A 57,671-nucleotide genomic window follows, 5' to 3' on the forward strand; every position below is an offset into this window, starting at 1 on the left:
AATACTTTTGTATTAAGTTTTTTCGATAAATCAGCTACTTCAAACTCTACTACTCTTGTATCTTTTTCTTTATCTTCACTCACTACTTTTGCATCAACAAATGCACCATCTTTTTCCGTTTGGAAATTTTTAATTAATGAGCTACTTTTTAACGTTACAACCGCTTTTTTCTTACCATTTTCTACTTTCAATACTCCTGGATTTTCCATGTAACTATTCATTTTAGATTCTTCATCTGTTTGATCTTTTAACACTTTGAAAGGAATGCTGTACGCACCATCTTCAATTGTGTTAGAATTTGGTTGTTGATCTGGGTCAGGCTTTTGGTCGGGCTTCTGACCTGGATCCGTAGTTTCATTTGGATCTGGCTTATTAGCTGGGTCCTCTTTTTCATCTGGTTTTTCTACATGAATTGGTGTAATGCTATTTTGATCAAATGCAATACGAACATCATATTCATGATGGTAGTTCAGAAAATCAATATCTACTTTTACTTTCGCTTTTAATATCTTCTCTACATCTTCCACATTGAATTCTACTACTCTTGTATCTGTTTCTTTATCTTCACTAATTACATTTGTCTCAACAAGTTGACCTGCTTTGTCTGTTTCAAATTTCGTAATCCATGAACTATTTTTTAATGTAAAGGACACTTTCTTTTTCCCATCCTTCACTTTTAAAGTTCCTGGACTTACAGAGTATTCATTCATCATGGATACTTCATCCGATGCGTCTTTAAGAACTTTAAAACCGATTGAGTATTCACCGTCAGCTAATTGAGTAGCTGCTTGAACTGCAAGTGGTTGTAGTGTTGATACGAATGTAAATATCATTAAAAACATAGCAACAACAATCTTAAGATACCTGTTCAATGAAATAACGCTCCTTTTTATTTATTTACTAAACTTCACGTTACGAATTAAGAAAACACCTGAAATAAGAATTAACACCGCAAATAATCCGATACGTGCTTCATCTCCTGTTTTAGGATTATCTGTTTTTTCAGCTTTACCATTTTCATTTTTTGTATCTTTATTTGTTTCTTTGTTCGCTTCTTTTGTTGTTTCTTTATTCTCTACTTTTGTTTTCTCTTCTTTGACTTGTGTACCTGTTTTCGTTTGATCATTGTTTTTTGTTGTAGCAGCCGCGCCGTTATCTCCACCTACAGCTTTTACATTTGCATCAAAAGCAAAACGAATTGTGTAGTGGTGGTCATAGTTTGCACTTGGTACGACAACATGAATTTTTACTCCTAATGGTTTTGATAAATCATCAATTTTAAATTCAACCGTTCTTTTATCAGCAGCCTCGTCCTTGCTAACTACTTTTGCATCAACAAAATCCCCGTTTTCAGGTGCTTTAAATTCTGTAATCCAAGCACTATGATTCATCGGGATTTGCACTCTCATCTCACCATTTTTCACAATTAGCTTAGCTGGTTTTTCAAAATAATCATTTGCCATTGAAGCTGAATCATTTTCCGCTTTTTGAATGACATAGTTAATATCATACGTACCGTCAGCTAGTTGTGCTGAAACTTTCCCATATGGCATGATAAGAAAAGCTAGCATACATACGAACGTTATAATAAAAGCGGGTAATACAGAAATCTTTCTCATTTGGTTTACTTCCTCCTTGTTTATCTTTCATCCATACTTTTTTTGAAAATGATAATTATTCTCATTATATTAGAAAAAAATAATAATCTTCTATCCTTATTTAATTGTAATTTGTTTATGTAATACAGATATCATTGATTATCATTCTCAATTCATGTTAAAAATAATATCCCTCTCTATTCTTTATAAAGAGCGATTCTTATTTTAACATAAGTCTCTATTTATTTTGTTGATTATCATTCTCAATGAATCTCAAAAAAAATAAAACTATCCATCTTCCTACTTGATCACCTCTATCTACAAAAATAATATTGTTATAGAAAACCTTATACCTTTCACTCCTCACTTTCCTTCCAATATTTCCACAACTAAGTCAATCTTAGCCTACTCATAATTTTTTTGTCAACTATATTACGTATAAAACTTTAAATATCTGAATTTCCTTATATGTGGCTTTTTCTACAAAAAAAGAGGCCTTCTTTCATAGAAAGCCTCTTTTCTCTATTTTTCTACAGCAACTTCTTGCTTTTGAAACAATGAAATGACATATCCAATTACAATACCTACTAGAGCAGGAACGAACCAACCAATCCCAACACTATATAATGGAATTTTATTTAAAATTGGTGTTAATGCTGCAATCTCAAGATTTGCATTGTGTAATCCATCAAAGAAGCTAATCATGAATGCTCCTACAATACCACCTACATACATGACTAAAGGAAGACGAATATAGTTTTCAACCAGTGATAATATAATTAGCACGATACCAATTGGGTAAATTGCGATTAAGATTGGTAATGCTAATGCATTTAACTGAGTTAAACCAAGATTCGCTACCATAAATGCTAATACACAGAAAATGAAAACAACTTTTTGATAAGAAAGCTTCGGTAATAAAGAAGAGAAATATTCTCCGCAAGCTGCGACAATCCCTACTGAAGTTGTTAAACATGCTGCTGAAATTGCGATTCCTAATAATAAAGTTCCGTAACTACCGAATAAATGATTTACAACGTTTGTTAAAATAATTCCGCCGTTTGCTCCCATTCCAAGAGAGACACTAGAAGCTCCGAGATAAGCAAGCGCTAAGTAAACAAGTAGTAAACCAAGTGCTGCAATAAATCCTGCAAAAATTGTTACTTTTGCAATGCTATTTTTATTTGTAATACCTTTTCCTTTTAAAGCATGAATAACAACATTTCCGAAAACAAGTGCTGCAAGTCCATCTAAAGTTAAATATCCGTCAATAAAACCTTTAAAGAGCGGAGCACTATATGCTTCTGTCGGTGCACCAAATTCTCCAATCGGTGTAATAAGTGCTTTCACTACAATAATTGTAATAACAGCTAATAAAATCGGAGTTAATACTTTACCGATGCGGCCCACTAATTTTGATGGGTTTAAAGCTAAATAAAAAGTTACAGCAAAGAAAATAAATGTAAAGATAACAAGCGGGTACGATTGACCAGCTATCTCACTTGGTAAGAACGGTGCAACACTCATTTCATAAGCAACTGTTCCTGTACGCGGCACGCTTACGAATACACCTAAACATAAATAAATTGCAGTAATAAAAACTAGTGCGAATATAGGGTGTACACGCCCTGCTAACTCATTAATATCTCCCTTAAGGGCTATAACGATAACTCCTAATAAAGGCAACCCAACGCCTGTTACGATAAAACCAAACAATGCGATCCATACATCTGTTCCAGCGCCTTGTCCTAATGCTGGTGGAAAAATCATATTACCTGCACCGAAAAATAGTGCAAATAACATTAAACTTATTGCAAACATCTCAGAAAACTTTAAAGATGATTTCATTTCTACTAACCTCCTAATTTAATTTAACAAAATATTCTGAATTAAAATCCGTCATATATCCTCTTTCAAGCATACTTCCCCGTAAAAGAACGCAAAAAACACCCGTCCCTAACAAAGGGACGAGTGTTGAAATCGTGGTTCCACCCTTATTCTAATAAAATGAATTTATAACGAAATAAGCTCATTTTATAGCTCGTGTAAATTGATAACGGTTTTATCCGCCAAGAATTACAATGCATTATGCATGCAGTTCACTCTTGAAGTTTAGAGGTGGTAAGTTCGTCTTTCCGTATTAGGAAGCTCACAGCCTAAGGCTTCCCTCTCTGAGAATCGTAAAAAACAACTCATGTCCTCATCATTACTTTTATAAAATATCTTGTCGAAACTTGTTGTTTTTTATTATATGGGCTATTTTTTAAAAAATCAATAGTTTTATTTTTTCTGACAAAAAAATATAGGGAGAAAATTTTTCCTCCCTATAACTGCCCTATTAAAATTTCTAACTCTTCAGCTGTAACGCTCCGCCACTTTCCAACTTCAAGCTCATTTAGCTCTATATTCATAATGCGTACTCGCTTTAACTTTGTTACAGTAAACCCGAAAGCTCGACTCATTCTACGAATTTGTCTGTTCATTCCTTGCGTTAAAACGATGCGAAATGTAGACTGATCCACTCTCGTCACTTTACATGGCTTCGTCATTCCATCTTTAATCTTTACACCGCTGGACATCTCATCAATAAACCAATCCGTAAAAGGTTTATCGACTGTGACAACATATTCCTTCTCGTGCTCATGATCACCATGTAAAATTTGATTCGCAATCGCACCGTCATTCGTTAATAAAATAAGGCCTTCTGACGCTTTATCTAATCGTCCAACTGGAAAGATTCGCTCTGGGTAATTGATATAATCAATAATATTATCTTCAATATGATCAGCTGCTGTACAAGTAATGCCAACTGGCTTATGAAAGGCTATATACACCTTTTCTTTCTCTTCCTTTACAATAACCCGTCCATTAATCGTTACTACATCATCATCACTTACAATTGCACCGTGCGTACATATTTCGCCGTTAATCGCTACGCGCCCGGCTTTAATAAGGCGATCTGTTTCGCGTCTTGAGCAAGAATTTGCTTCGCTTATATATTGGTTGATTTTCATAACTTATTCCTTTTCATATATATTAAAAGCGTCAATCTATGGCAATATTACTCTGCCACGATTGACGCTCGTTTACTTCGCAAAAACAACTAAATAAATAACCCCAATCACCAAAAATATTCCGCAACAAGCTAACAATACTTTTGCAAGTTTGTCCATAAACATATAATGGTTTCCCCTTTGTTTCGTTGTTTTCTATTTTAATTCGACAACTGTTACGCCCAGGCCTCCCTCGCCCATGTCACCGTAACGGAATGTTTTTACACCGCGATGTTTCTTCAAGTAATCTTGTACACCTTGGCGAAGCGCTCCTGTTCCTTTACCGTGAATAATTGATACGCGAGGATAGCTTGCAAGCTGGGCATCGTCTAAGTATTTCTCGACGCGCGCCATTGCATTTTCAAATCGTTCACCACGAAGGTCAAGTTCTAATGAAACATGATAGTCTCTACCTTTTACTGTTGCCACTGCTTTTTTCTCTGTTTGCTTTGGTGTGTTAATGTATTCCATGTTAGATTCTTTTACTTTCATCTTCAGAATACCGATTTGTACGCTCCACTCTGTATCACTTACTTTTTCAAGCAATTGACCTTTTTGACCGAACGTTAATACTTTTACTTCATCACCTGCGCGTAACTGTTGTTTCGGCGCAGTATTTTTCACGTTTACTTTTTGTTTCTTCACAAGCTCTGGTGCTGCGCCTTCTAGACGGCTCTTCGCTTCAATTAGCTCGTGATCTTTCACGTTTGCAAGCTGTGCTTTACGCAATTGACGAAGTTCTTGAATAATGCCTTCTGCTTCTTTCTTTGCAGCTTCGACTTTTTCTTCCCCTTCTTTTTGCGCTTTTAATAATCGTTCATCACGCTCTTCGTTAAATTCAATAATTTGACGTTGTAATTCACGATGCAGTTTTTCAGATTGCTTGCGAAGTGCTTCTGCTTCGTTCCAGTCACGCTCTGCATTTTTTTGACTTTCTTCTAACTTCGCAATCATATTTTCAATTTTATTTGTATCTGTACTAATGTGGTTACGAGCTTGATCAATGACGCGATCAGATAATCCAAGACGTTTCGAAATTTCAAAGGCATTACTACGTCCTGGTACACCGATTAATAATTTATACGTTGGGCTTAATGTATTTACATCGAACTCAACACTCGCATTAATAACTTGCTCACGGTTATATCCGTATGCTTTTAATTCTGGGTAATGCGTCGTAGCAACAACGCGAGCACCGCGATTACATACTTCATCTAAAATTGAAATGGCAAGTGCAGCCCCTTCTTGCGGGTCTGTTCCAGCACCTAATTCATCGAATAAAACTAAGCTTTCAAAATCAGCTTTTTCTAAAATATCAACAATGTTCACCATATGTGAGGAGAACGTACTTAAACTTTGTTCAATCGATTGCTCATCACCGATATCAGCAAATATATTTTTAAATACACAAATCTCTGACTCATCCATTACTGGAATGTGAAGACCAGATTGCGCCATTAATACACAAATACCAACTGTTTTCAGCGTAACTGTTTTACCACCTGTATTCGGTCCTGTAATAACAATTGTCGTGAAATCTTTACCTAACATAATGTTATTTGGCACGATAATTTCTGGATCAATGAGTGGATGGCGCGCTTGTCTTAAATCCATATAACGCTCATTGTTTACGATTGGTTTTGTTGCTTTAATTCGCTTCGCATAGAAAGCTTTCGCAAAAATGAAGTCAAGATTTGCAACTACTTCTACGTTTGATAAAACGATATCGGCTTCTACTGCCACTTCTTCTGTTAACATCAATAAGATGCGTTCGATTTCTTGTTTTTCTTTCACACGTGCTTCTTGGAGCGCGTTATTTAATTCTACAATGACTTGCGGTTCAATAAATAACGTTTGTCCAGAAGCTGATTGATCATGAACAATACCGCCATATACGCCGCGGTATTCTTGTTTTACTGGGATTACGTAACGTTCATTACGAATCGTTACAATCGAGTCAGACAACATCTTTTGCGCGTTTGAAGAACGCGTCATGTTTTCTAACTTTTCACGAATACGGCTTTCCGCAGTACGAATTTGAGTACGAATACCACGCAGTTTATCACTTGCGCTATCGACTACTTCACCGCCATCACCGATGCAATTTGTAATTTTCTTTTCTAAATCATATAAAGATACAATTTGAGCGACATGAGTTTCTAAAATCGGAAGCTCGACACCATTATCAACCATATCTTCAATGAAACGTTTCATATTGCGACTACCATACATCGTATTTGCAATATCAAGTAATTCATTTGGACTTAACATACTTCCAATTTTTGCACGCTTCACATTAGAGCGAATATCCGTAATACCACCTAATGGCGCACTACCTTTTAAACGAATGACTTTCGCTGCTTCATCCGTTGTATCTTGCATCTCTACAATTTCTTCAAAATCAGTGCTCGGCACTAAATGCTTCACTTTGTCACGACCAAGTGAAGATGCTGTATGTTCAAGTAATTGTTCTTTTACTTTATTATATTCTAATACACGCAACGTTCTTTCTAACATGTTGCAGGTCCCCCTTGTGTTACTTATTACGTTTAATATAGTCTAATAAACGTTCAATATCCCACGTGTTAATCACGTTATCTTTTTGAATCCAACCTTTACGTGCTGCCGCTACACCTGTTTCCATATCTTCTAACATTTCAAGTGTATGAGCATCCGTGTTAATCGCTACTTTTACACCGGCATCTTGTGCTTGTTTTAATAATTTCGCGCTTAAATCTAGACGGTTTGGATTCGCATTTAATTCTAAAACTGTATTTGTTTCTTTTGCGAGTTCGATTAATAAGTCTGTATCTACATCATAACCTTCACGGCGTCCAAGGAGACGTCCTGTCGGATGGGCAATCATTGTGACATGCTTATTCTCTAGTGCAGCACGAAGACGTTTCATAATCGTTTCACGGTCTTGTGAGAAGCTAGAGTGAATTGCTCCAATGACATAATCTAGTTCTGCTAATACTTCATCATCAAAATCAAGCGAGGCATCCGGTAAAATGTCCATTTCAATTCCGCGTAAAATTGTAATGTCTGGATACTTTTCATTCATACGTTCAATTTCTTTCGCTTGTTCACGAAGGCGCTCTTTCGTTAAACCGTTCGCTACTTTCAAGTATTGTGAGTGATCCGTAATTGCCATAAACTTATATCCACGAGCACGGCACGCTTGTACCATCTCTTCAATAGAAAAAGCACCGTCACTCCATGTTGTATGCATATGTAAATCACCTTGTATGTCAGAGAACTGAATTAAGTTTGGATACTCTTTAATTAATTCAATTTCTTTTCCATCTTCACGAACTTCTGGCGGGATAAATGGAAGACCGAAATGAGCAAAGAATTCTTCTTCCGTCTCAAATGTTTTCACTTCCCCTGTTTCCAAGTTCTCTACACCGTACTCACTAATTTTCTCGCCTTTATCTTTTGCGATTTGACGCATTTTTACGTTATGGTCTTTGGATCCTGTGAAATGGTGAAGAGTTGTAATAAACTCTTCTGGTTTTACTAAGCGAAAATCAATTGAAATATCATATTCATATTGAAGACGAACAGAAACTTTCGTATCCCCGCTCGCGATTACTTCAATCATATTATCAAATTGTAGTAAATGCTCACGTACTGCAGCTGGTTCTGTCGTTGCAATAATAAAGTCTAAATCTTTTACTGTTTCACGAACACGGCGCAAACTACCAGCGCGAGAGAAACGAATTACCTCAGCAATATTCGACAATTTCTCCTCTATTTCCCCGGCAATAGGCAATACCATCGCGATTGGTAAACGCTCTGGACGAGATCCTACTTGATCGATTGCTTCTAATATTTTCTCTTCTGTTTTTTTGCCGAAACCAGCTAAAGCTTGTACTTTATTTTCCTCACAAACCGCTTTTAGCGATTCCATATCAACAACACCAAGTTCTTTATATAACTTAGCTACCTTTTTACCACCTAGGCCTGGCAATTTTAATAACGGTAATAAGCTACTTGGCACTTCTTGTTCAAGCTCTTGTAATACTTCAGATGTTCCCGACTCTATATATTCTTGAATAACTGCTGCTGTTCCTTTTCCAATGCCCGGAATCTTCGTGAAATCTTCAATCTCAGAAAGACTACGATCATCACTTTCTAATGCTGCTGCCGCTTTACGAAATGCAGATATTTTAAATGGATTCGCGCCCTTTAGTTCCATAAAAAGCCCGATTGTCTCTAATAATTTGATAACTTGTTTTTTATTTACTTTCATCATTGTCCCGCCTTTCTTTCATAGAAAAAAACTTCTCTTTCCGAAAAAAGAGAAGTTATACTCTGCTACCTGTCTGCCATAGTTCCTTCACCTTTTCAGAGAGAATCGGTGTATCGTCTACAATTATTTTGCTAATTGATGATTGTTGTAATGGTGTTTGTAATTGTTCAATCGGAAGAATGTTTCCAATGATAATTAAGACAAACAAAATAATATATACTTCTAAAAATCCGAGGAGTGCCCCCGCAAACGCATTTACTTGCTTTAAAACCGGTATTTCTGCAAACATATTTAACAAATTACCAAGTAATGAAAGTGCAATTTTTGTGATAATAAACAATATGATAAACGCAAGCGCTTGATAAAATACTGTCTCAATATTATTTGCATCAATCCATTCTGGAACAGATACATTTTTATCAAATGGATACGGAATAAATTTCGCAAGTGCTGGCGCTAAATCTTTACAGTACCAGTATGCAACAAGGTATGCGATAATAAAGCTTGTTAACTTTACAAGTTGCAGAATAAACCCTCTGCGTAAGCCGAGGAAAAATCCCATAACAAGCAGTAAAATGATAATAATATCAATCATGTTATTCCATTCCTTTTTTTGTCATACTTTCTTTCAATTTCTCATGTTCTTCTTTTAATTTTATGTAATCGTGTATGACGTTTACCGCCGTCAATACCGCTAGTCTACTCGTGTCAAGCGAAGGATTCTTGGCATTGAGTTCGCGCATTTTATCATCCACAATCGCTGCTACCATGCGGATATGACTTGTACTTTCATCGCCAACAACTGAATATTGCTGACCATAGATTTCTACATTAATTCGACTTTTCTTTCCCTTTTGTTGTGACAACTCACCGGCCTCCAATCACGTACAGAATCCTAAAGTTTATCATACCATGAACCTTCATAATATGGAAACAGAAAGAACAATCCGATATGATAAAAATAACAATATAAAAAAAGGGGTGACCATTATGTCAAATTCTATCGTAATTCAAACAAATTCTACAGTAATTGAAGACATGAAACAACAATATAAACATTCGCTTAGCCCGAAAACTCCACAAGGCGGAATCTTCATGGCAAAAGTGCCATCTTGCACAATCACAGCGTATAAATCTGGAAAAGTAATGTTCCAAGGTGGACGTGCTGAAGCAGAAGCTTCTCGTTGGCAAACTGTCTCTCAAACACCGAAAACAGCTGTAAAAAGATCTGTTGATTCACACCGTTATGCACCGCCTGCTTCCATCGGTACAATGTCGATCGTAGGGTCAGATGAAGTGGGGACTGGTGATTTCTTCGGACCGATGACAGTCGTTGCTGTATATGTGGATGCGAAGCAAATTCCACTACTAAAAGAACTTGGTGTAAAAGACTCTAAAAACTTAAATGACGAACAAATTACTGCCATTGCAAAACAACTTCTACACGTTGTTCCTTACAGCTCTCTCGTTCTTCATAACGAAAAATATAACGAGCTATTTGATAAAGGAAACAACCAAGGTAAACTAAAAGCTTTGCTACATAATAAAGCTATTACAAACTTATTAGCTAAAATGGCACCTATAAAACCTGAAGGCGTCTTAATCGACCAATTCACACAGCCTGATACATACTACAAATATTTAGCAAAACAAAAACAGGTACAACGTGAAAATGTTTACTTCGCAACGAAAGGCGAAAGCGTCCATTTAGCAGTAGCCGCCGCCTCCATTTTAGCTCGTTACTCATTCGTAAAACAATTTAACGAACTAAGCAAAAAAGCTGGTATGCCCCTTCCAAAAGGTGCAGGTAAACAAGTTGATATCGCCGCCGCTAAATTAATTCAAAAGCTTGGTAAAGAACGATTACCTGAGTTTGTGAAACTGCATTTTGCTAATACGGAAAAGGCGTTTCGCTTACTAAAATAGTATCGACAAAAACAGGAGCCTACAAACTCCTGTTTTTTGTTTCATCCTACTATTATCCTTATAGTTTTGTTATAATTATAATATACAGATTATTCTAACATAGGAGGGGATCCCTATTGCTACTTCTACAAATGATTCTAAATATTTTACTAGGTAATCCACACGAAAGACAGTTCGAAATTAGGGAAAACATTCATCTACTAAGCGAACAACGAGAGTTCAACGATTTAATAGAGCGCTATGGCCGATCTTTCTTATTAAACTTTCGGATCCGCAGGTTTATCGGGAAACACGATGCTCGCTCGTTAATACATAATCCAGCAAAACTACAACACTTCTGTGAGGAACTTGAATGTATGATTAGAAAAAGGCGGTCTTTCATATGAACGCTGTAAAAGTTAAAAAGGTACTTTATGCATTCGTACACATCGTAGGTCCTCTTTCTTATCTCACTATTTCTACCATTTGGGGCGCTTTTTTCACTACTAAATCTACATTTGAAAATATATCTGATAATCTTGGCGTGATGGCCATCTATTACGTGTTCATGAGTTTACTGTGGTTTTTCTATTTCGATCGATTAGACAAAGATGTAGATAACATTACAAAAGAGATTCATGATAAAAAGATGTAACACATAAAAAGGAGAGTCGCCAAGACTCTCCTTTTTATGTTAGCTTTGTTTCTGCTTCTTATTAGATGAAGGTACTTTATGAGAACCTGTTTCATGTGTCGTCGTTCCTTGTCCTTCTACTTCTGGAGAACCGAGGCCCGATCTTGAATGATCTTTTTTCACTTTTTTACTCATTTATATTCACCCCTTCGCGTTACTTTTTGCTACGAGGCAGTAAACTATACAAAATAAAAAGCGAGAGGAAATCCTCTCGCTTTTTTCATATTTTAGAATTCAGAAGAACCTGGAGTTCTTGGGAATGGAATTACGTCACGGATGTTAGCCATGCCAGTGATGTACATTAGGAAGCGCTCGAAACCTAGACCGAATCCAGCGTGTTTTGTACCGCCGTATTTTCTAAGTTCTAAGTACCACCAGTAGTCCTCTTCTTTCATGCCTAATTCTTTAATTCTATCTACTAAAACGTCCATTCTTTCTTCACGTTGACTTCCGCCGATTAATTCGCCGATGCCAGGAACTAGAAGGTCAGTAGCAGCTACTGTTTTACCGTCATCATTTAAGCGCATGTAGAATGCTTTAATGTCTTTCGGATAGTCAGTTACGAATACAGGGCGTTTGAAGATTTCTTCTGATAAGTATCTTTCATGCTCTGTTTGTAAGTCAATACCCCATTCTACTGGGTATTTGAAGTCAGCACCTGATTCTTGAAGTACTTTAATTGCTTCTGTATAAGTGATGCGACCGAAGTCAGAGTTAATTACGTTGTTCATACGCTCTAGAACTGTTTTATCAACGAAGCTGTTGAAGAATTCCATTTCTTCTGGTGCATGCTCTAATACGTATTTCATTGCATATTTCAGCATATCTTCTGTAAGGTTCATTACGTCACCTAGTTCAGCGAATGCAATCTCAGGCTCAACCATCCAGAACTCAGCAGCGTGGCGAGTTGTGTTTGAGTTTTCTGCACGGAATGTAGGTCCGAATGTGTATACATCACGGAATGCTAATGCATAAGCTTCAGCGTTCAGCTGTCCACTTACTGTTAAGTTTGTTTCTTTGCCGAAGAAGTCTTTTGATTCATCAACTTGTCCGTCTTCGCCTTTTGGTACGTTGTTTAAATCTTGCGTTGTTACGCGGAACATTTCGCCCGCACCTTCTGTATCACTACCAGTAATGATTGGTGTGTGAACATGTACGAATCCACGCTCTTGGAAGAATTGGTGAATCGCAAATGCTGCGATAGAACGTACGCGGAACGTTGCAGAGAATGCATTTGTTCTTGGACGTAAGTGAGCAATTGTACGTAAGTATTCAAACGTATGACGTTTCTTTTGAAGTGGGTAATCAGAATCTGATAAGCCCTCAATATCAATTTTTTCTGCTTTAATTTCAAATGGTTGTTTCGCTCCAGGCGTTACAATTACTTTACCTTCTACTTTAACTGAAGAGCTAAGTGGAAGCTTTGCAATTTCTTTGAAGTTATCTAATTCTGTATCGAAAACGATTTGAACGCTTTTGAAAAAGCTACCGTCGTTTAATTCGATGAAACCAAATGCTTTTGAATCACGTAAGTTACGAATCCACCCTGATACTTGTACTGTTTGACCTGCGTATTTATCTGTATCTCTATACAGACTTTTTACTAATGTGTTTTCCATAGTGAAATTCTCCTTTGCTGATATATTTAAATACAAAAAAACCTTTCATCCATAAAGGGACGAAAGGTTAAACTTCGCGGTACCACCCAATTTGTCATAAAGACCAACTTTAACTCGTATGTAATACATACTTCCCGGTTTGTAACAGGCCGGATTCCCGTCTAAGTCTACTCTTGAATACAAGATTCAATTTCGGTTAGCAACTCCAAGGTGTTCTTCACATATACCGCCTCATCAGGCTCTCACCGTCCCTGACTCGCTTTGGATTATAGTATATACTACTTTTCCTTATCATCGTCTTTCATTTTGTTAAACTAAAATTAATGTACTACATTCGAGAGAAAGATGCAAGATGTCGGAAAATATATCAGCGATTTTTGTAATATATCGATCGTAACTCCAAATATATCGGCGATTTTTATAATATATCGATCGTAACTCCAAATATATCGGCGATTTTTATAATATATCGATCGTAACTCCAAATATATCGGCGATTTTTATAATATATCGACCGTAACTCCAAATATATCGGCGATTTTTGTAATATATCGACTTACCGACATTTTCCGACAACCAATCCACTAAAAAAATTGCCGGAATAGATCCGGCAATTTCTTATTATTTACGTAACTCCGCACCAAATTTCTCTTCTACCGCTGTTAACACGCGGTTATGTGCTTCTGTTACTTCTTCGTCTGTTAACGTACGCTCTGCATCGAAGTAGTTCATAGAGAATGCAAGTGATTTCTTGCCTTCTTCCATTTTTTCACCTTCGTATAAGTCAAATAGCGTTACGTCTTTCAGAAGTTCTCCACCAGCTTCAGCAATAACTTGCTTCATTTCGCCAGCTTTTGTTTCTTTCGTTACGACAACAGCCATGTCACGTGTCATAGATGGGAAACGTGGAATTGCTGAGTAGTAAGTTTCTTCAGCGTCTGCACCGAATACTTTTACAAGAGATAGTTCGAATACGAATGTATTTTTCACATCTAATTGTTTTTCTGCTTCTGGGTGCAATTGACCGATGAAACCAATTACTTCGCCTTCTAATACGATGTCAGCTGTACGACCTGGGTGCATACCTTCACGTTTTGCTGGTGCATATGTGATTTGGTTTGAAACGCCAAGTACGTCAAATAGACCTTCTAGTACACCTTTCACAACGAAGAAGTCTACTACTTTTTTCTCACCTTGCCATGCATGGTGAAGAGCAAGCCCTGTCATAACACCTGCAAGATGTTGTTCTTCTTTCGGAAGTTCTCCTTCTTCTGTCGGTAAGAAGATAGAACCTACTTCGTATAAAGCAACGCTATCGTTTTTACGAGCGACATTGTATGAAACTGCTTCTAACAATTGTGGCACTAAGCTTAAACGAAGTTGGCTACGTTCTTCACTCATTGGAAGTGCAAGAGCTACAGGCGCTTTTTCGTTTGGCTCCACCATATATTGTTTCGCTTTGTCAGCGCTTGTTAATGAATACGTAATTGCTTCATATAAACCAGCACCTTCTAAGAAGCGACGTACTTTACGACGTTTCGTTTGCGCTGCTGTTAATTTACCACGAGTCATTGTTCCAGAAGGTAATGTAACTGGAATGTGGTCATAACCGTATAGACGGCCCACTTCTTCTACTAAGTCTTCTGAAATTGTAATATCAGGACGACGTGCTGGTACATTCACGTGGAATGTTCCTTCTACTTCTGTGAATGGGAATTTCAAGTTTGTGAATATTGTACCCATTTCACTCGCAGAAATATTTGTGCCTAATACTCGGTTTACTTTTTCAGCAGTAACAGATACTGTACGCTCCTGTACTTGTAAGTTGTCAGCTTCTACTACTCCTTCAAGTGCTTCACCGCCAGCGTATTTTGCCATTAAAGCAGCTGCATGTTGAATTGCTTCAAATGTACGTGTTGGGTCGATTCCTTTTTCGAAACGTGCACTTGATTCACTGCGAAGACCTAAGTCTTTTGATGTACGGCGCACTGTTTGACCTGCAAAGTATGCAGACTCAATTAGAACGTTTACTGTTTCATTTGTAACTTCTGAATCCGCTCCGCCCATTACACCAGCAACTGCTAACGCTTTTGTGCCGTTTGTAATAACAAGGTGGTGGCTTTGTAACGTACGTTCTTGATCATCTAACGTTTCAATTTTTTCGCCTTCTTTTGCAAGACGAACAACGATTTCTTTTGAACCTAATTTATCGTAATCGAATGCATGTAACGGTTGACCGTATTCCATTAGAATGTAGTTTGTAATATCAACTACGTTGCTAATCGGACGAATGCCAGCTGCCATAAGGCGAGTTTGCATCCACATTGGTGATGGACCAATTTTTACGTTCTTCACCATTTTTGCAATGTATAATGGATTTTCTTCTTTCGCTTCTACACTTACAGAAATGTAATCGGCAGTTTTTTCTGCTGTTTCTTGTAAGTCGATAGCTGGAAGTTTTACTTCACGGCCGTAAATAGCAGCTACTTCATATGCAACACCTAACATGTTTAAGCAATCTGCACGGTTTGGTGTTAAACCAAGCTCAAGTACTTCATCATGTAAGTTTAAAATTTCAAGTGCATCTGCACCAACTTCAGCGTCACTTGGGAAGATGAAGATACCATCTGCGTATTCTTTTGAAACTAACTTTCCATCAATGCCAAGCTCTTGAAGAGCACAAACCATACCGTGAGAAGCTTCACCACGTAGTTTTGCTTTTTTAATTTTGAAATTACCAGGAAGTACAGCGCCAACTTTTGCAACTGGTACTTTTAAACCTTTTGCAATGTTAGCAGCACCACAAATAATTTGAACTGGTTCTTCTTCGCCGATGTCAATTAAGCATTTGCTTAACTTATCAGCTTCTGGGTGTTTTTCACATTCTAATACGTGACCAACTACAACACCTTTTACACCTTTATTTAATACTTCAACACCTTCTACTTCAATACCACTTTTCGTGATTTTGTCTGCTAGTTCTTGTGCCGTTACATCTTTAATATCTACATACTCTTGTAACCAACGATATGATACGAACATACTTATCCTCTCCTTCCCTTACGCTCGTTTGAATTGTTGTAAGAAACGTACATCATTTGTATAGAAATGACGAATGTCATCTACGCCGTATTTCAACATTGCGATACGCTCTGCGCCCATACCGAATGCGAAACCTTGATATTCTTTTGAATCATAACCAGCCATTTCAAGTACGTTCGGGTGAACCATACCTGCGCCTAAAATTTCAATCCAACCAGTTCCTTTACAAGTGCCGCAACCTTTGCCATGACACATCATACAAGAAATGTCCATCTCTACAGATGGCTCTGTGAATGGGAAGAAACTTGGACGAAGACGGATTTCACGATCTTCACCGAACATCTTTTTCACGAATACTTGCAGTGTACCTTTTAAGTCACTCATGCGAATGTTTTTATCAATTACAAGACCTTCAATTTGCATGAACTGGTGTGAATGCGTCGCATCATCGTCATCACGGCGATACACTTTACCAGGACAAATAATTTTAATTGGGCCTTTTTCTTTATTATTTTCCATCGTACGTGCTTGCACAGAAGATGTATGTGTACGTAGTAACGTTTCTTCTGTAATGTAGAATGTATCTTGCATATCACGCGCTGGGTGATCTTTCGGTAAGTTTAATGCTTCGAAGTTGTAGTAGTCTTTTTCTACTTCTGTTCCTTCCGCTACTTCATAACCCATACCGATGAATACATCTTCAATTTGTTCAACAACAGCTGTTAACGGATGGTGACAACCTGTTTCAACAGGACGACCTGGCAATGTAACATCAATTGTTTCAGTTGCTAATTTCGCTTCAATTACTGCTTTTTCTAAGTTGCTGATTTTGTCGTCTAGACGCGTTTGAATCGCTTCACGTACTTCATTTACTAATGCTCCCATACGTGGACGCTCTTCTGCTGATAATTTTCCCATGCCGCGTAATACTTCTGTAATTGGACCTTTTTTTCCTAAATACGCTACGCGTACGTCGTTTAAGCCTTTTAGCTCTTTCGCTTCTTCAATAAGCTCTAACGCTTTTTGCTTTAGCTCTTTTAAACGTGCTTCCATTTGGAACCCTCCTAATTTTAAAAATAAAAAAACCTCGCTCCCAAAAAGGGACGAGGTAAATTCGCGGTACCACCCTAAATTGACAGAACATGTCTGCCCACTCATTAGTTATAACGATCAATTCTGACCGGAACGCCTTTACATATACATGGTCCTGGCGTCAACTCCAGAGGTGAATTCACTTCCGTCTACCATAAGAATGCTTTCAGTCTACGGCATTCTCTCCCTATATGGCGATTTTGTAAGCTACTCTTCTCTATCAACGTTTTTCGTTATTTAACTTTTAATATAATGTACTTCAACTTATTATAAGAAGTTTTTTATTTGTTCGCAACCGGGCTTTGCAAATAATACGTTAAAATCCCTGCTGCAACTGCAACATTTAATGATTCTGCCCCGCCGTAAATCGGAATATACAAGTTTCGATCCGTTTTTGCAAGAATTTCTTGGCGTACGCCGTTTCCTTCATTTCCTACAATTAATGCAAAGCTACCAGCTGGTGTTACTTCCCCGTACGGAACTCCATTTTCAAGAGCTGTTCCATATACAGGAACGTTATTTTCTTTTAGCTTGTCTACCCATTCTTCTAAGTTCCCTTTTACAATTGGTAAGTGAAAAATAGAACCTTGTGTAGAACGGAGTACTTTACTATTATAAACATCAACACAACCTTCTCCAAGCACAACGGCATGAATACCAGCTGCATCAGCTGTACGAATAATTGTCCCTAAGTTACCTGGGTCTTGCAGGCCATCTAATAAAAGAAACTTCCCATCAGCAAGAGCTACTTCCTTCTCATGCTTTTCACAAACAGCAAATACACCTTGCGTCGTTTCTGTTTCACGAAGTACTTTTACGATTGCTTCCGGTACGATATACATTTCTACATCATTAACTGTCCAATCTTTCGGAAGGTCTGTCTGATCTGAAACGATAAGTTCTGTTACAACTCCTGCTTTTAAAGCTTCCTCCACTAAATGGAATCCTTCTACAAAAAATAAACCTTTTTTATCGCGCTCTTTCTTCGTTTGCAGCTTTTTCCACTGCTTCACACGCGGATTTTGTACTGAATCAATGTTTTTCATAATATGTATTTCCCTCTCTTCTTGTCTTATCATTATAGCCTATTTTTCATACATATTTACATAAAAAAGAACAAAAACTAACGTCAGTTTCAATTCTGAAGAAGAGGTGAAAACAATGAGTTTTAATTTACGCGGTGCTGTATTAGCAAATGTATCTGGTAATACACAAGATCAATTACAAGAAACAATTGTCGATGCAATTCAAAGCGGTGAAGAGAAAATGCTTCCAGGTCTTGGTGTCTTATTTGAAGTCATTTGGAAAAACGCTGATGAAAATGAAAAGCATGAAATGTTAGAAACACTAGAGCAAGGATTAAAAAAATAAGCAATTTAAAAATCACCTTTGCATAAGCTAAGGTGATTTTTTTCTTCTCCTAAACATTTCTACTTTACTAACACTACTCGATGGAGTACAATGTTCAAAATACATTTAAACCGATCGATTTTTCTTCATATACACCATTAGATAAAAGGAGTGAATGTTTTATGCACCGTATTACGCTTGAACAAATTTTTAAACACCACATTACACAAAAATACGTAAATCGTTCTGGGATGGTCCACGCGATCGCTGTCGCTTACCATGCGTTTCACTTAGCTAAAAAGCATCACGCCTCAGTCGATGCTGCGACAAAAGCCGGTTTCCTTCATGATATCGGACATCATACGTGGTACACAGGCGGCGAATGGGACTATGATTTATATAAAAAGAATGATATACACGCAATTAAAGGAGCAGAAAGAGCTCATAAATTGCTTATTAGATTAGGAGAACACCCTAAACTAGCAAAAGAAATTTCTATCGCAATTCTTCTTCATACAGATTCTTTCTTAGTACAGCAAGAAATCGAAAGAACATCTCTGCAAAACATTATTAAATGGGCAGACGAAGCAGATGAAGAACCAGGCGGAGCGCATCATTATCGAACAATTTCTTATGAAAAAGCACTAAAAGCAATTCAACAGTTAGACCGATTGGTAGAGCGTGAATTACAAATAGAGCAATCGAAATCAAACAACAAAACAGAACATAGTTATCAATGAGAAAGAGGCATCACTATAGGGTGATACCTCTTTTATTATTTTATGAAAAATACACCTTTATATGTAATATTTAAATGTTACCCCCGATAACAAGACAGTTTATAATTAAATATATAAATATAAAGGGGTGGTTTTACAAATGCAACCCGCTACACAACTTTCTAATGAACAGAAATACTCTATGTCATGGTTACAATTTCTTGGAGTTTTATTCATTCTCTTTCCATGTCTCTCATTAATAAATATAATTCTTACATTTTTACCTATTGAGTTATACGGATACATTAACCCAAATACAAATAAATTTTTGCTTGATTCTATAAAAAATGTAAGTTATGAATTAGTTGCCTTACTTTTACTAATCGCATTTATTAAGAAATATAAACCACTGAAAGAACTAGTATTACCTATATTCGATTTTCGAGTTTTAAAATCTTTTCGGATGTACATCTATGTTCTCATTTATTATGTAATCACCTTGTTTGTAGATATGTTTGTACTAGATAAATTATTCCCTTCATCCGTACAAGAACAGTCTGATGCATTACAACTTTCAACACTAGAGCACTATCCACTTCTCTTACTTCTAGCTAGTGGGATTTTTGCCCCTATTTTTGAAGAGCTTGTATGCAGAGGGATTCTTCTTCGTTTTTTCGAAGAGAAGTTTACCTTTTGGATAGCTGTAATCCTCTCAAGTTTAATTTTCGGTATTGCTCATGCCTACTCTGTGGGAGTTATGTTTAGTGCATTTGTTACTGGAATTTTCGCTTGTTTATTGTACAAACAAACTAAATCTATTATTCCAGCTATCCTATTACACATTTTAACCAACATAATCGCTTTTTTACATTAAGAGAGAGGTATCACAATACCTCTCTTTACTCTTTTATCACAATTATAAACTCTTCTGTTAACACTTTTAGACAAACCATTTGTACAGAACATCTATATAAAATTATTAATGTCTGTAAATAGTAGCTTTAACATATCTTTTTTACTACAATGATGACTTTTTTGTATAAATATCCTATAATCTTTATATATAATTATTTAATATAAAAGGATAGGTGATTCACTATTATACAAGCCACGCAACTAACTTACCCACAAAAGCATCCTATGTCACTCTCGCAATTTCTATTTTCGCTCGTTTTCGCGATTTGGGGAACAGGATTTCTAGCTGACCTCTTTATAGGTCTTCCTACCGTTATTTATACAGACGGTTTAACCGATCCAAAACAAATTGCTTTAGCAAAATCACTTACTACTTTTGGAAGGCATTTATTTGTATTGTGCATTTTATTAATTTTAATTTATGCATATAAACCGTTAAGAAATTTAATTGTCCCAACACTAAACTTTACAGCATTAAAAAAAGTAAGCACATACATCTATATAATCCTTTTTTATGGACTACATATCGTTAATGATATATTTATAATTAATAATATTTTTCCTGATGCGGTAAAAGAACAGTCATCCGCTTTAGATCTAGAAATGTTAAAACAATACAAACTGTTATTGCTAATAGGCGGTGCTATACTTGTACCTATTTTTGAAGAACTTATATTCCGCGGTATTATTCTTCACTTCCTACAACAGCGCTTCCCCTTTTGGATTGCAGCACTTGGGTCTAGTTTCCTCTTCGGGATAGGTCATATATACTCAACTGGTGTGATGTTTAGTATGTTCATCATGGGTCTATTTATGGCAATTTTATGTAAAAAAACAAAATCCATTATTCCAGCTATATTACTTCATATTATAAATAATATGTTAGCCTTTTTAGGATAGAGAGAGGTATCATCACGATACCTCTCTTTACTCTTTTATAACAACTTCAAACTCTTCTTCCGTTAACACTTTTCGATAATTCGTTTTCTTTTCTCCCTCTTCACCAGAAGTTAGGACGGGCGTCAGTATAATTTTCGTTACACTATTTTCTAGTTTTTCAAAACGCCAATAACTATTTTTCGATAAGGTAAGACCTGAATGTGGTATTAACTCTTTACCATCTTGATCCTTCCCGATAAATGTTACATCTACCTTTGTTCCATTCAACATCTTATAGTTCAACTTTGTAGATATAGGAGACACTTTTAAATTTTCCAATTCTATTTTTTGACCATTTTCTAATTTAAAATGCTTATGAATTGGAATTGTTTTCGTTTCAGCTTTTAATTTGTCTCCAGATGCTTTAAAGGAAAAACCCCATTCTCCTTTCCATATTGAATTCCCCTCTTTTAAAGAGATATCCCTATACACAACTTGTATATCACATTCTCCACGAATTTCTAGAGGATTCATTTCATCGTCTTTTAAATCTACATTTGAGAAAAATGTATATGTATATTCATTTATTTTTTTGTCTCCGCCACTACCGCTGCCATTTAACAGTTTTCCATTTATATAAATATCAGGGCTAGGATAAGAGTCCTCTAAATTGACCTGACTAGACTTAAACGTACTATTAACAATAATCTGTCCCTCATCTATCATCACTTCGTCTAATCGTACTTCTACACCATTATCATAAACTGTTTGTCCTATTGTCGTTTTATATTCTTTTAAAGGTTCTCCTCTACTGTTCACGTAGTCTTCCATTTTACTTCCGATTAACGGTATATCTGCAATCATCCTTCTCATATCTACAGTCATCATCATAATAAATAATGCCGCGGCCGTTGTTACAATAGCTATATTCCGTTTCGTATGGGCTTTGTTCTTGTTTATTTTTTTGTGAATTCGCTTTTTTATTTTCTTTTTCTCTATGTGCGTTAAGTTAATCTCTTCATATTCATTCTCATCCATTTTTATATCATTTAACATTTCATATGGATCTTTCATTTCCTTCACCTCTTTTCTTATTTATTTCATCCGGTTATGTAAAAATAATGCCCTTAACTTCTTTCGACCTCTTGATAGACGATTGTATATAAAAGAAGTTTTCACCCCCATTTTCTCCGCAATATCTTCTACACTATCCTCTTCCACGTAATGCTTCATAAAAATTTCTTTATCGTTCTTCTTTAAATGATTTAATATATGTTCCATATCATTACTAATCTCTTTTTTAGTAGTATCGGTATGTACCGCTATTTCATCTATTTGATCTATTCCTTTTTCATTTACTGTCTTCGTATATTTTCTCGCATAATCGATAGATTTATATTTTGTAATAGCTGCAATCCAATTTTTTAGCGTATTTTTCTCTTCATCATACTTTTCAATATGATTCCAAATTGCCAATAACACATCATCCATACATTCCTCTTGCACATCTTCAAACGAAGCTAAATGCTTCTGAATAATACTTTTTATTAGTCCGCTGTACTGGTCAATAATAAAATCTAATGCTTTTTCGTTCCTTTTCCTTAGCTGATTCACCACATTTTCTTCTGTAATTTTCATATGTCTCCTCCTCTCTCTCATGCTCTACATCTATTAATTCGTATCGTTATTACTCATTTCTATCAATTTATACATATTTATTAATAATATCCAAAATAAACCTCATGTAGTAAAATATAACTGATTACACAGAAGGAGATTACATATGTTGAGCTTACTTTGGGTTATTTATATGCCACTTCTTGTTTTATGCGGATTTTTTGGTGGTATTTTTTTAATTGTTACTAGCGTGAAACACCGTAAATTATTTGTCGGTTTAATGGGGCTACTTAGCTTTTCCTTTGTCACACTACCTTTTGTTTTTTGGGGCATGGGAATGGAGGGCAATACAATCCTTCCTATTTCAACTACTTTATATTGGATACTGTTTTCTTTAACTGGATTATTAGCTGGAGTAAGTGGATTACAAGCAAAAATTAAAAGTATCCGTAATATGGGATTCATTATTTTTATCGCTGGTATATTAGGGGTTATCTTCTGGTTACTCATGACTGTGGGTGATTCATACTATATATAATATTTTTTGAAACTCACAAATCGGAGGTAGTACAGAAGTGTTCGGAATATTAACTTGGATGATTTTAGCTCTTACTTTGATGTTATGCCAATTCATCGTCGGTATTTTTTTAATTATTGGTGGCATGAAACATCGGAAATCACTTACCACTATAGCTGGTTTCATTAGCATATTCCTTATCGTTGTTCCTATCATTTGTATAGGTTCTGGAATAGATTTAGAGGGGATGGTTCCAATTTCGGGAACTTTATATTGGTGCTTCTTCTCTTTAGCTGGACTATTAGCTATTATAAGCGGAAGACAAATATCGAGTATTCGTTCTATGGGGACGATTTTGTTTATAGCAGGGCTTTGCTCCGTAACTGGTTATCATCTTTTATATGTAACTGCATAAAAAGCACAAAAAAGCAGGGAAATTAATTCCCTGCTTTTCTATTTGGTTTATTGCCTGATGGTAAGAAGAACGATAACACCCAAGCAATCCCTGCGAGTATCGTTGCAATTAAGAAGGCATCGTTAATACCGTTAATTGCAGATAACTTTGAAATTTGTCCGAATAATAGTTGCGTGCTCATCGCATCTCCTGCTTGTGCTGAGCCGGCTAAGGCCGCTAAGCTTTGCCCCATGCCGTGTACTTTATCAACTAAAATTGGGTTTGACGTTGTTAACATATTTCCATAATCTGCTACGTGGGCAGTTGTTTGTTGCGTCATAAGTGTAATTAAAATCGCTGTTCCGATTGAACCCGCTACTTGTCTTGACGTATTTTGCGTTGCTGTACCGTGAGAAATTAATTTCATCGGTAGCGCGTTCATACCAGCTGTCATAATTGGCATCATAATGAATGACATACCAATTGAGCGTATAATATAATCCGTCATAATAACGCTATACGGTGTATCCATCGATAATTTTGTAAATTCATATGTCGCATACGTCGTAATTGCCAATCCAATTATCGCTAATGGACGAATGCCATATTTATCGAATAATTTACCCGCTACTGGTCCCATGATCCCCATAATTAATGATCCTGGAAGAAGTAGTAAACCAGATTCAATTGGCGTAAAGCCACGAATATTTTGCAGATATACAGGAAGTAATAACATACCTCCGAATAATGCCATTGTAACAATTGCGTTAATTACTAAAGTGAAAGTAAATACTGGATATTTAAATACTTGTAAATCAAGCATTTTATTGTCCGTCGTTAACTCTCTCCAAATAAATAACGCTAAACCAATTACACCGATAATAAGTGAAATAACAACTTCTGCACTAGTCCAACTATTATTTCCAGCTTCACTAAATCCGTACAATAAGCTTCCTAGTCCAATACTTGAACTAACAACACCGAATATATCTAATTTTGTTTTAGACACTGGCTGAGCTAGTGTAAAGAATTTTAAAGATAGGAACGTAATAATTAAACCGATAATAAACATCGCATAGAACATTAAGTTCCAGCTGTAATTTTCAATTACCCAACCTGTTACAGTTGGTCCGATAGCTGGTGCTAAAATCATTGCTACACCTAGTAATCCCATTGCAGCTCCGCGCTTATGAGGCGGGAATAATGTCATGAAGATATTCATACCAACCGGCATTAAAATACCCGCACCAACCGCTTGAATAACGCGGCCCGTCATCATCATTGTAAAGTTTCCTGAAGTAGCACAAATGATAGATCCTACCGTAAAGAATAACATTGCTGCTACGAATAATTTACGATACGTAAATCGTGAAACTAAAAAGGCACTAATCGGTACTAAAATACCATTTACAAGCATGAAGCCTGTAATTAACCATTGTGCTGTTGAAGTTGATACGTTAAATTCATTCATTAACGGAGGCAATGCAACGTTAATGATTGTTTGGTTTAAAATAGAAACGAACATGCCGAGAATTAATACAGCTACCACTGCTTTTACGTTCACATTCTCTACAGGCATAGACATTTGTTTTTTCGGCACTTCTTTTTCTTGTTTTACTTCTTTTTCTTGTTTTACTTCTTCTTGCTTTCCTGTTTCCAACTCAACTACATTAGAAATTTCCGGTTCTTGCTTTCGTTCAATGTCTTTCTCTTCTGTTTCAACTTTACTTACTTCTATTTTACTTACGGCTGGGACTTGTTCTTCTCCCATTTTCGTTTTTTTCTTTCGTAAAAGACGATTTACAAGGAAGAAGACGATTATACAAAATAGTGCATATCCTGCAATTACAATTGAGGACATCTCATCTCCCCCTTACTTATGAATACGAACTGTCACATTCATGCCAGGAACAATATTTACTGATTTGCTATGATCTAAAGAAATTTTAACTGGTACTACTTGTGTTACTTTCGTATAGTTCGCTGTTGCGTTGCTTGATGGTAACATAGAGAATGTGTTCGCTGTTGTTAAGCCAACTTGTTCTACTTTTCCTGTTAACGTTGTATCTGGGTATGCATCTACATACACATCTACATCTTGACCTTTTTGAACATCATCAACATCTGTTTCTTCAATATTTGCTGTTACCCATAAATTGTTCATATCAAATGCATAAGCGATTGGGCTACCTGCTCCAACGAAAGCATTTGTTGTTGCGTTTGATTGTACAACTGTTGCATTTTGTGGAATTGTTACATCTACTGTTTGTTCTCCATTCGCTGCTGCTACAGTGACAGCACCTAATTTATCATTCTCGTTGTAGTTCTTACCTACTTCAGCTTTCCAGTCAGTTAATTTCCCTGCTACTGGTGATGCAATCGGAATTACCTTTCCATCAATTTTTGCATTGTCTGTTTTTAAGTAATTTTCCGCTTGATTGTAATAGTAATAACCGCCAATACCGCCACCAACTAGTACAATTAATGTGATAATGTTGATAATCACCATTCTTCGAAACTGATTCATTGCATTCCTCTCCTTATATCGCATATAATTTTTTTCTAGACTATTTACGTCCTTATTGTTTAGATTGTTTAATTGTTAATTATATTAACTTTTAAACAAAAAAATCACACCATCTGCGGTGTAAATCGAAATTTATCTACCTGCAAGCGGTGCTGATTTCTGAAGGACTATCGTTTATAATTATAAATAATTATTTCAAATCTACAACCGACAATTTACGTATGAAATGTCGCTTAAACAACAATATAATACCAATATGTTGTTTAAATACAGAAAATTAAACGAGGGGAAATAAAAATGTCTATTAAAAATACAAATGATCCACGTGTAAAACGGACGAGACAACTCATACAGGATGCTTTTGTCGCTTTAGTAGGCGAAAAAGGGTTTGAAAATGTAACTGTTCAACATATTGCAGAACGTGCTCCTGTAAATCGCGCTACGTTTTATAGCCATTACCACGATAAATATGACTTACTAGACAAAAGCATTGAAGAAATGTTAGAGAAGCTAACAGAAGTTATTAAACCGAAAAATAGAAATAAAGAAGATTTTCAACTTACATTTGATTCACCACATCCAAATTTCTTGTCTTTATTTGAACATATCGCAGAAAATGCGAACTTCTATAACGTCATGCTTGGTGATAAAGCTGCCGGAAACTTTACGTATAAAATGATGAAAGCCATTCAAACACATTTAACATTAAGCCTCTCTATTGCACAGCCTAACGATGAAAAACTAATGGTTCCACGTGACATTCTCCTTAGTTATGTTACTGGTGCCCATCTCGGCATGATTATGTCATGGCTAAAAAAAGGGATGATATATACCCCGCATTTTATGGCCATGCAATTAACTCGTTTAATCATTTTAGGGGCTCATACTGCCGCAGGATTAGAACGACCTTTTTAAAACACAAAAAAGCGAAGGAGAGGCTCCTTCGCTTTTTCTATTAATTAAATGTAATGTTATGTACAGCCTCTTTATCAAGACGTTTAATAACTTCTACAATTAACTTCACTGCATTTTCATAATCATCACGGTGTAACATTGCCGCATGAGAATGAATGTAACGGGTTGCAATCGTAATTGCCATAGACGGAATACCATTTACAGCAATATGAATTGCACCTGCATCCGTTCCACCGCCCGCTACTGAATCATATTGGTATGGAATTTGTAATTCATCAGCAACATCAACTACAAAGTCACGTAAACCTGTATGACCAATAACAGAAGCATCATATAAAATGATCTGTGGTCCATCACCCATTTTACTTTGCGCTTCTTTTGACGTTACACCCGGTGTGTCACCAGCAATACCAACATCTACCGCGAACGCGATATCTGGTTTAATATAGTTTGCAGATGTTTTTGCACCACGAAGACCGACTTCTTCTTGTACAGTCCCTACGCCATATACAACGTTTGGATGCTTTTCATCTTTTAATTGTTTTAATACGTCAATTGCAATTGCACAACCAATTCGGTTATCCCATGCTTTTGCAAGTAACATTTTTTCGTTCTTCATCACTTGGAATTCAAAGTAAGGTACAACTTGATCTCCTGGTCGTACGCCCCACTCCATTGCTTCTTCTTGGCTAGAAGCACCAATATCGATGAACATGTCTTTAATTTCAACTGGCTTTTTACGCGCTTCTGGAGGTAAGATATGCGGTGGTTTTGAACCGATAACACCTGTTACATCTCCTTTACGCGTTACAATTGTTACGCGCTGTGCAAGCATAACTTGTGACCACCAGCCACCAACTGTTTGGAAACGAAGGAAACCTTTGTCATCAATTTGCGTAATCATAAAGCCAACTTCATCTAAATGACCTGCAACCATAATTTTCGGGCCGTTTTCTTCCCCTACTTTTTTCGCAACTAAACTTCCTAAATTATCAGTAGAAAGTTCGTCCGCAAACGGCTCAATATATTTCTTCATTACTTCGCGTGGTTCACGCTCGTTACCCGCAATACCACGTGCATCTGTTAATTCTTTTAGCATTGTCAATGTCTCGTCTAATTTTGTCATTGCCAACACCCTCCTTTTTCTTCAGTCACTTCATTATACAAAAGGAAATTGAAATATTCAAAAATTAACTTAGTATCCTTGTGTTTGACGCTGATGATTTACTTCGTTTTTATCTAAATATGCCTTTTCAATCTCTTCTTGTTCAAACTCAAGTGCTTGTCCAAGTCGAAGGTAGCTTGTAAATAATTCAATATAGTTCGTAATAGATGGTTGATCTGTAAAACGAATCACCTTCGCATACGTGTCTAAGAAAATTTCTACTTGTGTTTTATTCGTCTGTGCACACTTATAGAATAAGAAGTTTTTATCAATACCTAAATCAATTCCGATTGATAAAATAAAATGTAAGCCATCTACGTATTCTTCTAGTATGACTTCACGTTCTGATGCTGGTTTGTTGCTCCAATATTTAAAACAACGTGTTTCATTTGCAAGTTCTCCAATTTCTACAAGAAGAGCTAACATTTTCTCTTTTAACAATTTTTTCGGTTGTAAGTCATGTTCTTTCGCAATACGGTCATCTAATTCTTTTTGTAATTTAAATAGTTGTAGTAAGTCCACTCTATTGCCCTCCTCCAACATCGCATTTTACGCAACAATGTTGTTTCATCTCAAAGTTCATTATTATTTTTCGTTTCTTATTAATAAGTCAGCCATTTACCTCTTTACACAAAATAGCTTGTCCTTAATTTACAAATACGTTTCAATCATCACGATTAGATTGTTCACTCCGATTGGTGATAGTTAATAATTATCCAGGAATTGCCCACTATTAAAAATATTATTTTATCTGATGAAAGTTCCATATCATCTTTCCATTATAGCAGTGTCGTTTCAGGTAGGAAAGATACTCTTCTTTCCAGAGGATGATAATTAAAAGAAGCCAGGAGGATTCTCCTGACTTCATATGTATATTCTTCTATATTGCTATAATTTTTATATTGATTTTGTCATATCGATAACGACACACTTCTCTTTGCATACAAATAAAAAAACCTTAGAAGAAAAATCTTCTAAGGTTTCAACTAATTAATTAGTTAATGTTGTTTTTTGCAACTGTTGCTAATTCAGCGAAAGCTTTTTCGTCATGAACAGCTAAGTCAGCAAGCATCTTGCGGTTAACTTCGATGCCAGCATTTTTAAGACCGTGCATTAAGCGGCTGTAAGAAAGACCATTCATACGAGCTGCTGCGTTGATACGTGTAATCCATAATTTACGGAAGTCACGTTTCTTTTGACGGCGGTCACGGAATGCATACATTAGAGATTTCATAACCTGTTGGTTAGCAACCTTGAATAATGTATTTTTTGAACCGTAGTAACCTTTTGCTAATTTAATTACTTTTTTACGACGTTGACGAGTAACTGTACCACCTTTTACTCTTGGCATAATATTACCTCCTAATTGTTCTATATATCAGCCGAACTTATTTTAAGTTGTCAAGCATTTGACGAATGCGTTTGAAGTCACCAGCGCTTACTACACCAGCTTTACGTAGTTTACGTTTAGCTTTTGTAGATTTGTTAGCGAATAAATGGCTTGTGTAAGCGTGAGAACGTTTCAGTTTACCTGATCCAGTCTTTTTGAAACGCTTTGCAGCGCCGCGATGAGTTTTTTGTTTAGGCATAGGTATTTCCTCCTCTATCTATTACTTATCGTTTTTCGGTGCTAAAACTAAGAACATACTGCGTCCTTCCATTTTAGGCTTAGATTCGATTGTACTAACTTCAGCACAAGCTTCTGAGAAGCGATCTAAAACACGTTGACCGATTTCTTTATGAGTAATGGCACGTCCTTTAAAGCGAATTGACGCTTTAACCTTGTCGCCTTTCTCTAAAAACTTGATAGCATTACGAAGTTTTGTGTTAAAGTCGTGTTCATCAATTGTTGGACTTAAACGAACTTCTTTCATGCTAATTACTTTTTGATTTTTGCGCTGTTCTTTTTCTTTTTTCTGTTGCTCAAAGCGGAATTTACCGTAGTCCATAATGCGGCATACTGGCGGTTTCGCATTTGGAGCAACTAATACTAAATCAAGATTAAGATTTGCAGCTAAGTCTAAAGCGTCATTACGAGACTTGATTCCAAGTTGATCGCCATTTGCACCAACTAAACGTACTTCGCGTGCACGAATTTGCTCGTTAATCATCATATCCTTGCTAATAGTAAGCCACCTCCAAGGTTTTCTCAGAACATAGTTTGTAGTCATAGAACCCGACAAAAAAAGTGCGGGCATACGACACCCACACTTGTAAAATCTTAAGTAAGAAATACATTTACCTGTAAACTGCGAATGCGTCCATCAGGTGAGAAGCGGGTGCTTCTACTTGTTCCACAAAACAATATTCTATTATCCTTGATGAGTTTATCATAGGACATGACGTCTGTCAAGAAGACGCAATGTGTTTTACTAACAACAAGAAATATTGTAACAAACAACTAACATACTTGCAATACTTTTTTACGATAAGTGTTACATGGTTTTTTTTTTCTAATTTCCCTTACTCATATTACATAGAAAAGCCGCGGTATACCGCGGCTTTTTCTTATCGTTTTCCTTCTACTTTAATCATATCAACAAAAGCATCTAATGCGATTGTTTCTGATTTTTGTTCACCGTATTTACGTACGTTTACGCCGTTTTCAGTTACTTCATTGTCACCTACTACAAGCATGTACGGAATTTTTTGCATTTGTGCTTCACGGATTTTGTAACCAATTTTCTCTTCACGAGTATCTAATTCAACACGGATACCAGCACGGCGTAATTCGTCTTGTACTTTCTTCGCATAGTCTAAATGTACTTGCGGAGAAACTGGAATTACTTGTACTTGAACTGGAGCTAACCAAGTTGGGAATGCACCTTTGTATTCTTCAATTAAGAAGGCTACGAAACGTTCCATAGTAGATACAACACCACGGTGAATTACAACTGGACGGTGTTGTTTACCGTCTTCACCAACGTAAGATAGTTCAAAGCGTTCTGGAAGTAAGAAGTCTAATTGTACAGTTGAAAGTGTTTCGTCTTTTCCAAGAGCAGTACGAACTTGAACGTCAAGTTTTGGACCGTAGAATGCCGCTTCACCTTCAGCTTCATAGTAATCAAGACCCATTTCATCCATAGCTTCTTTTAACATACCTTGTGCTTTTTCCCACATCTCATCATCAGCATAGTACTTTTTAGTATCTGCTGGGTCGCGATAAGATAGACGGAATGAGTAGTTCTCTAAACCGAAATCTTTGTACACTTCTAGAGTTAAGTTTACAACACGTTTTAATTCTTCTTTAATTTGATCTGGGCGTACGAAAATGTGAGCATCGTTTAAAGTCATTCCGCGTACACGTTGTAATCCAGATAACGCACCTGACATTTCGTAGCGGTGCATTGTTCCAAGTTCCGCAATACGGATTGGTAATTCACGGTAGCTGTGAATATCGTTTTTATAAACCATCATGTGGTGAGGGCAGTTCATCGGACGAAGAACTAACTCTTCATTATCCATTTCCATTGATGGGAACATACCATCACGGTAGTGGTTCCAGTGACCCGAAGTTTCATAAAGCTCTCTGCTTCCTAGTACTGGAGTGTATACGTGATCATAGCCTAAGCTTGCTTCTTTATCAACGATGTAACGCTCGATAATGCGGCGGATTGTTGCACCCTTTGGTAACCAAAGTGGTAAACCTTGTCCTACTTTTTGGCTATTAGTAAATAGTTTTAATTCTTTACCTAATTTACGGTGATCGCGCTCTTTCGCTTCTTCAAGCATACGTAAATGCTCATCTAATTCTGCTTTCTTAACGAATGCAGTACCGTAAATACGTTGTAACATTTTATTATTGCTATCGCCGCGCCAGTAAGCACCCGCAACGCTTAATAATTTAAATACTTTAATTTTCCCTGTAGATGGAAGGTGGACACCACGGCAAAGGTCGAAGAATTCGCCTTGCTCATAGATTGAAATAACTGCATCTTCTGGAAGATCGTTAATTAAATCTAATTTTAACTCATCGCCGATTTCTTCAAAACGACGAATTGCTTCTGCACGTGGTACTTCATGACGAACGATTTCTAAGTTCTCGTTCACAATTTTTTGCATTTCTTTTTCGATTTTCTTGAAGTCTTCAACTGTAATTGCTTCTTCCATATCAATATCGTAGTAGAAGCCATTTTCAATTACTGGACCAATGCCAAGCTCAACCTTAACATCTTTATATAAACGTTTTAACGCTTGCGCTAAAAGGTGAGCTGTTGAGTGGCGTAAAATATATAAGCCATCTTCAGAATCTAATGTAATGATAGAAACTGCACCATCTTCTTCGATTGGTGTAACAAGATCAATCATCTCATCATTTAATTTTCCAGCCACAGCTTTTTTCTTTAAGCCTGGGCTAATAGAAGCTGCGATTTCTTCAGTTGTTACGCCTTTTGGAAACTCCTTCACAGCTCCATCAGGGAAAGTAATTTTAACTACATCTGCCATCACTGGTCACTCCTCTTTTTCTCAAAATAAAAAACACTCATCCCGTAAAAAGGGACGAGTGTTGAATTCGTGGTTCCACCCTTGTTCCAATTAACATAATTGTTAATTGCTCAAGTTCAACATAACGGTGTTGTCCGTTAGCAATTACTAGAAAAACCGTTCACTGCTAAAGTTTAGAGGTGGTAAGTAATAATCCCGTACTAGGAAGCTCACACCCTAAGGCTTCCCTCTCTGAAAATCGTAGAAAACTACTCATGTCCTCATCATGACATTTCAATATATTTCATTTATGTAGGTAATTATATGCTCAAAAACTTAGAAAATCAAGGGCGTTACCTTTATTTTTTAAATTTTTCACATTGCGCTCAAACTCATGTAATCCATGTAATTGTACCCGTTCTTGAAATACATTTCGCAAAGTAATAATCATATTATGGTCTTGTTCTTTCGTATACAAATAAATTTTTTTCGGCGAAATAGAAAGAAGTGGTGCAATTACTTTCGTATCAATATATACATCCTTTTGTTTTAATAAGTCTTCATCTATATATTGAACCAATTTCTCTTGTTTTAAACGTCTACCTTTATCATCATAGAAAATAAAACTTTCATCAAAAATAAGATGTACACATGACAAACGTGATTTCCGGCTACGGACTTGTTGCCGGAGCGTCTCAATAAACATTTGATATTCTTGTTCTAACTTATACTCATCAATTGCCACTTCAGCAAGCTTAGCTACCATTTCCCTATATGTACGAAGACGAAAACGAACATATGATGAAAACGAGAATGAAAGCGGATCACAAAGCCAGTTATTTAAAGAGGATTTAATATATGATTCAAATGTGTGACGTGTTAATTCACGAGCAATTCCTTTTCTTCTTCCTTTTAAAATCTCTTGTGCCATATGCAATATTTGATGGCACTCTTCCTCTTCTTCATAAAAAAACTTCTCTTTTAAGATTGTATATATCCACTCATTTTGTTTCACATTCACAATGAAATATACCATTACTGGCAATAAAATCTTTTCAATATAATTTGATTCACATACTGGTATGTGAATCACCACTTTTTGTTCCTGTAAATACACACTCGTTTCCTTATATAACAGTTCCGCTCTTTTCAATAGTTGTCTATATACGTGCATAGCATCATTTTTTTCTTCGAAGCAAATTTCAATCACTTTTGTCCCCCCTTTTATCCCTGCTCTAAAGGACTGTATCTATACGTTACAAATCCTATAAGAGTCCGTCCCGCGTGAAAGTTCACTCTTAGTAGAATTACATTTCTTATCGTTAGAAAATCCACTCGATATGGCTTGCTAATTTTATATATATTAAGGGAGGGAGAAAAAAATGATACAAGCTACTAGGAATTTTCAATAAGAACTTTTCATTTTATCATTCGGCTACTTTAAAAAGCGTTTAACTACAAAAGAAGAGCAAGCTTCTCAGCTTGCTCTTTACTTATGACGACGGTTTTTCCCGCCAATCGGAATTGGTTTCGCCAAATATTTAATTCGCTCCATAATACGAGCTGCTTTCATTTCTTCCGCTTCACCGCGCTGCGTATATGTTAAATGATGTTCTAGTTGTTTAAAATCAAAGTTAGACGTAAAGAACGTCGGTAAGTTTTCTAACATACGGAATTGCAAAATTGCACCGAGTACATCATCACGCACAAAGCTTGACATCGCTTCTGCTCCAATATCATCTAACATTAAAACTTGTACGCGTTTCACCGCATCAATCTTTTCCCCAATCGAATTATCTTGAATTGAACTTTTAATTTCACGTAAAAATTCAGGGAAATATACGAGCATTGAACTTATTTTCTTTCGAGCAAGCTCATTCGCAATTGCTCCTAATAAATACGTTTTCCCTACACCAAATTTACCGTACAAATATAAACCTTGTACTTTTTTACCAGGTTCATATGTACTTAAAAATTCATTAGCTGCACCAATTGCATCAATACGCGCATCTAAATCTGAAGGGTCTAAGTTTTCCATCGTTGCTTGTAAAATATCAGTTGGCATATATACACTTTGAACGAGCTTTTCATATTTCTTCCTCTCGTCATATGCTACTTTTCTAACGCAACGATCATATTGAATATCAATCATCTTCCCTTGGATAACGAGCTTTGGCTCATATCCTTGCAGCATGTTTTTACACGAACCTAGATCCGGACAATCCGCGCAACCTACACTTTGTCCAATATATTCGTATAATTTCACAAGACTGCGTTCAATCATAGACGTTGTTACTTCCCCTTTATGTTCGTCTATAAATTCTTTCACACGCGGATGTGCCATTACTTCCGCCTTTAATACTTCATATCTATTTTTAAAATTTTCATTTTCCATTAACTTTGCAAATGAATTTTGAATATGCTCCATTTTCTCACCTCAAAGAGCGTTCATTCTCTTCTATTAATCACGCTTATATTTTTTTAACACTTCTTCTAATCGTTTTCGTTCGTCCTCTAACGTACTTGCACCTTTTTCAGCACTTACATCTTTTTTCACAGTTTCTTTCTCTTGTTCTTTCGGCTCTTCTTTCAGCCAATCTGGTACCATTTCTTTTCGTACCGTTTTCTTCGACGTACGGCCTTTCTTCTTCGTCTCAGCCCATTCTTGATATTGACGGTTTTCTTCTTTCGCTAACGCCATTGCTTCAGCTACTGTGCCGACCTTTTTACGTGCCCAATGTCCAGCAATCTTCTCCACATACGTTTTCGCAAGTTTCATATCTGAGCGTAGCATAACGTAATAAATAAGTACATTCACAACACCTGGCGTTAATTTTTGATTGATCATTACATCTTCAACGATTTGCAAGTCAGCCTTCGTTGCCTCTGCACCGCCAGAGATTTCTTTCAATAGTTGTTTTGGTGAGATTTCCTCTAACTGTTTGATTAACATCTCTTCTTGCGTAGAAGGCTCTTTTTCTTTCATCATACGTGCAGCGTGAGGCTGTACTCTTTCACTTAATACAGGTAATGCTTGTCCGTTTTCGAACTGATACCAATCACGCGCTCCTTTTCTAAGCCTTTCGATATCAATTGTCTGCAGCTCTGTCACCGCACCAAGAACGATATTTTGCATCGATAACACATCTACATCATACACGTAAGCAAGTGTAATGACACATTCTCGCACTTGATCTGTAATCGCCTTTTTAGGAACAAGAGCGGACAAGCCATCTACAAATAAGGAGAAATCAAAGAAATCATTCCAAACTTTTGGAGCGTCTCCCTTTTCATTACTTGGCATAGCTGTCGTTTTTGGAATACGAAGGTCTTCTTGCGCATGCTCAAGCTGCCCTGGATTAAACGAACCAAACACATCATTAAAAGAACGCGTAACATTTTCATAAGATGCAAAATCAAATTCTTCTTCTAAGAAATAATGCTTTACTTGATTATATTTTGTCCGACTCAATCGATTGTATAAAAAGATACTTAAAACAATATCATCAAAAAACTGCTTCGGAGATAAAGGTGGTTGCAGCTCATATATAAACATTCGAATATCTTTTTCTTTCTTAATATATACTTTCAAAAGTCCAATTGCCTCTAACTTTACTCGTTCCTCATATACTTCGGGAAGTTGCATTTGCATGGTCACCATAAGGGAATGATGCGTATTCTCTTTTCCAAATACACGATCTTGTTCTAACTCTCCCCATAGCGTCATGTACAAGCTAAAAGCTCTACTACCTATTAACGGCTGATATAACATCGTTAACACTTTTCGGTCGTAATTATGCAATAATCCTTTCGCACTTACTTTATAACGATCAATCGGCAATAGCTCCATCCATGACTGTTTTTCCATTCTTGCTTTCCTTTCTCTCATCCAATCTTCACTATATAATTTATTAGCGAAAAAGAGCTATTAGCTTTCGCTTCTAGCTCTCTTATCTCATTACTTACGGTATGTAAAGAGAATACGATACAGATTCTACTCTCTTTCTTTTTGCAGTATATCTTTTAATTCTTCAATAAATACATTTAAATCTTTAAATTGGCGATATACAGAAGCAAAACGCACGTAAGCAACATCATCGATATCACGTAGTTCTTCCATAACAATTTCACCAATCATATCACTTTTCACTTCTGATATACCTAAATTACGAAGTTCACGTTCCACACTTTGAGTTACTTCTTCTAATTGTCTTAAAGATACTGGTCTTTTTTCACACGCTTTAATTAAGCCACGTAAAATCTTTTCTTTATTAAACTCTTCTCGTGTTCCTTCTTTTTTTACAACGATAAGAGGTGACTCTTCCACTCTTTCAAATGTCGTAAAGCGGCTTAAACAGCTTTCACACTCTCTCCTTCTTCGAATAGAGCGCCCCTCGTCTACCGGACGCGAATCTAACACTCTTGTACCATTATGAGAACAGGATGGACAACGCAATATATTCACTCCTTTACACTATACTCTTTATTTTTTCTCTACTTACTTCATCTGACAATATATATACATTATTATATAACTCATTTTAACTCTCTTACCACTTTAAGTTTAAGCGCATTATTATCTCGTTTAAAAAAATACGATGATAGATGCGTTGTTAACTTATTCGTAAGAGCTCCATTTATTCAACTAACGAGTACATTATATTTTCCCTTTTTTATAAACTAAAAAAGAGGTGCATTATACACCTCTTTACATTTTAAATCAATTATGTTCTTTTTTAAAGAGCTTTTGTTTCTCTCTGCTTAATTTCGAAGCTACCAGTGCCTCGAGGAAGCTCGATGCTCTCACGCGTTTTCGCGTTTAAACCTTCTGCAATATATTCTGCAGCAACATTTGGATCAATACGATCCCCACAAGTATAAACATCAATACTTGCGTAACCGTGCTCCGGAAAGCTATGAATTGTTAAATGTGATTCCGAGATAATTACTACTCCACTTACACCTTGTGGTGCAAATTTATGGAAAGCAACCTCACGCACTTCAGCACCAGCTCTTAGTGCTGCATCCACAAATAATTGTTCAATATACGGCATGTCATTAAGCTTGTCGAAATCGCAATCCCAAAGTTCAGCGATCACGTGACGACCCATCGTATCCATAGTATCCATTCTACAGTTCCCCCTTGTAAATTTATTCTAACTGTTCGAATTGAAAACTAATTTGCAATTTGGCTTGCTCCACTACCACGGGGGAAAGTTAGTCCAGAGAGGTCCTAACCCTTTAAGTAGTGACTACGTACCTCAGCTCTTAAGTTTACGAGTGTTAGTATACTTTGTTTATTTTCATTTTGCAACAACAGTTTTTTCGATTTTCTGTCATATTTTCCTCTTTACTTTTCCCTAAAAAAAATAAATGATTCACAAATACAGTAACCCCAACGTTTCGTGGTATGTCCACTTTCAAAAATATACTCCTATAATTTTTTTCCTTTTCAGAAAAAAATAAAAAAAAGAGGGCAAATCTTCCACTTGCCCTCTCCCTTATTCACTTAAATATGTTGCACATTTTCTTGCTTCGCTAATTCGTCAACAACTAACGTTACAAGATCTACAACACGACGAGAGTAGCCCCACTCGTTATCATACCAAGCCAGCACTTTCACTTTACGATCACCCATTACCATTGTAGATAAACCATCAATGATAGCTGAGTGTGTATTTGTATTAAAGTCAATAGATACTAAAGGCTCTTCGCTGAATTCTACAATGCCTTTTAACGCACCGTTTGCAACAGTTTTGAATGCATCGTTAATAGCTTCAACTGTCACATCACGTTTTACATCTACTACTAAGTCAACAAGAGACACGTTTGGTGTTGGTACACGAAGTGCCATACCGTGAAGTTTTCCATTTAAATGCGGAAGAACTTTTGCTAGCGCTTTCGCAGCACCTGTCGTTGTCGGAATAATTGATTGTCCGCAAGCACGTGCTCTTCTTAAATCTTTATGTGGGTTATCAATATTTTTTTGGTCATTTGTATAAGCGTGAACTGTCGTCATTAAACCGTTTTCAATTCCAAACTGCTCATCTAACACCTTCACAACAGGTGCTAAACAGTTTGTTGTACAAGATGCATTTGAAATAACAGTATGTTTTGTAATATCTAATTGGTCTTCGTTCACACCTACTACAATTGTTACATCTTCATTTTTACCAGGCGCTGTTAAAATAACTTTTTTCGCTCCAGCTTCAACGTGAAGAATTGCTTTTTCTTTTGAATTAAATTTACCAGTTGCTTCAATTACAACTTCAACACCTAAATCTGTCCAAGGCAATTCCTTTGGATCGCGGTTGTTTAAAAGGCGAATCATTTTCCCATCAACTAATAAGTGATCTTCAAATGCTTCTACTGTTCCGTCAAACTTGCCGTGAACTGTATCATATTTAATTAAATGTGCTAACGTTTCAGATGGATAGCTTGCATTGATTGCTACAATTTCGAATGCGCTTTCTTTTATTGCCTGACGAAATACCATTCTCCCAATACGTCCAAATCCATTAATTGCCACACGAGTCATAATATGTTATCCCCCTTGAATGCGTTATACTATTTATCTCCAATCCCAATAATAGTATAACACAAAAAGGGGATATGTCACTAAGCATTTTCATTAATTTCACAATTTTTTAGTCAATAATATTCCATTTCTTTAAAATCCCCTGTAATTGTGTTTTCGTTCCCATAATTGTGCCATCATTATTTATCACTTCATCTGCATGTTTCACTTTTTCTTCTAACGGCATTTGAGATTGAATACGAGCTGTCGCTTCTTCTTCTGAAAAATTATTTCGCTTCATTAAACGTTCTAATTGCGTATGTGGCTTAACTGCTACAACTAAAACGCGGTCAACGAGACTTGTTAATTTACTTTCAAATAAGAGAGGAATATCTAACACAACCGCTTGCATACCTTCTTTTATGTACATTTCCTTTTGCCTATTCATTTCCTCACGCACTGCAGGATGAACAATTTTGTTTAACTGCAATCGTTTCTCTTCATTATAGAAAACGACACTTCCTAGTTTTGGACGATCTAGTTCTCCATCTTCTTGTAATACTTCTGTTCCAAACACTTCTACAATTTTGTTATATGCTGGCTTTCCTCGTTCTACAACTTCTCGCGCAATAATATCTGCATCAATAACTGGTATATTTAGCTCGCGAAACATTTGAGATACTGTACTTTTTCCGCTTGCAATACCTCCCGTTAATCCAATTACTACTGTCATCATATAATCCTCCTCATAATAAAAGGCGCGAAACTAATGTTCCACGCCCGTACTTACATTTTCCAAATTCCAATAATAATGAGTAATACCCCAGGCAGGAATGTAAATTTTTGCAACCATTTCATATTTGATAAAACCGTTCCAAGTTTCATTCCAATAAATAAAAACAAAGAACTCATCACTGCAACTAATATCGCCATCATAGCAGGTGCATACCCTAATAAAGATGCACCAATTCCAGCACCAAATGAATCTACAGAAAGAGCGATACCAAGAAGTAACGCTTCTCCTGCAGAAATGGTGCCTGATTTATCGAAATCTGCTACAGTCGGTTTCCGTAAAATTTGAATGACTAACCCAAGCGAGGCAATCTCTAATTTCCATACCTTCTCCTCTTGCTTCGGTTCTTCTTTTTTCTCACTTCGAAAAAATTGGTATAATACCCAAATTCCTATTCCAATAAGAACAAGCCCACCGATACGCGTTGCGATAACAGGTGAAAATACTTTCGCGATCATATGTCCAATTCCCATTGAAACAAGCATAACAGCCGCTGAACACATTCCGATAATTACAATTGATCTTAGTGGAATTCTTACGCTTCTTAAACCATATGTTAGCCCTACACTACAGCTATCTAAGCTTAATGTAAAAGCTAATAAAATAAGAGATAAATAAAGGTACATCGGTAAGCTCCTCCCTTATACATAGCTCTGCTGTATGTATATGACAAATGCCTATCCGATGTTATCTCTTTTCTATATTCTTGGCTGACAAATTGGGCAGTAATGCGTTCCTCTTCCACCAACAACTGTTTTTTCTAATATCGTACCGCAAGTCACACACGGTTCTCCTTTTTTTCCATATACATTTAGCAGTTCTTGGAATGAGCCAATTTGCCCTTGTGAGTTGATATACGTTCGAATTGTACTTCCGCCACGCTTCACTGCTTCACCTAACGTTGTAACAGTCGCCTCATAAATTCGCTCAATTTCTTCTACTGTTAAAGACGACGCTTCTCGTTCTGGATGAATTTGAGAACGGAATAAAACTTCATCTACATATATATTTCCAAGTCCTACCAAAAGGCGCTGGTCTAATAATACAACTTTTATTTTACGATTTGTCTTTTGCAATCTCTCTTGTAAATACTGTGGTGTCAATTCAGCATCAAATGGCTCCGGACCTAAGTCAGCAAGAGGCATTTGATTCATTTCCTCACCTTTTTTAAAGAGATGCATCGTACCAAACTTTCTCACATCTTTATAATGTAATTCAGTTCCATCTGTAAATAAGAAACGGACGTGCGTATGCTTATCAATTGGCTCATCCTCTTGATGCAGTAAAAACTTACCTTCCATACGCAAATGTGAAACAATGACATAATTTGTTACATATAAAAGCAAAAACTTTCCTCTTCGCTTTATATTTTCAATCGTCTCGCCTTTTAGCATTTCTTTAAAGATTTCTGCATCATCCGGTCGTTTTACGATTTTCGGATAAGTAACAATAACATCTTCAATCGTTTTTCCTGTTACAAGATTTTCAAGTGTCCGTCTGACGTTTTCAACCTCTGGTAATTCAGGCATTTCATCACTTCCTTATTTTGCGTCGTACCAAGTTGGACCGTAAGAATAATCAACTTTCAACGGAACTGCGAGTTCAATTGCATGCTCCATTACTTCTGGTACAAGCTTCTCTAATTTTTCAATTTCTTCTTTTGGTGCTTCAAATATTAATTCATCGTGTACTTGCAATAGAAGACGCGCTTGTAATCCTTCTTCTTCTAAACGATCTGCCATAATAATCATCGCTTTTTTAATAATATCTGCTGCAGTACCTTGAATTGGTGTATTCATAGCTGTACGCTCAGCAAAGCTACGCAAGTTAAAATTACGACTCGTAATTTCCGGAATGTAACGGCGGCGATTTAATAATGTAGCTACATATCCTTTTTGTTTCGCATCTTTTACGATGTCATCCATGTATTCTTGTACACCAGGGAAACTTTCTAAATACTTTTCAATAAATTCCGCTGCTGCTTTTCTTGTAATTCCTAAGTTTTGTGAAAGACCATAATCACTAATACCATACACAATTCCGAAGTTAACAGCTTTCGCTTGTCGTCTCATATTTGAAGTTACTTCATCTTTTTCAACGCCAAATACATCCATAGCTGTTTTTGTATGAATATCCATGTCATGTTGGAACGCGTCGACTAGCCCTTTATCATTTGCAATATGAGCTAATACACGAAGTTCAATTTGTGAATAATCCGCTGCGTACATAATCCATCCTTCTTCTGATGGAACGAATGCCTGACGAATCTTTCTTCCTTCTTCTAATCGAATCGGGATATTTTGTAAGTTTGGATCCGTTGAACTTAATCGGCCCGTTTGCGTTAATACTTGATTGAAACGAGTATGGATTTTAGATGAATCTTCATGTACAACTTTTAATAAACCTTCAATATAAGTTGAATTTAGTTTCCCTAATTGACGGTAATGTAAAATGTTTGGAATAATTTCATGGTGATCCATCAGCTTGTCTAGTACATCAGCTGACGTAGAATAACCTGTTTTCGTCTTCTTAATAACCGGTAAGTTTAAATTCTCAAACAGAATAACACCAAGCTGCTTCGGTGAATTAATATTAAATTCTGTTCCCGCCAGCTTATAAATTTCCTGTTCCATTTCCTTTAATCTACCTGCAAGTTCTTCTCCCATATTACGAAGACGTTCTGTATCAACTTTTACACCTTTTACTTCCATATCAGCTAATACACGTGCAAGTGGTAATTCTAACTCTGTAAACAGTTCATATTGCTCATTCTTTTCTAACTCTTCAACGAATGTTTGCTTCACATCATATAATACATGCACTTTACGAGCTACATGCTCCGCTACTATCTCTAGCTCTGGAACAGCACGCTTCGCACCTTTTCCGTAAACTTCTTCATCAGATTTCACAGCATGTGTTTCTTTCATTTTCGCTACAGTACGGAAATCTTTATCTGTATCAGCCGGGTCAAGTAAGTAAGCAGCAATTAATAGATCAAAGTCAATCCCTTGCACATCTATACCGTTCCATTTCAGTGCAACGATCGCACGCTTCGCATCAAATGTATACTTTCTCATTTCTCCATCTGCAAGCCACTCTTTAAAAGCATCTGATTTAAGTGCAATGTCTGTCTGAATAAAGTAACATCCGTTTTCATTTTGAATACCGAAACCTTGAATATCTGCTTTATGATAATTATCTTCTTGTACTTCAACGATAAGCGCACTATCTTGCTGAAGCATTTCTTCTGTAACTTCTTCCACAATATCAAATGTAATATCATCTAATTCAGCTGGAGCCGTTTCTTCTGGAGTAACACCTAATTTATTTAAAAGAGATGTGAATCCTAAATTCTCGAACATTGGAATGACATCACTTGGCTCATATCCTTTATACTCCATATCATCCACATGCACAGTAATCGGTGCGTCTGTAATAATGGTTGCAAGATCTTTACTCATAAGAGCTTGGTCTTTATTTGCTTCCAGCTTTTCTTTTAATTTCTTCCCGCTTACTTGATCTATATTTTCATACACTTCTTCAACCGTTCCAAACTGTGTTAACAATTTAATCGCAGTTTTTTCACCAACTCCTGGTACACCTGGAATATTATCTGATTGGTCTCCCATTAAACCTTTCATATCGATAATTTGCTTCGGTGATAAGCTGTATTTCTCAAATAAAGCTTCTTTCGTATATTCATCTACTTCCGTAATCCCTTTTCGAGGAATACATACAAGCGTGTTATCAGAAACAAGTTGAAGTAAATCTTTATCTCCTGAAATAACTTTTACACTAGCTCCTTGTTCACTCGCTTCTTTCGCTAGCGTTCCCATAATGTCATCCGCTTCATAATTTTCTAATTCATAACGCGGTACATTGAATGCATCAAGCATCTCACGAATAAATGGGAATTGCTCTGATAACTCAGGCGGAGTCTTTTGACGTCCTCCTTTATACTCACTATACGTTTTGTGACGGAACGTTGTTTTACCCGCATCAAATGCAACTAACATATGCGTCGGTTTTTCTTCCTCTAATATTCTCATTAACATCATTGTAAAACCGTAAATTGCGTTCGTATGTATACCTTTGTCGTTATTTAAAAGCGGTAGTGCAAAGAAAGCACGATACGCGATATTATTACCATCTACTAATACGACCTTTTTTTCCAAATCAGAAACCTCCCCATACAAATTTGAAATGATTTTTTTCACAGAAAAAAACCGTTTCTTTCCTCTCTCTATATTAACATGACTAATAGAGAGAAGAAAAATAACGGTTATTTTCTTTCATATATAAAACAGACTGATATTGGCATAAAGGGAAGTGACGAGAACAGCTTAACTATTCTCGTCCAAAATTACTCCTTGGATGAAGGGGTTTTCATGTATTATATTAACAGAGCTTTATTAATATTTAATTAAGCCATTGTTAATATATTGTAAACATCCTTCATCCTATTTTTCAGTTGCTGATTTTGGTAAAACAACTGTAAAGGTTGTCCCTTCTCCTACTTCACTATCCACTGTAATCGTACCGTGATGGGCCTCGACTAAATGCTTTACGATTGATAATCCAAGACCTGTACCACCAGTATTTCTACTTCTCGCTTTATCCACTCGGTAAAAGCGTTCAAAAATACGCGGAATTTCATCTTTACTAATACCAATTCCAGTATCCGACACTTTTATATAAGCATTATATTTATCTTCTGCTAATTCTACAGAAACAACGCCTCCAGCCGGTGTATATACGATTGCGTTATTCATTAAATTAATAAAGATTTGCTGCAAACGACTTGGATCTCCAATGACAGAGACACGTTTTAATGCATTTACTTGTAAAGAGATTTCTTTTTCTCCCGCTTTATTATCAAGCACCATATGAATATCTTCAAGAAGTCCCTTCATATCAACGGTACCCATATTCAATTTAAATCCTTGTTGCTCAATCTTTGATAAATCTAATAAATCTTCAATTAATCCTTGCATACGTTCACTTTCTTTTAAAATAATGTGCAAGAAATGTTCGCAGAATTTTTTATTATCCATAGCACCGTCTAAAAGTGTTTCTGAAAAACCTTTAATAGAAGTAATCGGCGTTTTTAGTTCATGAGAAACATTCGCTAAAAAGTCTTTTCTCATTTGTTCTAACTTTTTCAGCTCAGTAATGTCATGGAATACAAGGACAATCCCTTTCCATTCATGGTTCGTCCCGATAATCGGTGCTCCATATACCTCGAAATGCTTTCGCTCAATTCCAAGTGGCAATAACATTTGTTTGCGCACTTTCACTTCTGTCATAAAGATTTCTTCCACAAGCTCTATAATTTCCGGATGATGAAACGACTCATAATATAAACGATCTAAATATTCTTCATCTGTGACGTGGAAAGTTTCCTTATACGAACGGTTTACAAGGTTGATATAACCGCGGCTATCAATTAAAATCATTCCGCTTCCCATATTTTCAATTAACGTATGCAGACGATCTTGTTGCATTTCTTGCTCAAGTGTCATCTCTTGTAAATTACGAGCTAAAATATTAATCGCTTTACTTAACATTCCCGTTTCATCCGAATGACTTTCATAAGCGCGTGCTTTATAATTCCCCTTGGCTAATTCGATGGCAACTTTCGTAACGGACTCAATCGGCCTAATATATTGCCCTGTAATTTTCATACCTAAAAATACGACTACAAGACACGCAATAACAAATCCGATAATTAATAATCCCCACGTTTTTTGATGAACGTCTTTCAAAGGCTCAATTGTGCTCTTCACAAAAATGTATCCTTGTTTCCCTGCTACATCTTGCACGAACACCGCATGGTAAAATTCATTATTTTGATCTGTTTCTTTCGTAATGACTTTATTTCTTTGTTTCGTTGTTTCAGAGGAAAGTTCTTTTATTATCCCTTGGCTAAAAGCAGACGGTTCTCCCCCGCTATATTGAACTTTCTTTTTCTCATCTACAAAGGCAATAGAAGCCTGAATTTTTTCTTCTAGCTTTTTAAATATATATGGATTTTTTAAAACATCATCAAAACCTTGTTCTTCTGCTAATACCGCAACATACTCTGTCTCTTTTACCATTCTCTCTTTCGCATGATCTATATAATAGTTTTCAAACACGGTTTCCAGCAATAAACCGAGTCCGACTAAAATAAAAACAATAAGAGAAACAAATGTAAAAAGAAGCCTGGAACGAAATTTATTCATCCCCTTTTGGCTCCTCTAATTTATATCCTAAACCACGTATCGTTTTAATGTACGTCGGTTTTTTCGTATTTTGTTCAATTTTATCGCGCAAATGGCTAATATGAACGTCAACAATTCGTGTATCACCAGCGAAATCATAATTCCATACAGCACTTAATAATTGATCACGCGTTAATACGCGACTTTTATTTTTCGCAAGATAAACAAGTAGTTCAAATTCTTTTGGTGTTAATTCAAGCTTTCTTCCTTGGAAATAAGCCTCATAAAACTCCGGTAAAATTTTAAGTTCAGCAATTGTAATGCTCTCTTCATCTGACGATTCTGTAACTTGCTCTTCTTGTTGTAATTTCGTGCGGCGTAAAATTGCCTTCACACGCGCAACAACTTCCCTTGGGCTAAATGGCTTCGTCATATAATCATCCGCCCCAAGTTCAAGACCTAGCACCTTATCAAACTCATCATCTTTTGCTGTCAACATTAAAATCGGCGTCATAACGCGCTGCAATCGTAATTCTTTACATACTTCCATACCATCCATTTTTGGAAGCATTAAATCTAATATAATTAAATCTGGACGTTCTGTTGTCGCTTTTTGAAGCGCCATTTCTCCATCCATCGCTGTTATCACTTCAAAACCAGCTTGTTGTAAATTAAATTCGATTAAAGTTAAGATAAACTCCTCATCATCAACTACTAAAATACGATTGTTCATTCTTTTCCTCCAAGTTATAGACTTGAAACCTTCTTCATCCTAGTATTTTCCCCGTTATTCTCATCATACTAGAAAACAAGGTCCCTCTCAATATAATTGTCTATTCATGGATTCGGATTGCGCAATTAACTTGTAGTGATCCATACTTTATACACTTCTATATCTTTATTAAATTCAATACTCGTATGGATATGATATTCTCGACTTTGCGCTAAGAAAAAGATACAGCGTACGCTATTTTATAATCTAGCGTTTCATATCCATCAAATAGTCTTCCATACATTTCATTCGCAACCCCGTCCGCCCATACTTCAGCTTCTCTTATCGTTTCAAAGATAACGTCTTCATCTCTTCCACTTCATCTTAAAAAAACCCTTTAATTGACTTTAATTACCAATTAATATATTATTAATTTTAATATATTAATAAATGCAATAAAGGAGCTATTATGCGAATATTACTATCTATTTTAACTTTATTAGTAACATGTTTCCTTACTTTTAACGTACCGAGCTGGGATACGATCAAAACGGGGTGTTCAGATTTTGCTGAAGGGTTCAAAGAGGGATTCTTCAACTAAAAATAGCGCTAGCCCCCTTATGAAAGGCATGCTAGCGCTATTCACATTTTCATGTTTTAAAAATTATCTAATGCTTTTTCCATAATAGAGACTGATTTGTAAGGTGGCGTTACTGTTAATGAGCCTTTCACAACAGTATCCCCTTTTTCATCATGAGCAGATACAAGCATATCAATTGTATGTTCCTCCTCAGAAACAGCCACAACTTCAAAGTGGATTTGTAACGTTTCATAATGGTGAACATGCTTCACGAACGTAAGGTCCTTTCTCGTAATATGACTACCTGGACCTGGTAAATATTTCGTAACTGCCGTTGTAATCATTCCCGTTAGCATAATGCTTGGTACAATCGGCTTTTCATACGGAGTTTGGGATGCGTAATCATGCTGAATATATAATGGATTGGCATCATTCGTTAACCCTAAGTACAATAACAAATCTTTATCCTCAATTTTTTCAGTGATAGATAATTTCTCTCCTACTGTAATTTCATCCATTTTACGACCAATTTGAACTTTTTTCTTTAACATGTTACAACCCCCTCCGATTTTTTCACCTTATTATCCTAATAAAAGCGATACTTGATCCGACATTTACTATGATGAGGGCAATGTATAGTATAAATCTACAGTTTCATTATAGGATATTACAAATGATAGCGTTTTCAAGTTATTTCAAAAAAACATTTGTATAAATAGTAGAAAAAGATTCGGGGCCCCGAATCTTTTTCTACTTATATTTAATGATTAAACAAGAACCTTCATAACATTACGTACAGATTCTACAGAGCGATCTAACGCTTCTTTTTCATCTGCAAGAAGTTCTAATTCAATAATTTTTTCAATTCCGTTACCACCTAGAATTACTGGTACCCCTAAGTAAAGGTCACTATAACCGTATTCACCTTCAAGGTACGCAATAGCCGGTAATACACGGCGTTGATCTTTTAAGATTGCTTCTGTCATTTCAACTAAAGAAGCAGCTGGTGCGTAATATGCACTACCGTTTCCTAATAAGCCTACAATCTCGCCGCCACCTTTACGGGTACGTTCTACGATTGCTTCTAAACGCTCTTTCGGAATTAACGTTTCTAACGGAATGCCACCTGCATAAGAATAACGTACAAGAGGTACCATATCGTCACCGTGTCCACCAAGAACAAATCCTGTAATGTCTTTCACAGAAAGATTTAATTCTTGTGCGATGAATGTACGGAAACGAGCTGTATCTAATACGCCCGATTGACCGATAACACGCTCTTTCGGGAATCCAGCTTCTTTAAATACAGAATATGTCATTGCATCAACTGGATTTGTTAACACAACAATAATTGCATTTGGTGAATGTTTTGCAATGTCGCGCGTAATACTTTTCATAATTTTGGAGTTTGTTGCTACTAAATCATCACGGCTCATACCAGGCTTACGCGCAATACCTGCTGTAATCACAACAACGTCAGAATCAGCAGTATCTGCGTAATCAGATGTTCCAATAATGTTAGCATCAAAACCTTGTACTGGGCTCGCTTCTAACATATCTAACGCTTTCCCTTTTGTTGGATTTTCCAGCTGTGGAATGTCCACTAATACAACATCTGCAAGTTCTTTTTGTGCTAATAAGAATGCTGTTGTTGCTCCTGTAAATCCTGCACCGATGACTGAAACTTTCTTGCGTTTGATTGTCATAATTTACCCCCCACTTTAATTATGCGTTTTTGATTATCGCTACATCCATGTTTTTAATAAGTTCATTAGCGAACTCAGAACATTTCACTTCTGTTGCACCTTCCATTAAGCGTGCGAAATCATAAGTTACTACTTTTGAAGCAATTGTTTTCTCAACTGAAGCAGTTACTAATTTCGCAGCTTCGTTCCATCCTAAGTGTTCTAATAATAATACACCAGAAAGAAGAACTGAAGATGGGTTTACTTTATCTAAACCTGCATATTTTGGAGCTGTACCGTGCGTAGCTTCAAAGATAGCATGTCCAGTTACATAGTTAATGTTTGCACCAGGTGCAATACCAATTCCACCTACTTGTGCAGCAAGTGCATCAGAGATGTAGTCACCGTTTAAGTTCATTGTTGCAACAACATCGAACTCACGTGGACGAGTTAAAATTTGTTGTAAGAAGATGTCTGCAATAGAATCTTTTACGATGATTTTTCCAGCCACTTCAGCGTCTGCCATCGCTTTATTCGCTGCATCTTTGCCATCTTTCTCAACGATACGATCATATTCAGCCCAAGTAAATACTTTGTCGCCGAATTCTTGTTCCGCTACTTCGTAACCCCAGTTTTTGAAAGCACCTTCTGTAAATTTCATAATGTTTCCTTTATGAACTAATGTAACAGAAGAGCGTTTTTCGTTAATTGCATATTGAATTGCAGCACGAACAAGACGCTTTGTCCCTTCTTCTGAGATTGGTTTAATACCAATACCAGATGTTTCTGGGAAGCGGATTTTATTAACACCCATTGCTTCTTTTAAGAAAGCAAGAACTTTTTCTGCTTCTGGAGATCCTTGCGCATATTCAATTCCAGCATAAATGTCTTCTGTATTTTCACGGAAAATAACCATATCAGTATCTTCCGGACGTTTTACAGGTGAAGGAACACCTTCAAAATAACGAACTGGACGTAGACATACATATAAATCTAATTCTTGACGAAGTGCTACGTTTAGAGAACGAATACCACCGCCAACTGGAGTTGTAAGTGGACCTTTAATCGCGATTAAATATTCACGAATTAAATTTAAAGTTTCTTCTGGTAACCACTCGCCTGTTTGGTTGAATGCTTTTTCCCCTGCAAGCACTTCTTTCCAAACGATTTTCTTCTCACCATCATAAGCTTTTTCAACTGCTGCTTCTAGTACACGAGATGCAGCTGCCCAAATATCAGGACCAATTCCATCTCCTTCGATAAATGGAATAATCGGATTGTTTGGTACATTCATAACACCATTAGTTACAGTAATTTTTTCACCTGTCGTCAATGTGATAACCCCCATGTTTGAAATTTCATATGTATGAAACTGAGGGAATAACCCCTCAGTTCAAACCGTTAGTCAAATTAAAATATTCTAATCATTACATCTTTCCGAAAAAATCAGACTTTTGAAAGCGTATTTTCACTATCGAAATAGTGTTATTCGCTTATCGTTGTGCAATTGGAACATACACTTGATGTGTTGGTCCATTATAATCAGCACGCGGACGGATTAAACGGTTATTTTCATATTGTTCTAGAATATGAGCTAACCAGCCTGACATACGGCTAATTGCAAAAATAGGTGTAAATAAGTCATGGTCAATTCCTAAACAATGGTATACAGAAGCTGAATAGAAATCAACATTTGGTGGAAGACCTTTTTCTTTTGTTACAATGTCTTCAATTTTGATAGACATATTATACCATTTCTCTTCTCCTAAAAGCACGCATAATCTCTTAGACATTTCGCGTAAATGTTTTGCACGCGGATCACCCTGCTCATATACACGGTGGCCAAAGCCCATGATTTTCACTTTATTTTGAAGAGCATTATGAATATATGATTCTACATTTTCTTCTTCGCCAATTTCAGTTAACATCTTCATTACATTTTCATTTGCCCCACCGTGAAGAGGACCTTTTAACGCACCGATTGCTGCTGTAATGCCAGAATATACATCTGAAAGTGTAGCTACACAAACGCGTGCAGTAAATGTAGAAGCGTTTAACTCATGATCTGCGTGAAGTACAAGCGCCTTATCAAAAGCTTCAATTTCAACTTCATTTGGCTCGCGATCATTTAACATGTACAAGAAGTTTGCAGCTAATGATAAATCATTTCTAGGCTCAACAACATCTAAACCTTTACGGATTCTTGCGTAAGCAGCAACTAAAGTACCCACTTGAGCCTGTAATTTAACCGCTTTCAAATAATTGGACTTTTCATCCATAATTTCAGCGCTCTCATCGTATAATGATAGCATGGAAATTGCAGTTCGTAAAACAGACATCGGATGTGCGATTTTTAAATCTACTTGTTTCAAATATGCTAAAATCTCACCTGGAACTTTATAGTATTCCGATACAATCTCATTAAATTTCGCTAGTTCTTGCTCGTTAGGAAGCTTGCGATGCCATAATAAGTACACTACTTCTTCAAATGTAGCATTCTCAGCTAAATCATCAATATTATACCCAACATAAGTTAATGTATCATCAATAATAGAGCTCACAGATGATGTTGTTGCTACTACCCCTTCTAAACCTCGAATAACAGTCATGACATTCTCTCCTTTTCCTGAAAATTCTCCCAACCTTGCTTCTTATATCTATTTGCTCCCCTTTTGAATTATGAACGCCCGTTCACTCTTTAGGCAAGCAAAATGCACGATCATGCAAATTTGTTGCGATGTTCCCCTCTTATTGTCCATTGTCTACATGGAAAGCATGAGCGTGAATGTCTCCCCGAATCCTCACGCTCAAAACAACAAGTTAGTGAGGAAAATGAATTCCGAAGAGTTTTATGATAAAAACAACATAAAACAATATCATTATAAAATTGTTTTATGTTGTTTTTATTTTATCTGGTGTAAAGTCTCTGCTGTTATGTAACTTTTCAAAGTTTCTAATCCTATTATAAACAATTATCTGACTTTTGTGAACAGAAAGAATTCAAAAATTTTATATTACTATAAAATTCCTTATTTAAACATCTGTATAATACTCATTACTGCATAGGCAATTCCAGCCCCAATTAATGGACCTACAGCGACCCCATTAAATAAAGCAACTGCTATAATTGTCCCGAAAACGAGCGCAGTTGTAATATGAGGATCTGTCGTTAATAATTGTACGCCACCTTTTGCTAACAGAGCAACTGCTACCCCTGAAGCTAAAGCAATCCATGCATAATACGATTTCGCTGCTTCTCCAAGTTGCTTAAATCCTATTTCCCCCGTCGCAATCGGTACGAGTACTGCTATTGTAATAACCGTAACACCGAGGTTAATCCCTTTCGTTTGTAGATAAGGAAAGACTTTATCCCCTAGAAATGTAAATTTTAATAGAAATAACACACCAATAGCTACAGTAAGCGATTGGTTTTTCGCAATAAGTCCTATAATAAGTAGTATGAATAAAAATAACGTTGACTGACTAATCATGTTTGCACTTCCTTTCTGAAAATAATGAACTCATTTCCAAACAAAAATACCTTTAAACCTATCGTTATACATGCTATATCGATGCCTATTCAACATGAATCACTTCATTTTTTTACGCATTTTAAAATGACAAACTGAGACTTTCACCATCCAAATGTAAGCATGTATACATTTTAAAAAACGGGCGTCTCTCCTTTCTTTTCTAATTAGAAACAGGTAAAATAAAAAGAAGAGAAAATGAAGTTTTTACCATATAGTAGAAGCATCAACACCAAGCTTTCACAGTCACTCACGTACTGAAAAAGCAGGAAAATCCATCATTCCACTATAACATAAAGTGAAACTTTAATCAGTGGGGCACACTCGTTATAAGTTGAACGAATTAGGATAATCCAAATTGGAATGGGAGGTATACATCTTTGAATCGAAACTTACTATATATGATATTGCGACTCGTATTTGTCATTGTAGCGACGGTAGCCGGGTTCTATGCATTACTATATATGTCAGGACTTATCTATCCTTTTATTATCGCTTTCGCATTTGCTTATTTAATTAATCCTGTCGTCAATTTCCTGAATCAAAAACTACAATTTCCTCGCGCACTCGCAGTACTCGTTAGCTTAATTCTCGTATTTGGAGCTATCGTCGGACTCGTTACATATCTTGTAACAGAAGCAATATCTGCCACAACATACTTACTACAACTTGTTACAGTAAAATTTCCGGATATCGTTGCATTCGCTCAGCAGTTTGCACTTAATCATATTATGCCTCTCTACGATGATTTAATCTCTAAATTTAATCATCTTGGGGAACCGCAGCGCTATACGATTACACAAAACATTCAAAACTTAGGAACCGAAGCAACGACGCAAATGAAAGAACTTTTAACCGCTATTATAAGCGGGTTAACAAATTTCATTAGTGCACTACCAACTACTTTAACTGTACTTGTATTCGTTTTATTAGCCACTTTCTTCATTAGTTACGATTGGCATCGTCTTGCTCAGAAAGTAAGAAAGTTTTTGCCCAACCGTGTTCATGGCTATGGAAAAACTATTTTTGTGGATTTAAGAAAAGCTTTATTCGGTTTTGTTAAAGCGCAACTTACACTCGTATCTATGACAACTGTTATTGTACTAATCGGACTTTTAATATTACGCGTACCATACGCCATTACTATCGCGATTATTACAGGGGTTGTAGATTTACTCCCGTATTTAGGAACAGGAGCTGTCTTCGTTCCTTGGGTTATATACGTATTTTTCACTGGCGACACTGCTTTTGCCATCGGTCTTCTCATTTTATATATCGTCGTGATTGTCCAAAGACAAATTATGGAGCCAAAGGTACTTTCATCTAATATCGGCCTTGATCCATTAGCAACACTGATTGCTCTATTTGTCGGCTTTAAGCTCTTTGGCTTCTTAGGATTAATCATCGGTCCAGTCACCTTAGTACTACTTAATACATTGCACAAAGCTCGTGTATTCCATGATTTGTGGAAATATATTAAAGGCTCACCTTCAAAATAATAGTTTCTAATTCATACACAACAAAAAACTTACATGTAATCAGTGGGAAATTCCCACTGATTATTCCTTGTACTTATTTTTCATACTCATTACATAAAACAAGAGAATTGCACTCAAAAAAGATAATTCTCTTGTTTTTTTGCATAAAAAACGCATATTTCGTGGTGTTTTTACATATTTATTCTATTAATTTTATAATTATTACTTACATTTATTACTTTTTATGTAAATGAATAAATATACAAAATAGCACAGAATGAGACTTAAACTGACCATTTACCTGCCCTTATTTAACTCTTTTCGTTCCAATTCATTCTTTTACATACAAAAACAATCTTAAGTTCAGATTCCCACTTTAAACACACTGATTAAGAGCTAATAACTCCTCAAATCGAAAAATACACAACAAATACAACAAAGTAAAACTTTAATCTACAAGGATCCTATCCCCATCGATTATTAACCGTCACATTCGCCGCATATTAAAACACACCTTTCATTAACTGAACTTTAACCACTCTCTCATCCTTTTACAGACAAAAAAATAGTGCTTAGATTGCTATAATCCAAGCACTATTTCTGCACAATAATAGTTGAGTTTTTTCTAAACTTCCATTCCATCCACTTCATAATAAACGGCTTCAATAAAGCCCTCGTCATCGGGATAACAAAGATTAAACCTATTATATCCGTTACATATCCAGGAAGTACTAAAAGAATACCCCCTACAAAGATAAAAATACCATCTAGTACTGCCGCTCCTGGCATTTCTCCCCTATTCAACTTAGATTGAATCTCTCCAAGTACTTTAAACCCTTGTCTTTTCGCCAAATATACACCTACAACACCTGTAAATACAATCATAGCGAACGTAGACCACAAACCTATTACATGACTCGATCCAATTAAGACTGTAATCTCAATAGCCGGTATTAATATAAACAAGAATAGTAACCACTTCATAGTTCTACACTCCTTTCATATCCTATCACTTTAAACACCCTCACAACGTCCATATACACCATATAAAAGCTAAACGCACTTTTCCCATCAAACTTCATAACAAACAGCTTTTAAAAGCAATTTCAGACGTTTAAAGCTAGTTTCACCTCATTTTTGTGTAAAAAAAAAAAGAGAAGGACTCCGATCCTTCTCTCCGTATTACTTATAGCACTTCCGCATGTCCATTATAAACAATTCCGCGTGCTGCATCAACTGTTACTTCTTGGCCATTTTTTAAAGTTGCTGTTACGCCGTTTACACCAACGATAACAGGAATACCGATTGATACACCTACAACAGCCGCATGGCTTGTTAGGCCGCCTTCTTCTACAACTAGAGCAGCAGCTTTTTCGATTGCAGGAATCATATCTTTATCGGTGCTTGTTGTAACAAGGATATCACCTTCGTTTACGTTTGCTACAGCTTCAGCAGCTGTTTTCGCTACAACTACTTTACCTTTTGCAGCTTTACGACCGATTCCTTGTCCTTTAGCAACTTCTTCACCAACAACGTGGATCTTCATTAAGTTTGTTGTACCAGTTTCAGCAACTGGAACACCAGCAGTGATTACTACAGTGTCTCCAAGTCCGATTAGACCTGCATCCATACCTGTTTGAATCGCTGTATCTAACATTTCGTCAGTAGAAGCTGCACGCTTCTCAGCCATAAATGCTTGTACACCCCAAACAAGTGCAAGACGACGTCCTACTTGCTCGTCAGATGTTACAGCTACGATTGGAGATTTTGGACGGTATTTAGAGATCATTTTCGCAGTATATCCACTTTCTGTTGGAGCTACGATTGCAGCTACATCAAGAGCAAGTGCTGTATGCGCAACAGATTGGCTAATTGCATCTGTAATTGTTGGAGTGAACTCTTTAATACGTTTTTTGAACATATCTTCATATTGTAATGATTTTTCAACACGTACTGCAATGTTAGCCATCATTGTTACTGCTTCTACTGGGTATTGTCCAGCAGCTGTTTCACCTGAAAGCATGATTGCGTCTGTACCATCGAAGATTGCGTTAGCTACGTCACTTGCTTCCGCACGAGTTGGACGTGGGTTACGTTGCATAGAATCTAACATTTGTGTTGCAGTAATAACTGGTTTACCTAACACGTTACATTTTTTGATTAGACGTTTTTGTACTAATGGTACTTCTTCTGGTGGAATTTCTACACCCATATCACCACGAGCTACCATTAAACCGTCAGAAACCTCTAAGATTGAATCGATGTTGTCGATACCCTCTTGGTTTTCGATTTTTGGTACGATTTGGATGTATTGAGCGTTATGCTCTTCTAGTAATTCACGGATTTCTAATACGTCAGCTGCTTTACGTACGAATGAAGCTGCGATGAAATCAACTTTTTGCTCGATACCGAAGATGATATCTTTTACGTCTTTTTCAGTGATACCAGGAAGCTTAATGCTTACGTTTGGTACGTTAACACCTTTTTTATTTTTTACAGTTCCGCTGTTAAGAACTTTTGTACGGATGTTTCCGTCAGCTTTTTCGATTACTTCTAGCTCGATAAGACCGTCATCGATTAGAATACGAGAACCTGGGTTTACATCGTCATAAAGACCAGCATAAGATACAGAGAACTTCTCTGCAGTACCTAATACTTGCTCAGTAGAAATAACTACTTCTGCACCTGTTACAAGCTCAGCTTGTCCGTCTACGAAGTCGTGAGTACGGATTTCTGGACCTTTTGTATCAAGTAAGATACCAACTGTTTTACCAGTTTTCTTTGAAGCTTCACGAATGTTTTTAATACGAGCGCCGTGCTCTTCATGGCTACCATGAGAGAAGTTTAAACGAGCAACGTTCATACCTGCTTCGATTAATTGCTCTAATTTTTCAATACTTTCACTAGCAGGACCTATAGTACATACAATTTTAGTTTTACGCATATTGCACCTCCGAAAATTATGAAACCGTTCCCAAATATCCGACATTACGCCGATTAGATGGATAATTCTTTAGATAATTGACACATATCTTTATCGATTGTATGTTTTTGAGCTAACGCTTCGATAATGTCATGATCAACAAGTTTATTATTTTGAATACCTACACAACGTCCACCTTTACCAGCAATTAACAATTCAACTGCTCTTGCACCAAGACGACTTGCTAATACACGGTCTTGTGCACTTGGTGATCCACCACGTTGTACGTGACCTAATACAGTTACACGAGTATCAAAGTTTGTTGCTTCTTCAATGTGCTTACCGAAGTCAATTGCACTTCCAACACCTTCAGCTACAACGATAATACTATGTTTTTTACCACGTTCACTACCGCGTTTCAGACGAGCGATAACCTCATCCATGTCATACTCTTCTTCTGGAATTAAGATTGTCTCCGCACCATCAGCTAAACCAGCCCATAATGCGATATCACCAGCGTGACGTCCCATTACTTCGATAACATATGTACGTTCATGAGATGTAGCTGT

Annotated in this window: 54 protein-coding genes, 1 pseudogene and 5 other annotated features (2 of these 60 only partly in view); of the genes and pseudogenes, 11 read left to right on the plus strand and 44 right to left on the minus strand. The window is 36.4% G+C overall.

Annotated elements, in window-relative coordinates:
* The 8 genes from PQF83_RS13450 to zapA form a co-directional block, all read right to left on the minus strand.
* Nucleotides 1-842, minus strand: the 5' end (the start) of a protein-coding gene (locus tag PQF83_RS13450) for an NEAT domain-containing protein (protein WP_157406503.1). The gene continues 1,960 nt to the left of window position 1, outside the view; 842 of the gene's 2,802 nt are visible here — the first part of the coding sequence; the start codon lies at nucleotides 840-842; the stop codon falls past the left edge of the window.
* A gap of 51 nt (nucleotides 843-893) precedes the next feature.
* Entirely contained in the window at nucleotides 894-1,619 is a 726-nt protein-coding gene (gene isdC / locus PQF83_RS13455; RefSeq protein ID WP_001226888.1) for a heme uptake protein IsdC, read from the minus strand.
* Between the two features lie 501 nt (nucleotides 1,620-2,120).
* Nucleotides 2,121-3,446: a branched-chain amino acid transport system II carrier protein BrnQ6 gene (gene brnQ6, locus PQF83_RS13460; protein ID WP_000842647.1), complete on the minus strand. Its 1,326-nt coding sequence runs from the start codon at nucleotides 3,444-3,446 to the stop codon at nucleotides 2,121-2,123.
* 112 nt (nucleotides 3,447-3,558) lie between these two features.
* Nucleotides 3,559-3,814 (minus strand) — a binding site (T-box leader).
* Nucleotides 3,815-3,922: 108 nt separating this feature from the next.
* Nucleotides 3,923-4,612, minus strand: a complete 690-nt coding sequence (locus PQF83_RS13465) for a 23S rRNA pseudouridine(2604) synthase RluF (RefSeq protein ID WP_000700756.1) — start codon at nucleotides 4,610-4,612, stop codon at nucleotides 3,923-3,925.
* 195 nt (nucleotides 4,613-4,807) lie between these two features.
* Complete coding sequence (locus PQF83_RS13470) at nucleotides 4,808-7,168, minus strand: endonuclease MutS2 (protein WP_000893726.1); 2,361 nt, start codon at nucleotides 7,166-7,168, stop codon at nucleotides 4,808-4,810.
* A gap of 19 nt (nucleotides 7,169-7,187) precedes the next feature.
* Entirely contained in the window at nucleotides 7,188-8,906 is a 1,719-nt protein-coding gene (polX, locus tag PQF83_RS13475) for a DNA polymerase/3'-5' exonuclease PolX (RefSeq protein WP_000867555.1), read from the minus strand.
* A gap of 55 nt (nucleotides 8,907-8,961) precedes the next feature.
* Nucleotides 8,962-9,501: a CvpA family protein gene (locus PQF83_RS13480; RefSeq protein ID WP_000565413.1), complete on the minus strand. Its 540-nt coding sequence runs from the start codon at nucleotides 9,499-9,501 to the stop codon at nucleotides 8,962-8,964.
* Nucleotide 9,502: 1 nt separating this feature from the next.
* Complete coding sequence (zapA, locus tag PQF83_RS13485; protein ID WP_000082701.1) at nucleotides 9,503-9,772, minus strand: cell division protein ZapA; 270 nt, start codon at nucleotides 9,770-9,772, stop codon at nucleotides 9,503-9,505.
* 124 nt (nucleotides 9,773-9,896) lie between these two features.
* On the opposite strand from zapA, the gene rnhC reads away from it, so the two are divergent.
* The 3 genes from rnhC (at nucleotide 9,897) to PQF83_RS13500 (ending at nucleotide 11,466) form a co-directional block, all read left to right on the plus strand.
* Complete coding sequence (rnhC, locus tag PQF83_RS13490) at nucleotides 9,897-10,832, plus strand: ribonuclease HIII (RefSeq protein ID WP_000071600.1); 936 nt, start codon at nucleotides 9,897-9,899, stop codon at nucleotides 10,830-10,832.
* A 116-nt stretch (nucleotides 10,833-10,948) separates the two neighbouring features.
* Nucleotides 10,949-11,218 carry a hypothetical protein gene (locus PQF83_RS13495; RefSeq protein WP_000925552.1) on the plus strand — a complete coding sequence of 90 codons (270 nt, stop codon included), beginning with the start codon at nucleotides 10,949-10,951 and terminating at the stop codon, nucleotides 11,216-11,218.
* Nucleotides 11,215-11,466 (plus strand): hypothetical protein, encoded by a 252-nt coding sequence (locus PQF83_RS13500; protein WP_000994756.1) that lies wholly within the window; start codon nucleotides 11,215-11,217, stop codon nucleotides 11,464-11,466. The genes PQF83_RS13495 and PQF83_RS13500 overlap by 4 nt, the downstream gene beginning before the upstream one ends.
* A gap of 39 nt (nucleotides 11,467-11,505) precedes the next feature.
* On the opposite strand, the gene PQF83_RS13505 is transcribed toward PQF83_RS13500, so the two are convergent.
* From PQF83_RS13505 to PQF83_RS13525, 5 genes are all read right to left on the minus strand, one after another.
* Nucleotides 11,506-11,640 (minus strand): YuzL family protein, encoded by a 135-nt coding sequence (locus tag PQF83_RS13505; RefSeq protein ID WP_000039587.1) that lies wholly within the window; start codon nucleotides 11,638-11,640, stop codon nucleotides 11,506-11,508.
* Between the two features lie 92 nt (nucleotides 11,641-11,732).
* On the minus strand, nucleotides 11,733-13,124 hold the full coding sequence (asnS, locus tag PQF83_RS13510) for an asparagine--tRNA ligase (RefSeq protein ID WP_000432166.1): 1,392 nt from the start codon (nucleotides 13,122-13,124) through the stop codon (nucleotides 11,733-11,735).
* 52 nt (nucleotides 13,125-13,176) lie between these two features.
* Nucleotides 13,177-13,428, minus strand: a binding site (T-box leader).
* Nucleotides 13,429-13,745: 317 nt separating this feature from the next.
* Nucleotides 13,746-16,166, minus strand: coding sequence for a phenylalanine--tRNA ligase subunit beta (gene pheT / locus PQF83_RS13515; RefSeq protein ID WP_000498166.1), 2,421 nt, complete (start codon nucleotides 16,164-16,166; stop codon nucleotides 13,746-13,748).
* 18 nt (nucleotides 16,167-16,184) lie between these two features.
* Nucleotides 16,185-17,219 (minus strand): phenylalanine--tRNA ligase subunit alpha, encoded by a 1,035-nt coding sequence (gene pheS / locus PQF83_RS13520; RefSeq protein WP_000388219.1) that lies wholly within the window; start codon nucleotides 17,217-17,219, stop codon nucleotides 16,185-16,187.
* 43 nt (nucleotides 17,220-17,262) lie between these two features.
* Nucleotides 17,263-17,491 (minus strand) — a binding site (T-box leader).
* Nucleotides 17,492-17,539: 48 nt separating this feature from the next.
* Nucleotides 17,540-18,337 carry a TrmH family RNA methyltransferase gene (locus PQF83_RS13525; protein ID WP_001993769.1) on the minus strand — a complete coding sequence of 266 codons (798 nt, stop codon included), beginning with the start codon at nucleotides 18,335-18,337 and terminating at the stop codon, nucleotides 17,540-17,542.
* Between the two features lie 82 nt (nucleotides 18,338-18,419).
* Here PQF83_RS13525 and sspI point away from each other — a divergent pair, with 82 nt between their 5' ends.
* From sspI to PQF83_RS13545, 4 genes are all read left to right on the plus strand, one after another.
* Nucleotides 18,420-18,629, plus strand: coding sequence for a small acid-soluble spore protein SspI (gene sspI / locus PQF83_RS13530; RefSeq protein ID WP_000009513.1), 210 nt, complete (start codon nucleotides 18,420-18,422; stop codon nucleotides 18,627-18,629).
* 161 nt (nucleotides 18,630-18,790) lie between these two features.
* Nucleotides 18,791-19,348: an HD domain-containing protein gene (locus PQF83_RS13535; protein ID WP_000554792.1), complete on the plus strand. Its 558-nt coding sequence runs from the start codon at nucleotides 18,791-18,793 to the stop codon at nucleotides 19,346-19,348.
* Between the two features lie 139 nt (nucleotides 19,349-19,487).
* Complete coding sequence (locus PQF83_RS13540) at nucleotides 19,488-20,201, plus strand: CPBP family intramembrane glutamic endopeptidase (RefSeq protein ID WP_001182128.1); 714 nt, start codon at nucleotides 19,488-19,490, stop codon at nucleotides 20,199-20,201.
* A 266-nt stretch (nucleotides 20,202-20,467) separates the two neighbouring features.
* Nucleotides 20,468-21,142, plus strand: coding sequence for a CPBP family intramembrane glutamic endopeptidase (locus PQF83_RS13545; protein WP_000059260.1), 675 nt, complete (start codon nucleotides 20,468-20,470; stop codon nucleotides 21,140-21,142).
* 27 nt (nucleotides 21,143-21,169) lie between these two features.
* On the opposite strand, the gene PQF83_RS13550 is transcribed toward PQF83_RS13545, so the two are convergent.
* Nucleotides 21,170-22,195: a DUF4179 domain-containing protein gene (locus PQF83_RS13550; RefSeq protein ID WP_000654751.1), complete on the minus strand. Its 1,026-nt coding sequence runs from the start codon at nucleotides 22,193-22,195 to the stop codon at nucleotides 21,170-21,172.
* A 21-nt stretch (nucleotides 22,196-22,216) separates the two neighbouring features.
* Nucleotides 22,217-22,759: a sigma-70 family RNA polymerase sigma factor gene (locus tag PQF83_RS13555; RefSeq protein ID WP_000704585.1), complete on the minus strand. Its 543-nt coding sequence runs from the start codon at nucleotides 22,757-22,759 to the stop codon at nucleotides 22,217-22,219.
* 145 nt (nucleotides 22,760-22,904) lie between these two features.
* Here PQF83_RS13555 and PQF83_RS13560 point away from each other — a divergent pair, with 145 nt between their 5' ends.
* On the plus strand, nucleotides 22,905-23,276 hold the full coding sequence (locus PQF83_RS13560; protein WP_000950045.1) for a hypothetical protein: 372 nt from the start codon (nucleotides 22,905-22,907) through the stop codon (nucleotides 23,274-23,276).
* A 37-nt stretch (nucleotides 23,277-23,313) separates the two neighbouring features.
* Nucleotides 23,314-23,670 (plus strand): hypothetical protein, encoded by a 357-nt coding sequence (locus tag PQF83_RS13565; protein WP_000467061.1) that lies wholly within the window; start codon nucleotides 23,314-23,316, stop codon nucleotides 23,668-23,670.
* 22 nt (nucleotides 23,671-23,692) lie between these two features.
* Here PQF83_RS13565 and PQF83_RS13570 read toward each other — a convergent pair whose 3' ends face one another.
* The gene (locus PQF83_RS13570; protein ID WP_196240834.1) at nucleotides 23,693-25,510 is read right to left on the minus strand and encodes a DHA2 family efflux MFS transporter permease subunit; all 1,818 of its coding nucleotides are present in this window, start codon (nucleotides 25,508-25,510) and stop codon (nucleotides 23,693-23,695) included.
* Nucleotides 25,511-25,522: 12 nt separating this feature from the next.
* Entirely contained in the window at nucleotides 25,523-26,176 is a 654-nt protein-coding gene (locus tag PQF83_RS13575) for an HlyD family secretion protein (protein WP_001071404.1), read from the minus strand.
* A 297-nt stretch (nucleotides 26,177-26,473) separates the two neighbouring features.
* On the opposite strand from PQF83_RS13575, the gene PQF83_RS13580 reads away from it, so the two are divergent.
* The gene (locus PQF83_RS13580) at nucleotides 26,474-27,091 is read left to right on the plus strand and encodes a TetR/AcrR family transcriptional regulator (RefSeq protein WP_000023670.1); all 618 of its coding nucleotides are present in this window, start codon (nucleotides 26,474-26,476) and stop codon (nucleotides 27,089-27,091) included.
* Between the two features lie 40 nt (nucleotides 27,092-27,131).
* Here the strand turns inward: PQF83_RS13580 and PQF83_RS13585 are convergent, their stop codons facing one another.
* The 24 genes and pseudogenes from PQF83_RS13585 to PQF83_RS13700 form a co-directional block, all read right to left on the minus strand.
* A complete protein-coding gene (locus tag PQF83_RS13585) occupies nucleotides 27,132-28,217 on the minus strand; it encodes a M42 family metallopeptidase (protein WP_000163568.1) in 1,086 nt (361 codons plus the stop codon).
* Nucleotides 28,218-28,286: 69 nt separating this feature from the next.
* A complete protein-coding gene (locus tag PQF83_RS13590) occupies nucleotides 28,287-28,778 on the minus strand; it encodes a dUTP diphosphatase (RefSeq protein WP_000365050.1) in 492 nt (163 codons plus the stop codon).
* Nucleotides 28,779-29,250: 472 nt separating this feature from the next.
* Nucleotides 29,251-29,607, minus strand: coding sequence for a 50S ribosomal protein L20 (rplT, locus tag PQF83_RS13595; protein ID WP_001138362.1), 357 nt, complete (start codon nucleotides 29,605-29,607; stop codon nucleotides 29,251-29,253).
* Nucleotides 29,608-29,644: 37 nt separating this feature from the next.
* Entirely contained in the window at nucleotides 29,645-29,845 is a 201-nt protein-coding gene (gene rpmI, locus PQF83_RS13600; RefSeq protein WP_001125945.1) for a 50S ribosomal protein L35, read from the minus strand.
* 21 nt (nucleotides 29,846-29,866) lie between these two features.
* A complete protein-coding gene (gene infC / locus PQF83_RS13605) occupies nucleotides 29,867-30,370 on the minus strand; it encodes a translation initiation factor IF-3 (protein ID WP_000973214.1) in 504 nt (167 codons plus the stop codon).
* Between the two features lie 62 nt (nucleotides 30,371-30,432).
* Nucleotides 30,433-30,553: a sequence feature (ribosomal protein L20 leader region), on the minus strand.
* 211 nt (nucleotides 30,554-30,764) lie between these two features.
* Complete coding sequence (gene thrS / locus PQF83_RS13610) at nucleotides 30,765-32,702, minus strand: threonine--tRNA ligase (RefSeq protein ID WP_000786083.1); 1,938 nt, start codon at nucleotides 32,700-32,702, stop codon at nucleotides 30,765-30,767.
* Nucleotides 32,703-32,749: 47 nt separating this feature from the next.
* Nucleotides 32,750-32,978: a binding site (T-box leader), on the minus strand.
* 31 nt (nucleotides 32,979-33,009) lie between these two features.
* Nucleotides 33,010-33,891 (minus strand): putative sporulation protein YtxC, encoded by an 882-nt coding sequence (gene ytxC, locus PQF83_RS13615; RefSeq protein WP_000569618.1) that lies wholly within the window; start codon nucleotides 33,889-33,891, stop codon nucleotides 33,010-33,012.
* A 279-nt stretch (nucleotides 33,892-34,170) separates the two neighbouring features.
* Nucleotides 34,171-35,109 (minus strand): primosomal protein DnaI, encoded by a 939-nt coding sequence (gene dnaI / locus PQF83_RS13620; RefSeq protein WP_000400101.1) that lies wholly within the window; start codon nucleotides 35,107-35,109, stop codon nucleotides 34,171-34,173.
* Nucleotides 35,110-35,142: 33 nt separating this feature from the next.
* Nucleotides 35,143-36,549, minus strand: coding sequence for a replication initiation and membrane attachment family protein (locus tag PQF83_RS13625; protein WP_000415041.1), 1,407 nt, complete (start codon nucleotides 36,547-36,549; stop codon nucleotides 35,143-35,145).
* 126 nt (nucleotides 36,550-36,675) lie between these two features.
* Nucleotides 36,676-37,137, minus strand: a complete 462-nt coding sequence (gene nrdR, locus PQF83_RS13630; RefSeq protein ID WP_001203687.1) for a transcriptional regulator NrdR — start codon at nucleotides 37,135-37,137, stop codon at nucleotides 36,676-36,678.
* Between the two features lie 280 nt (nucleotides 37,138-37,417).
* Nucleotides 37,418-37,801, minus strand: a complete 384-nt coding sequence (gene speD, locus PQF83_RS13635; RefSeq protein ID WP_002003660.1) for an adenosylmethionine decarboxylase — start codon at nucleotides 37,799-37,801, stop codon at nucleotides 37,418-37,420.
* Nucleotides 37,802-38,190: 389 nt separating this feature from the next.
* Nucleotides 38,191-39,219, minus strand: coding sequence for a glyceraldehyde-3-phosphate dehydrogenase (locus PQF83_RS13640; protein ID WP_000198972.1), 1,029 nt, complete (start codon nucleotides 39,217-39,219; stop codon nucleotides 38,191-38,193).
* 109 nt (nucleotides 39,220-39,328) lie between these two features.
* A complete protein-coding gene (gene coaE, locus PQF83_RS13645; protein ID WP_000219295.1) occupies nucleotides 39,329-39,931 on the minus strand; it encodes a dephospho-CoA kinase in 603 nt (200 codons plus the stop codon).
* Nucleotides 39,932-39,984: 53 nt separating this feature from the next.
* Nucleotides 39,985-40,617 (minus strand): sporulation membrane protein YtaF, encoded by a 633-nt coding sequence (ytaF, locus tag PQF83_RS13650; protein ID WP_000281751.1) that lies wholly within the window; start codon nucleotides 40,615-40,617, stop codon nucleotides 39,985-39,987.
* A 72-nt stretch (nucleotides 40,618-40,689) separates the two neighbouring features.
* Complete coding sequence (mutM, locus tag PQF83_RS13655) at nucleotides 40,690-41,520, minus strand: DNA-formamidopyrimidine glycosylase (protein WP_001114483.1); 831 nt, start codon at nucleotides 41,518-41,520, stop codon at nucleotides 40,690-40,692.
* 12 nt (nucleotides 41,521-41,532) lie between these two features.
* On the minus strand, nucleotides 41,533-44,166 hold the full coding sequence (gene polA, locus PQF83_RS13660; RefSeq protein ID WP_000412815.1) for a DNA polymerase I: 2,634 nt from the start codon (nucleotides 44,164-44,166) through the stop codon (nucleotides 41,533-41,535).
* A 285-nt stretch (nucleotides 44,167-44,451) separates the two neighbouring features.
* Nucleotides 44,452-46,215 carry a sensory box histidine kinase PhoR gene (phoR, locus tag PQF83_RS13665; protein ID WP_001032115.1) on the minus strand — a complete coding sequence of 588 codons (1,764 nt, stop codon included), beginning with the start codon at nucleotides 46,213-46,215 and terminating at the stop codon, nucleotides 44,452-44,454.
* The gene (phoP, locus tag PQF83_RS13670; protein WP_001065225.1) at nucleotides 46,208-46,927 is read right to left on the minus strand and encodes a two-component system response regulator PhoP; all 720 of its coding nucleotides are present in this window, start codon (nucleotides 46,925-46,927) and stop codon (nucleotides 46,208-46,210) included. Before phoP ends, phoR begins: the two co-directional genes overlap by 8 nt.
* 125 nt (nucleotides 46,928-47,052) lie before the next feature.
* A pseudogene (locus PQF83_RS13675) lies at nucleotides 47,053-47,289 on the minus strand (hypothetical protein).
* 274 nt (nucleotides 47,290-47,563) lie between these two features.
* On the minus strand, nucleotides 47,564-48,037 hold the full coding sequence (locus tag PQF83_RS13680) for a MaoC family dehydratase (protein ID WP_000914178.1): 474 nt from the start codon (nucleotides 48,035-48,037) through the stop codon (nucleotides 47,564-47,566).
* A 216-nt stretch (nucleotides 48,038-48,253) separates the two neighbouring features.
* Entirely contained in the window at nucleotides 48,254-49,192 is a 939-nt protein-coding gene (mdh, locus tag PQF83_RS13685) for a malate dehydrogenase (RefSeq protein WP_000153232.1), read from the minus strand.
* 19 nt (nucleotides 49,193-49,211) lie between these two features.
* Entirely contained in the window at nucleotides 49,212-50,504 is a 1,293-nt protein-coding gene (icd, locus tag PQF83_RS13690; protein WP_000206898.1) for an NADP-dependent isocitrate dehydrogenase, read from the minus strand.
* Between the two features lie 160 nt (nucleotides 50,505-50,664).
* Nucleotides 50,665-51,813 carry a citrate synthase gene (gene citZ / locus PQF83_RS13695; protein WP_000503660.1) on the minus strand — a complete coding sequence of 383 codons (1,149 nt, stop codon included), beginning with the start codon at nucleotides 51,811-51,813 and terminating at the stop codon, nucleotides 50,665-50,667.
* 387 nt (nucleotides 51,814-52,200) lie between these two features.
* Complete coding sequence (locus PQF83_RS13700) at nucleotides 52,201-52,662, minus strand: DUF441 domain-containing protein (protein ID WP_000625507.1); 462 nt, start codon at nucleotides 52,660-52,662, stop codon at nucleotides 52,201-52,203.
* A 419-nt stretch (nucleotides 52,663-53,081) separates the two neighbouring features.
* Here PQF83_RS13700 and ytvI point away from each other — a divergent pair, with 419 nt between their 5' ends.
* Nucleotides 53,082-54,200, plus strand: a complete 1,119-nt coding sequence (ytvI, locus tag PQF83_RS13705) for a sporulation integral membrane protein YtvI (protein WP_001081397.1) — start codon at nucleotides 53,082-53,084, stop codon at nucleotides 54,198-54,200.
* Between the two features lie 573 nt (nucleotides 54,201-54,773).
* On the opposite strand, the gene PQF83_RS13710 is transcribed toward ytvI, so the two are convergent.
* The 3 genes from PQF83_RS13710 to pfkA form a co-directional block, all read right to left on the minus strand.
* Nucleotides 54,774-55,163: an FxsA family protein gene (locus PQF83_RS13710; protein WP_000871626.1), complete on the minus strand. Its 390-nt coding sequence runs from the start codon at nucleotides 55,161-55,163 to the stop codon at nucleotides 54,774-54,776.
* A 202-nt stretch (nucleotides 55,164-55,365) separates the two neighbouring features.
* Nucleotides 55,366-57,123, minus strand: coding sequence for a pyruvate kinase (gene pyk / locus PQF83_RS13715; RefSeq protein ID WP_001232661.1), 1,758 nt, complete (start codon nucleotides 57,121-57,123; stop codon nucleotides 55,366-55,368).
* Between the two features lie 53 nt (nucleotides 57,124-57,176).
* Nucleotides 57,177-57,671 carry the 3' portion of a 6-phosphofructokinase gene (pfkA, locus tag PQF83_RS13720; protein WP_000821160.1) on the minus strand. The gene runs 465 nt beyond the window's last position, so the window shows 495 of its 960 coding nt (coding positions 466-960); its start codon lies beyond the right edge, outside the window; its stop codon occupies nucleotides 57,177-57,179.

Origin of the sequence: Bacillus sp. FF-1, from assembly GCF_028548245.1 — a bacterium.
GTDB classification, from domain to species: Bacteria; Bacillota; Bacilli; order Bacillales; family Bacillaceae_G; genus Bacillus_A; species Bacillus_A paranthracis.

Bases quoted from the DNA above. Each gene is read 5' to 3' on its own strand.
- polX (WP_000867555.1), bottom strand. From the start codon at position 8,906: ATGAAAGTAAATAAAAAACAAGTTATCAAATTATTAGAGACAATCGGG.
- rplT (WP_001138362.1), bottom strand. From the start codon at position 29,607: ATGCCAAGAGTAAAAGGTGGTACAGTTACTCGTCAACGTCGTAAAAAA.
- PQF83_RS13560 (WP_000950045.1), top strand. From the start codon at position 22,905: ATGTTGAGCTTACTTTGGGTTATTTATATGCCACTTCTTGTTTTATGC.
- PQF83_RS13525 (WP_001993769.1), bottom strand. From the start codon at position 18,337: ATGATAAGACAAGAAGAGAGGGAAATACATATTATGAAAAACATTGAT.
- PQF83_RS13540 (WP_001182128.1), top strand. From the start codon at position 19,488: ATGCAACCCGCTACACAACTTTCTAATGAACAGAAATACTCTATGTCA.
- ytaF (WP_000281751.1), bottom strand. From the start codon at position 40,617: ATGTACCTTTATTTATCTCTTATTTTATTAGCTTTTACATTAAGCTTA.
- PQF83_RS13545 (WP_000059260.1), top strand. From the start codon at position 20,468: ATGTCACTCTCGCAATTTCTATTTTCGCTCGTTTTCGCGATTTGGGGA.
- infC (WP_000973214.1), bottom strand. From the start codon at position 30,370: ATGATGATTAACGAGCAAATTCGTGCACGCGAAGTACGTTTAGTTGGT.
- PQF83_RS13640 (WP_000198972.1), bottom strand. From the start codon at position 39,219: ATGACTCGTGTGGCAATTAATGGATTTGGACGTATTGGGAGAATGGTA.
- PQF83_RS13535 (WP_000554792.1), top strand. From the start codon at position 18,791: ATGCACCGTATTACGCTTGAACAAATTTTTAAACACCACATTACACAA.
- pyk (WP_001232661.1), bottom strand. From the start codon at position 57,123: ATGCGTAAAACTAAAATTGTATGTACTATAGGTCCTGCTAGTGAAAGT.
- PQF83_RS13570 (WP_196240834.1), bottom strand. From the start codon at position 25,510: ATGTCCTCAATTGTAATTGCAGGATATGCACTATTTTGTATAATCGTC.
- asnS (WP_000432166.1), bottom strand. From the start codon at position 13,124: ATGGAAAACACATTAGTAAAAAGTCTGTATAGAGATACAGATAAATAC.
- mutM (WP_001114483.1), bottom strand. From the start codon at position 41,520: ATGCCTGAATTACCAGAGGTTGAAAACGTCAGACGGACACTTGAAAAT.
- PQF83_RS13575 (WP_001071404.1), bottom strand. From the start codon at position 26,176: ATGAATCAGTTTCGAAGAATGGTGATTATCAACATTATCACATTAATT.
- isdC (WP_001226888.1), bottom strand. From the start codon at position 1,619: ATGAGAAAGATTTCTGTATTACCCGCTTTTATTATAACGTTCGTATGT.
- thrS (WP_000786083.1), bottom strand. From the start codon at position 32,702: ATGGCAGATGTAGTTAAAATTACTTTCCCTGATGGAGCTGTGAAGGAG.
- sspI (WP_000009513.1), top strand. From the start codon at position 18,420: ATGAGTTTTAATTTACGCGGTGCTGTATTAGCAAATGTATCTGGTAAT.
- phoP (WP_001065225.1), bottom strand. From the start codon at position 46,927: ATGAACAATCGTATTTTAGTAGTTGATGATGAGGAGTTTATCTTAACT.
- PQF83_RS13585 (WP_000163568.1), bottom strand. From the start codon at position 28,217: ATGACAAAATTAGACGAGACATTGACAATGCTAAAAGAATTAACAGAT.
- pheT (WP_000498166.1), bottom strand. From the start codon at position 16,166: ATGTTCGTATCATATCGTTGGTTACAAGAGTATGTAGATATTAAAGAT.
- pheS (WP_000388219.1), bottom strand. From the start codon at position 17,219: ATGGAAGCACGTTTAAAAGAGCTAAAGCAAAAAGCGTTAGAGCTTATT.
- rnhC (WP_000071600.1), top strand. From the start codon at position 9,897: ATGTCAAATTCTATCGTAATTCAAACAAATTCTACAGTAATTGAAGAC.
- rpmI (WP_001125945.1), bottom strand. From the start codon at position 29,845: ATGCCTAAACAAAAAACTCATCGCGGCGCTGCAAAGCGTTTCAAAAAG.
- dnaI (WP_000400101.1), bottom strand. From the start codon at position 35,109: ATGGAGCATATTCAAAATTCATTTGCAAAGTTAATGGAAAATGAAAAT.
- coaE (WP_000219295.1), bottom strand. From the start codon at position 39,931: ATGACAGTAGTAATTGGATTAACGGGAGGTATTGCAAGCGGAAAAAGT.
- speD (WP_002003660.1), bottom strand. From the start codon at position 37,801: ATGGATACGATGGGTCGTCACGTGATCGCTGAACTTTGGGATTGCGAT.
- PQF83_RS13465 (WP_000700756.1), bottom strand. From the start codon at position 4,612: ATGAAAATCAACCAATATATAAGCGAAGCAAATTCTTGCTCAAGACGC.
- PQF83_RS13505 (WP_000039587.1), bottom strand. From the start codon at position 11,640: ATGAGTAAAAAAGTGAAAAAAGATCATTCAAGATCGGGCCTCGGTTCT.
- PQF83_RS13625 (WP_000415041.1), bottom strand. From the start codon at position 36,549: ATGGAAAAACAGTCATGGATGGAGCTATTGCCGATTGATCGTTATAAA.
- mdh (WP_000153232.1), bottom strand. From the start codon at position 49,192: ATGACAATCAAACGCAAGAAAGTTTCAGTCATCGGTGCAGGATTTACA.
- PQF83_RS13470 (WP_000893726.1), bottom strand. From the start codon at position 7,168: ATGTTAGAAAGAACGTTGCGTGTATTAGAATATAATAAAGTAAAAGAA.
- PQF83_RS13500 (WP_000994756.1), top strand. From the start codon at position 11,215: ATGAACGCTGTAAAAGTTAAAAAGGTACTTTATGCATTCGTACACATC.
- PQF83_RS13550 (WP_000654751.1), bottom strand. From the start codon at position 22,195: ATGAAAGATCCATATGAAATGTTAAATGATATAAAAATGGATGAGAAT.
- phoR (WP_001032115.1), bottom strand. From the start codon at position 46,215: ATGAATAAATTTCGTTCCAGGCTTCTTTTTACATTTGTTTCTCTTATT.
- PQF83_RS13710 (WP_000871626.1), bottom strand. From the start codon at position 55,163: ATGAAGTGGTTACTATTCTTGTTTATATTAATACCGGCTATTGAGATT.
- PQF83_RS13580 (WP_000023670.1), top strand. From the start codon at position 26,474: ATGTCTATTAAAAATACAAATGATCCACGTGTAAAACGGACGAGACAA.
- PQF83_RS13700 (WP_000625507.1), bottom strand. From the start codon at position 52,662: ATGATTAGTCAGTCAACGTTATTTTTATTCATACTACTTATTATAGGA.
- brnQ6 (WP_000842647.1), bottom strand. From the start codon at position 3,446: ATGAAATCATCTTTAAAGTTTTCTGAGATGTTTGCAATAAGTTTAATG.
- PQF83_RS13555 (WP_000704585.1), bottom strand. From the start codon at position 22,759: ATGAAAATTACAGAAGAAAATGTGGTGAATCAGCTAAGGAAAAGGAAC.
- PQF83_RS13480 (WP_000565413.1), bottom strand. From the start codon at position 9,501: ATGATTGATATTATTATCATTTTACTGCTTGTTATGGGATTTTTCCTC.
- PQF83_RS13680 (WP_000914178.1), bottom strand. From the start codon at position 48,037: ATGTTAAAGAAAAAAGTTCAAATTGGTCGTAAAATGGATGAAATTACA.